The 57,671-nt window shown below is 37.9% G+C and carries 53 protein-coding genes and 1 riboswitch (1 of these 54 running past the window's edge); of the genes, 5 read left to right on the forward strand and 48 right to left on the reverse strand.

Annotation, left to right across the window (positions count from 1 at the left end; genetic code table 11):
* Both P3T75_RS12380 and P3T75_RS12385 read right to left on the reverse strand, forming a co-directional pair.
* On the reverse strand, nt 1–2,548 hold the 5' portion of the coding sequence (locus tag P3T75_RS12380; protein ID WP_282461745.1) for a SpaA isopeptide-forming pilin-related protein. Its footprint begins 1,385 nt before the window's first position; the window shows 2,548 of its 3,933 coding nt (coding positions 1–2,548); its start codon is at nt 2,546–2,548; its stop codon lies beyond the left edge, outside the window.
* 209 nt (nt 2,549–2,757) lie between these two features.
* Nucleotides 2,758–4,125, reverse strand: coding sequence for a pilin N-terminal domain-containing protein (locus tag P3T75_RS12385; RefSeq protein ID WP_282461746.1), 1,368 nt, complete (start codon nt 4,123–4,125; stop codon nt 2,758–2,760).
* A gap of 492 nt (nt 4,126–4,617) precedes the next feature.
* On the opposite strand from P3T75_RS12385, the gene P3T75_RS12390 reads away from it, so the two are divergent.
* The gene (locus P3T75_RS12390) at nt 4,618–6,072 is read left to right on the forward strand and encodes a helix-turn-helix domain-containing protein (RefSeq protein ID WP_282461747.1); all 1,455 of its coding nucleotides are present in this window, start codon (nt 4,618–4,620) and stop codon (nt 6,070–6,072) included.
* A gap of 189 nt (nt 6,073–6,261) precedes the next feature.
* Here P3T75_RS12390 and P3T75_RS12395 read toward each other — a convergent pair whose 3' ends face one another.
* The 14 genes from P3T75_RS12395 to P3T75_RS12460 all read right to left on the reverse strand — a co-directional run bounded on the left by P3T75_RS12395 (nt 6,262) and on the right by P3T75_RS12460 (nt 21,536).
* On the reverse strand, nt 6,262–7,470 hold the full coding sequence (locus P3T75_RS12395) for a pilin N-terminal domain-containing protein (RefSeq protein WP_282461748.1): 1,209 nt from the start codon (nt 7,468–7,470) through the stop codon (nt 6,262–6,264).
* A gap of 288 nt (nt 7,471–7,758) precedes the next feature.
* The gene (gene pknB / locus P3T75_RS12400; protein WP_282461749.1) at nt 7,759–9,921 is read right to left on the reverse strand and encodes a Stk1 family PASTA domain-containing Ser/Thr kinase; all 2,163 of its coding nucleotides are present in this window, start codon (nt 9,919–9,921) and stop codon (nt 7,759–7,761) included.
* Complete coding sequence (locus P3T75_RS12405; protein ID WP_206902563.1) at nt 9,914–10,657, reverse strand: Stp1/IreP family PP2C-type Ser/Thr phosphatase; 744 nt, start codon at nt 10,655–10,657, stop codon at nt 9,914–9,916. Before P3T75_RS12405 ends, pknB begins: the two co-directional genes overlap by 8 nt.
* Before the next feature lie 9 nt (nt 10,658–10,666).
* On the reverse strand, nt 10,667–12,031 hold the full coding sequence (gene rsmB, locus P3T75_RS12410; RefSeq protein WP_206902564.1) for a 16S rRNA (cytosine(967)-C(5))-methyltransferase RsmB: 1,365 nt from the start codon (nt 12,029–12,031) through the stop codon (nt 10,667–10,669).
* Nucleotides 12,024–12,968, reverse strand: coding sequence for a methionyl-tRNA formyltransferase (gene fmt, locus P3T75_RS12415; protein ID WP_282461750.1), 945 nt, complete (start codon nt 12,966–12,968; stop codon nt 12,024–12,026). The genes rsmB and fmt overlap by 8 nt, the downstream gene beginning before the upstream one ends.
* Nucleotides 12,961–13,452 carry a peptide deformylase gene (gene def / locus P3T75_RS12420; protein ID WP_206902668.1) on the reverse strand — a complete coding sequence of 164 codons (492 nt, stop codon included), beginning with the start codon at nt 13,450–13,452 and terminating at the stop codon, nt 12,961–12,963. Before def ends, fmt begins: the two co-directional genes overlap by 8 nt.
* Nucleotides 13,453–13,511: 59 nt before the next feature.
* Nucleotides 13,512–15,917 (reverse strand): primosomal protein N', encoded by a 2,406-nt coding sequence (gene priA, locus P3T75_RS12425; RefSeq protein WP_282461751.1) that lies wholly within the window; start codon nt 15,915–15,917, stop codon nt 13,512–13,514.
* Between the two features lie 219 nt (nt 15,918–16,136).
* Nucleotides 16,137–16,442 (reverse strand): DNA-directed RNA polymerase subunit omega, encoded by a 306-nt coding sequence (rpoZ, locus tag P3T75_RS12430; protein WP_206902567.1) that lies wholly within the window; start codon nt 16,440–16,442, stop codon nt 16,137–16,139.
* 5 nt (nt 16,443–16,447) lie between these two features.
* Nucleotides 16,448–17,062, reverse strand: a complete 615-nt coding sequence (gene gmk / locus P3T75_RS12435) for a guanylate kinase (RefSeq protein WP_206902568.1) — start codon at nt 17,060–17,062, stop codon at nt 16,448–16,450.
* Nucleotides 17,063–17,313: 251 nt separating this feature from the next.
* Nucleotides 17,314–17,595, reverse strand: a complete 282-nt coding sequence (locus P3T75_RS12440; protein ID WP_282461752.1) for a lyase family protein — start codon at nt 17,593–17,595, stop codon at nt 17,314–17,316.
* Between the two features lie 59 nt (nt 17,596–17,654).
* The gene (locus tag P3T75_RS12445; protein WP_230709569.1) at nt 17,655–18,539 is read right to left on the reverse strand and encodes a YicC/YloC family endoribonuclease; all 885 of its coding nucleotides are present in this window, start codon (nt 18,537–18,539) and stop codon (nt 17,655–17,657) included.
* A 13-nt stretch (nt 18,540–18,552) separates the two neighbouring features.
* Nucleotides 18,553–18,774, reverse strand: a complete 222-nt coding sequence (locus tag P3T75_RS12450) for a YdbC family protein (protein ID WP_206902571.1) — start codon at nt 18,772–18,774, stop codon at nt 18,553–18,555.
* Between the two features lie 192 nt (nt 18,775–18,966).
* The gene (locus P3T75_RS12455; protein WP_282461753.1) at nt 18,967–20,640 is read right to left on the reverse strand and encodes a patatin-like phospholipase family protein; all 1,674 of its coding nucleotides are present in this window, start codon (nt 20,638–20,640) and stop codon (nt 18,967–18,969) included.
* Between the two features lie 182 nt (nt 20,641–20,822).
* The gene (locus P3T75_RS12460; protein ID WP_206902573.1) at nt 20,823–21,536 is read right to left on the reverse strand and encodes a class A sortase; all 714 of its coding nucleotides are present in this window, start codon (nt 21,534–21,536) and stop codon (nt 20,823–20,825) included.
* A 338-nt stretch (nt 21,537–21,874) separates the two neighbouring features.
* Between P3T75_RS12460 and P3T75_RS12465 the strand changes: the two genes are divergently transcribed.
* Nucleotides 21,875–22,654 carry a hypothetical protein gene (locus P3T75_RS12465; RefSeq protein WP_206902574.1) on the forward strand — a complete coding sequence of 260 codons (780 nt, stop codon included), beginning with the start codon at nt 21,875–21,877 and terminating at the stop codon, nt 22,652–22,654.
* A gap of 158 nt (nt 22,655–22,812) precedes the next feature.
* On the opposite strand, the gene thiT is transcribed toward P3T75_RS12465, so the two are convergent.
* From thiT to P3T75_RS12580, 23 genes are all read right to left on the reverse strand, one after another.
* Nucleotides 22,813–23,415 carry an energy-coupled thiamine transporter ThiT gene (thiT, locus tag P3T75_RS12470; protein WP_282461754.1) on the reverse strand — a complete coding sequence of 201 codons (603 nt, stop codon included), beginning with the start codon at nt 23,413–23,415 and terminating at the stop codon, nt 22,813–22,815.
* An 89-nt stretch (nt 23,416–23,504) separates the two neighbouring features.
* A riboswitch (TPP riboswitch) is annotated at nt 23,505–23,604 on the reverse strand.
* A gap of 110 nt (nt 23,605–23,714) precedes the next feature.
* Nucleotides 23,715–24,503, reverse strand: a complete 789-nt coding sequence (locus tag P3T75_RS12475) for a hypothetical protein (protein ID WP_282461755.1) — start codon at nt 24,501–24,503, stop codon at nt 23,715–23,717.
* A 288-nt stretch (nt 24,504–24,791) separates the two neighbouring features.
* Nucleotides 24,792–25,769, reverse strand: coding sequence for a ribose-phosphate diphosphokinase (locus tag P3T75_RS12480; protein WP_206902577.1), 978 nt, complete (start codon nt 25,767–25,769; stop codon nt 24,792–24,794).
* Between the two features lie 723 nt (nt 25,770–26,492).
* A complete protein-coding gene (gene glmU, locus P3T75_RS12485; protein WP_206902578.1) occupies nt 26,493–27,866 on the reverse strand; it encodes a bifunctional UDP-N-acetylglucosamine diphosphorylase/glucosamine-1-phosphate N-acetyltransferase GlmU in 1,374 nt (457 codons plus the stop codon).
* Nucleotides 27,867–28,150: 284 nt separating this feature from the next.
* Complete coding sequence (locus tag P3T75_RS12490; protein ID WP_206902579.1) at nt 28,151–29,155, reverse strand: SIS domain-containing protein; 1,005 nt, start codon at nt 29,153–29,155, stop codon at nt 28,151–28,153.
* A 24-nt stretch (nt 29,156–29,179) separates the two neighbouring features.
* On the reverse strand, nt 29,180–30,229 hold the full coding sequence (locus P3T75_RS12495; protein WP_282461756.1) for an SIS domain-containing protein: 1,050 nt from the start codon (nt 30,227–30,229) through the stop codon (nt 29,180–29,182).
* Nucleotides 30,230–30,240: 11 nt separating this feature from the next.
* On the reverse strand, nt 30,241–31,062 hold the full coding sequence (locus P3T75_RS12500) for a PTS system mannose/fructose/sorbose family transporter subunit IID (RefSeq protein ID WP_206902581.1): 822 nt from the start codon (nt 31,060–31,062) through the stop codon (nt 30,241–30,243).
* Nucleotides 31,046–31,837 carry a PTS mannose/fructose/sorbose/N-acetylgalactosamine transporter subunit IIC gene (locus P3T75_RS12505; RefSeq protein WP_206902582.1) on the reverse strand — a complete coding sequence of 264 codons (792 nt, stop codon included), beginning with the start codon at nt 31,835–31,837 and terminating at the stop codon, nt 31,046–31,048. The genes P3T75_RS12500 and P3T75_RS12505 overlap by 17 nt, the downstream gene beginning before the upstream one ends.
* An 18-nt stretch (nt 31,838–31,855) precedes the next feature.
* The gene (locus P3T75_RS12510; protein ID WP_282461757.1) at nt 31,856–32,326 is read right to left on the reverse strand and encodes a PTS sugar transporter subunit IIB; all 471 of its coding nucleotides are present in this window, start codon (nt 32,324–32,326) and stop codon (nt 31,856–31,858) included.
* Between the two features lie 16 nt (nt 32,327–32,342).
* The gene (locus P3T75_RS12515; protein WP_282461758.1) at nt 32,343–32,762 is read right to left on the reverse strand and encodes a PTS sugar transporter subunit IIA; all 420 of its coding nucleotides are present in this window, start codon (nt 32,760–32,762) and stop codon (nt 32,343–32,345) included.
* Between the two features lie 75 nt (nt 32,763–32,837).
* A complete protein-coding gene (locus P3T75_RS12520) occupies nt 32,838–35,606 on the reverse strand; it encodes a sigma 54-interacting transcriptional regulator (protein ID WP_282461759.1) in 2,769 nt (922 codons plus the stop codon).
* A gap of 147 nt (nt 35,607–35,753) precedes the next feature.
* A complete protein-coding gene (locus P3T75_RS12525) occupies nt 35,754–36,632 on the reverse strand; it encodes an alpha/beta fold hydrolase (RefSeq protein WP_282461760.1) in 879 nt (292 codons plus the stop codon).
* Between the two features lie 248 nt (nt 36,633–36,880).
* Nucleotides 36,881–37,699 carry a pur operon repressor gene (purR, locus tag P3T75_RS12530; RefSeq protein ID WP_206902587.1) on the reverse strand — a complete coding sequence of 273 codons (819 nt, stop codon included), beginning with the start codon at nt 37,697–37,699 and terminating at the stop codon, nt 36,881–36,883.
* A gap of 320 nt (nt 37,700–38,019) precedes the next feature.
* Nucleotides 38,020–38,859, reverse strand: coding sequence for a metal ABC transporter permease (locus tag P3T75_RS12535; protein WP_206902588.1), 840 nt, complete (start codon nt 38,857–38,859; stop codon nt 38,020–38,022).
* Between the two features lie 76 nt (nt 38,860–38,935).
* The gene (locus tag P3T75_RS12540; protein ID WP_206902589.1) at nt 38,936–39,616 is read right to left on the reverse strand and encodes a metal ABC transporter ATP-binding protein; all 681 of its coding nucleotides are present in this window, start codon (nt 39,614–39,616) and stop codon (nt 38,936–38,938) included.
* Between the two features lie 352 nt (nt 39,617–39,968).
* Nucleotides 39,969–40,958: a metal ABC transporter substrate-binding protein gene (locus P3T75_RS12545; RefSeq protein WP_282461761.1), complete on the reverse strand. Its 990-nt coding sequence runs from the start codon at nt 40,956–40,958 to the stop codon at nt 39,969–39,971.
* A 309-nt stretch (nt 40,959–41,267) separates the two neighbouring features.
* Nucleotides 41,268–41,645, reverse strand: a complete 378-nt coding sequence (locus P3T75_RS12550) for a rhodanese-like domain-containing protein (protein WP_206902591.1) — start codon at nt 41,643–41,645, stop codon at nt 41,268–41,270.
* Nucleotides 41,642–42,175, reverse strand: a complete 534-nt coding sequence (locus P3T75_RS12555) for a MarR family winged helix-turn-helix transcriptional regulator (protein ID WP_282461762.1) — start codon at nt 42,173–42,175, stop codon at nt 41,642–41,644. Before P3T75_RS12555 ends, P3T75_RS12550 begins: the two co-directional genes overlap by 4 nt.
* Nucleotides 42,176–42,372: 197 nt before the next feature.
* Nucleotides 42,373–43,092 (reverse strand): DUF2087 domain-containing protein, encoded by a 720-nt coding sequence (locus P3T75_RS12560; RefSeq protein ID WP_282462610.1) that lies wholly within the window; start codon nt 43,090–43,092, stop codon nt 42,373–42,375.
* Nucleotides 43,093–43,294: 202 nt separating this feature from the next.
* Nucleotides 43,295–44,617: a TPM domain-containing protein gene (locus P3T75_RS12565; RefSeq protein WP_282461763.1), complete on the reverse strand. Its 1,323-nt coding sequence runs from the start codon at nt 44,615–44,617 to the stop codon at nt 43,295–43,297.
* A gap of 14 nt (nt 44,618–44,631) precedes the next feature.
* Entirely contained in the window at nt 44,632–45,204 is a 573-nt protein-coding gene (locus P3T75_RS12570; protein ID WP_282461764.1) for a LemA family protein, read from the reverse strand.
* A 472-nt stretch (nt 45,205–45,676) separates the two neighbouring features.
* A complete protein-coding gene (locus tag P3T75_RS12575) occupies nt 45,677–45,985 on the reverse strand; it encodes a DUF4387 family protein (RefSeq protein ID WP_282461765.1) in 309 nt (102 codons plus the stop codon).
* A 22-nt stretch (nt 45,986–46,007) separates the two neighbouring features.
* Nucleotides 46,008–47,360 carry an acyclic terpene utilization AtuA family protein gene (locus tag P3T75_RS12580; RefSeq protein ID WP_282461766.1) on the reverse strand — a complete coding sequence of 451 codons (1,353 nt, stop codon included), beginning with the start codon at nt 47,358–47,360 and terminating at the stop codon, nt 46,008–46,010.
* A gap of 187 nt (nt 47,361–47,547) precedes the next feature.
* Between P3T75_RS12580 and P3T75_RS12585 the strand changes: the two genes are divergently transcribed.
* Both P3T75_RS12585 and P3T75_RS12590 read left to right on the forward strand, forming a co-directional pair.
* The gene (locus P3T75_RS12585) at nt 47,548–48,084 is read left to right on the forward strand and encodes a LysR family transcriptional regulator (protein ID WP_282461767.1); all 537 of its coding nucleotides are present in this window, start codon (nt 47,548–47,550) and stop codon (nt 48,082–48,084) included.
* Nucleotides 48,081–48,458, forward strand: coding sequence for a LysR family transcriptional regulator substrate-binding protein (locus P3T75_RS12590; protein ID WP_282461768.1), 378 nt, complete (start codon nt 48,081–48,083; stop codon nt 48,456–48,458). The genes P3T75_RS12585 and P3T75_RS12590 overlap by 4 nt, the downstream gene beginning before the upstream one ends.
* Nucleotides 48,459–48,639: 181 nt before the next feature.
* Here the strand turns inward: P3T75_RS12590 and ispE are convergent, their stop codons facing one another.
* Nucleotides 48,640–49,491 carry a 4-(cytidine 5'-diphospho)-2-C-methyl-D-erythritol kinase gene (ispE, locus tag P3T75_RS12595; protein WP_230709596.1) on the reverse strand — a complete coding sequence of 284 codons (852 nt, stop codon included), beginning with the start codon at nt 49,489–49,491 and terminating at the stop codon, nt 48,640–48,642.
* A gap of 228 nt (nt 49,492–49,719) precedes the next feature.
* Between ispE and P3T75_RS12600 the strand changes: the two genes are divergently transcribed.
* Entirely contained in the window at nt 49,720–50,127 is a 408-nt protein-coding gene (locus P3T75_RS12600) for an Hsp20/alpha crystallin family protein (RefSeq protein ID WP_206902619.1), read from the forward strand.
* 113 nt (nt 50,128–50,240) lie between these two features.
* On the opposite strand, the gene P3T75_RS12605 is transcribed toward P3T75_RS12600, so the two are convergent.
* From P3T75_RS12605 to P3T75_RS12640, 8 genes are all read right to left on the reverse strand, one after another.
* Nucleotides 50,241–50,771, reverse strand: a complete 531-nt coding sequence (locus P3T75_RS12605; protein ID WP_206902620.1) for a histidine phosphatase family protein — start codon at nt 50,769–50,771, stop codon at nt 50,241–50,243.
* Nucleotides 50,768–51,298 carry a hypothetical protein gene (locus P3T75_RS12610; RefSeq protein WP_282461769.1) on the reverse strand — a complete coding sequence of 177 codons (531 nt, stop codon included), beginning with the start codon at nt 51,296–51,298 and terminating at the stop codon, nt 50,768–50,770. Before P3T75_RS12610 ends, P3T75_RS12605 begins: the two co-directional genes overlap by 4 nt.
* Nucleotides 51,299–51,354: 56 nt before the next feature.
* Nucleotides 51,355–52,500 carry a galactonate dehydratase gene (gene dgoD / locus P3T75_RS12615; RefSeq protein ID WP_282461770.1) on the reverse strand — a complete coding sequence of 382 codons (1,146 nt, stop codon included), beginning with the start codon at nt 52,498–52,500 and terminating at the stop codon, nt 51,355–51,357.
* 78 nt (nt 52,501–52,578) lie between these two features.
* Nucleotides 52,579–53,943, reverse strand: coding sequence for a PTS galactitol transporter subunit IIC (locus P3T75_RS12620; RefSeq protein WP_206902623.1), 1,365 nt, complete (start codon nt 53,941–53,943; stop codon nt 52,579–52,581).
* 27 nt (nt 53,944–53,970) lie between these two features.
* Nucleotides 53,971–54,252: a PTS sugar transporter subunit IIB gene (locus tag P3T75_RS12625; RefSeq protein ID WP_206902624.1), complete on the reverse strand. Its 282-nt coding sequence runs from the start codon at nt 54,250–54,252 to the stop codon at nt 53,971–53,973.
* A 24-nt stretch (nt 54,253–54,276) separates the two neighbouring features.
* Nucleotides 54,277–54,735, reverse strand: a complete 459-nt coding sequence (locus P3T75_RS12630; RefSeq protein ID WP_282461771.1) for a PTS sugar transporter subunit IIA — start codon at nt 54,733–54,735, stop codon at nt 54,277–54,279.
* A 34-nt stretch (nt 54,736–54,769) separates the two neighbouring features.
* Nucleotides 54,770–55,390, reverse strand: coding sequence for a bifunctional 4-hydroxy-2-oxoglutarate aldolase/2-dehydro-3-deoxy-phosphogluconate aldolase (locus P3T75_RS12635; protein WP_206902626.1), 621 nt, complete (start codon nt 55,388–55,390; stop codon nt 54,770–54,772).
* 23 nt (nt 55,391–55,413) lie between these two features.
* Nucleotides 55,414–57,453 carry a BglG family transcription antiterminator gene (locus tag P3T75_RS12640; RefSeq protein WP_282461772.1) on the reverse strand — a complete coding sequence of 680 codons (2,040 nt, stop codon included), beginning with the start codon at nt 57,451–57,453 and terminating at the stop codon, nt 55,414–55,416.
* Nucleotides 57,454–57,671 lie beyond the last annotated feature (218 nt).

The raw sequence follows: 57,671 nt of genomic DNA on the forward strand, positions 1-57,671 counted from the left end.
CCACTAATTGATAATTTGCGCCATCTTCAAGTATTTTTCCCCAGTCGCTATCGCCAATTTCATTTTTTTCGCTATCACGATCACCTGCTGAAGGGTAAAACTTGATAACTTTTTCAGTGTTGCTTCCGTCATTTTTGGTGTAAGTTACTTTACCGTAAGCAGCTGTGGTAGTTGCTTTACCCTCCACAATTTTTTGAACTTCAAACAAGAAATTCGTTTCTTTGTCGACAGTATCTTTTAATAATTTTTTAGCGCCGAACTTAAACTCCGCTTGTGCTTTTACATTGTAGACAGGGTGATAGGTTGTGGTAGTCGCTGTACCAGGCGTAACCTTAAAATAAATTTTATCCGTATAAGCCGGATAAGACTGCCCATTTTTATCTTTTGGTGGGGTAATCTCAACAAAGTAATATTGATACCCTTGTGAAAGACCGCTAACTGTTAGGCGCCCCTGCGCATCCGTCTTATATGGCTGACCGTCTGGATTTATTTTGACATGTTTATCTTGCTCAATTACATATAAGTCAAATTCCGCCCCGCCCAGATATTCATCTTCAACAGGATCTTGTTTAATAATCGTCACACTACCCTTAGGTTTATAATCCCATTTATGGGTTTCTGTTCCTCCATTCCACTCTGAGAAAATCAAATTTCCTTCAACTGTTGTACTCGCTTTGCCTGTGGCACCCGGGGCAACGATAGCGCCTTGGATAATTGCACCAATATTAATGTTTTCTTTATATAAAGCGTCACTACCTGCTGAATAGAAATTATACAGCACAGGGCTTTTTGTAAAGACAGAATGCTCTCCTGTATTAATCTTTTGACCATCAGAATCTTGGAGCTCGATTTCTTGTTTATAATTAAAATTTTTGGTACCTGCCGGAATTTCCACATTAAAGTAGACGTTGCGCACTTTCCCCGAGTGATCGGGCTCTAATCCTTTAATGGTTAATTTACGTTGAACCTCATGGGCACTTGGCGCGATTTTAATCACGATAGACTCCATATTGTCGTAGGGTGCTTTGGTTAAATCAATCTTTTGTTCATGAATCTGATTATTATTATCCGTAAAGAAAGCTTTATCAACAACAATGTCTGGCTCCCAAGTGGCAATATCTCTATTTAGATTTTCTAAATAAGCAAATTCCTCCTCAAAATTGATGTAAGGTATAGAACTTTCCCGCTCAAAACTTATATTACCGCTAAAATCAACCTTCCTATTATTTAAATATATTTCATTTGCATTCTTACGATAAGAAATACCTGACCCCAGTACAAATTTAGCCGGTGCTTGTGGCGAAGATTTGTTAATACCATTAAAGCCATCTCCCAGCTCTCCGGCATAAAAAAGTTCATTTGCCGAACCCGCTCCCGTATTCGTTCTTACATTAGCGATTGGAGCGGCGAAATTTCCATTCAAATGTTGACCTAAATCAATTTTTTTTGCAAAGACATGGAACAAGCCCGCTGCTCGTAACGTTGTCAATCGTGCGGAGGGTTCATCATCATAAACCGTCTTAGCATAGGACAATCCATCTGCTGATGTTGGAGAATTTTCTGCTCCTATTTGTCTTGTAGAAGTCGTTTGTGAGCTGTTGCTACCAGCACCTCCACTTGCTTGAGACTCTTCTGCTGTCACGACTTGTTTATCTAACAGTTGCGTTTCTTTTTTAGCTTCATCCACTAACCAGACAGATATTTTCATCTGCTTTGTATCTGTTCCAAATTCTGCAGTGAAATTACTCGTTGGGTTAGCGTTTTTCTCTTCGCGATAATTTCCTTTATCTTCTGTCACGTTATCCTTTGAAATATTGGCTTTGTTATTCGGATTTAAAATTTGGTATCTGATTTTATATTTTTGATTTTCTGAAAAAGCTTTAGTAAAAGTAACTTGCCAGTCTGCTTTTGCGCCATTATCTTTTAGCGTATTCGTATAGCTGACTTTTAGTCCTTTAATCTGAATCAGAGTTTGTTTATCATTAGCATTTCTTAAATCAGTCAAATCCAATTCATCTTTTTTCGGCACAAAAATTAGTTCTTTTTTTGCTTGCTCTTTTTCACTAAGCAAAGGATTTTCTACAACTTGTCCCGAAGATTGCGCCGTTTCATTTTCACCTGTTGCCGCAGGTGTTTCTGCTACTAAACGCGTTGCTAAATAGTAACGTTTCCCCGCTGTAATAGGGATTTTGAACGTTCCTTCTTCTTTCAATTGTTGTTCAGAGTACCAACCTTCTGGTGTTTTACCAAAATCAGTGGCCGCTTCTAAGTCAATACTTTTATTTTCCTCATCGGCTACTAAAAAATGGAGGCGTAAAGTTTCATCTGGTTGATGCGGCCGTTTTTGATACTTGATTTGAATATACGGCCCCGTTTCATTTTCTTGCAGTGTTTGCGTCAACAAAAGATTATCATTTTTGATCACGTCTTCTGTTTCATCATTACTGGCAGATGTTTTCCAGATAGACGATGCCGACAACAATCCTTCAAGAAACGGTGATAGCATTAATACTATGATTAATAATGCAGTAATTTTCTTTTTCATCATTCATAACTCCTTTTAATAAATCGTTTTACTTAGCAGAAAAAAACAAGCGTTATTCATGATGAAATGAAAAAAGGCAGTAGATTTAACAAATTTCTTCGTCTCACTGTATGCCTCATTACGTTCAACTATCTTATTTTATCGCTGAAATCAAAACGAGATTACTTAACCTGAAATATTCTTTTTACTATTTTTATAACCATACTAGCTCACTAAATTTTGTTATCTTCTTTTTTTTTGCGCCACAAGAAAATTACACCAATAAGAATAATTAATCCAATCACTGAAAATGCAGCTTTTCCTTCATTTGTTCGCGGTAACATTCGGCGGGTTGTAGCTTTAACTGTCGCAACTAACTGCCCAAGTGTTTGTGGTAAACGTAGTCTGTTTGAAGTTTCTTGCTGGGAGTGAACTGCTTCATTTTGCGTATTGTAGACACGCGGCATTTGCTTTTGTTGCGCAGCTTCCGGCACAATACCCGTGATAAGTTCTTCCATTTTTTGGCCGTTAATCGTTACCGCTTCTTCCCAAGTTGCTGGAATGACGACCTCTACTTTTCTCGCTTCCGCGGTAATTTCATAGCCGTTTGCTGCCTGAACTTCTTCAAAATAAAAAGTTCCTGAAGGTAAAAAGCGTTCACCGGTATTAACTAAGCCCGTTTCATCTGAAATAAATTTGTTTACCCGTTCATCATTTAAGGGGTCTTCAGATTCTACCCATTTATTTTTCAGATCCGTTGTGGGGCTCATGTCCAAATAAAGCCGTTTCCCACTTTCTTCCCGATATAAAACAAATGTTGCTCCTGCTAGCGCACCTAGATTTTCACCGCTTCGGTTTTGACCAAATTTATAAAAGTATGGATCACGAACATAGCCGACATTTTTGGGATACAGATGGATTTCTGTTAACTCTTCATTATTTGCCATCACAGGTAATGTCACCAAAATCGGTTTAGCAAATTTTTCCAAGTCAACATTTAATTCTTTTGTTTCAGATACCGCTGTTTCCACAATTAAATAGGCTTTAAAGGTATCACCTTCTTTACGTGGCAAATTCGTAAAACGTGCTATTCCCGCTTGCTTTGAAGCGGGATTATCTTTTGTGATCACATCATTTTTGGTTACTATTGTCTTACTGTTGGCAATGCTAATTTGTGGTAATTGCGCATTTTCAGCAATCTTAATGGCATTACTTCTTGTCATGCGAGAAAAGACTTGTACGATATCTCTTGCATCCTGAATCTCACTGTCGTGGTAATACTTTTTAAAGGTTGCTACATCCACTAATTTTGTCGCATCCCATATTTTATACTGGGCGCCGTTTAGCGGAACTGAATTTTCTAATAATGTATTATCTTGACTTTGACCGTCTTCCTTTTCTTTATCGATAGGAAGTCCGTCATTATCATAAAACCAAGAATCCAAATTTTCATTAGCTCGCCAACGCACATCCCGAAAAATTCGTTTATGTAAGACGATATCGATCGCCTCACCCGCTGCGTCAGCTGATTTTCCAGCAAAAAAAGCTGAACATAAACCGACCATAAATAATGGTAGTAATAAAAATATTATTTTTTTCATATAACCCCTCCACTTAACCATCTACTTATAAATAAGTTTAAGCAATGGAGTGTGCCTCTATTGTACACACTCTGATTGATTTTCTCACTTTACTCATACTTTTCTTTTCTTCAAAAAAAGAATAAAAACGATCGTTATTTAACTTTGCAGAATTAGCGATCTAATTTGAAAAAAGTTCCTTTCCTCCATTATTTAATCTTTTTACTTAGCAAATTTATTAAAAACATAAAGATTATTTGTTAAAATTGATTTAGATGTAATGATTCTCCAACCAAAAAGCTTTTACAATCTTCAAATAAATCACTTAAATAAGAATATCATCTAATCTTTTTTTAATCAACAAACAACTCACCTAGTTTAAAGCAAGCTATAAACGCCATTTTAAAAGCTTTCCTAAATAACAAAATAACAAATCCATATATAAATATTTTAATTTTAACAATATCATGATAAAATAAAAATTAGATAAGTATTCTTTAAGGAGGTGGAATAATGTTACTAAGCCCATTAATTTTAGATGACGCCGCCAGACAGAAAATCAGCGTGATGGAGTTTTTTTCAGATAAGGAAGCAGGCACTTACTCGATAAATTATCTTTGCTCTGAACTAAATTTGTCCTATACAACCTTAAGCACCCTGACACAAGAAATTCATGAGAATTTATTAGAACTTGCAGGGAAGCCTTTTTTAACTGCTAACGGTAAAATATTATGGCACCCGGCAGATTATCATCACAACGAATACATTCAATATCTCGTTCGGACTTCTATTCCGTATAATTTCATCTTGTATTCCTTAATTAAACCTGAGGCAACTTTTGAAAATTTTTGTGAAGATTTTTACTTGAGTCAATCAACGATTTTACGGAAATTACGTCCTTTGAAAAAGTATTTAAATTCTTTTAGAATTCGCCTACTAGCTTCTAAAATGAAGATTGACGGAAATGAAGCGATGCTACGGATGTTTTATACCACCTATTTGTGGGCGGGAAATTTAGGAAAAGATATCCATCAGAGTGAATTCAATTTTTGCGATGAACGTAAGATTATGCGGGAACTTCATTTTGATAAAGCGAATTTCATGCACCCGCGGGAAATATTTCTGCGCCTTTGCGTTAATCGTTTGCGGGCAGAACAAGGTTACAAACTGGAGTTACCTAAATTTCAAACGTTGCCTTTTAGTGAGTTCTTGCCATCGTTGACAACTTATTGTGAAAAATTCATCACCGATCCACAGCAGGCATACTTACAAGGTCGTTTTATTTCCTACATGTTGTATTTCACGCCTTTTTATATCAACATCAACGACTTTCGAATCAAAGAACTTAACGAATATTACGAAGAACTAAAGGAAGCGGGAAATAGTTTAATCGACTTAATTGAAGAGTATGAGCAATACTTCTTTACCGAATTGGTCCCTGAAACAACGCCTGATTATGAAGAGTCCTTTCTATTACATATCAACTTATTCGTAACCTTAATGAATTATGTCATTCATCAAGGTGATTCTCCTTTAATTATGGATATTACGCGTCATGAACATGCCCATGAACATGATGCCTATCTTGAATTATTAAAGCGAAATGGTGATTTTTTCCGTCGCATCTGCCGTCGTAAAAACTTTGCCTGGCTTGCGGATTGTTGTGATGATTTAGTAGAAGATATGACCTATAATATTTTGCCGACCTTCAAAAACTGTTACGACAACCAAACACTAAATGTCGGTATTTTAACAATTCCTGATTACTTTATTATGCAAACCGTCAAAGAAGTTTTAAATCAGTTTGGTTTTGTTCAAGTTTATTTTACGAACTTTGATGATCCTAATATTGATTTTTTCATCAGTACCTTTGACGTTCTTTTACCTGATAATTTAGCAAAACCAAATTTCATTGTTGAATTAATCGAAGATAGCAGTTATGAAAAAGAACTTTTTGCCCAACTTTGACACGCTTATCGTCAAAAAACATTACAGCAATCTAAGCTGCAAAGAAAAAACTGTCAGCAACTGTCTTCTTTAAACGGTGAATGCGACAAAGCAATGTTTAAAGATATCGATGCTGCCAATTAAAGCAATAAAAGCCAAACCTGATCGAGTGATTTCGGTCAGGTTTGGCTTTTATTTAAGGTTACTTATTTATTTGGTTTTATCTTTATAAAATTTACGTATGGAAAATCCAAACAACAGCAGTAAAAATAGTACAATCAACATAATTTCAAAAATTAATTCGCCTTTTTTAAACTTTTCAGGCAACTGCTTTGCAGCCAAGGCTACGTTATCCAGACTAAAACCTTGGACTCTATTTTTTGCCCGTTGAACGTGTAGCACTTTAGGCGTCGCCTTTTGTAATACAATTTCTGGTACTTTACCATCTCGCATTTCGCAAATTCCTACGCCATTAACAGTGGCTGGGAAAAAATCCCCTTTTAAATCCGTCCAGGACGTTGGAATGAAGACTTCGACATCGCTGATTTGCACATTTTTATCAAAACCTGGAACTGCTTTAATTTCTTGAAAATAATAAGTTCCTGGTGGTAAGTTGCGATGATTCGTAGTAATTAATCCTTCTTCATCGGATACAAAGTGTTCTAGGCGCTTATCATTTCTAGGTTGCTCAGAAAATGTCCAGGAATACCACGTATCACTGCCATCATTTTTTTCCAAATAAAGTCTTTTCGCTTCATCATTAAGTTTATACAACACATACTCCACACCAGCTAAAGGCATTTCACCTGTGCCCCTCATTTTACCATAATTGAAAAAATAAGGGTGTCGCGAATAGTATACTGTTTCCAAATACAAATCTACTTCGTTTTCAGGATATTCTTTGGGATCAAAGACGGTAGGAACCACACTTTGCTCTTGCACCCCGTTAATTTCTGAATTCGGCTCTGCTTTGACTTCTAAGATTAAATACAAGCGGTCTTTTGCTTGCTGTCGGGGAAGATTCACGGTCGCAACGCCAGCTTGTTTTGTCTTTTTGTCATAAGTCGTTTGTGCTTTTGCAACAATCTTATATTTTTTGGCTGCCTCAAAAACATCGCGACGTGTCGCATCTTTCCAATCTGCTAAAACAATTTTTTTAGGTTTTGCTTTTGCATCGAGGGGTTGGGTTAAATCATAAATGATAAAGTTAGCCCCATCTTGTGGCAATGTTTGACTAAGAAAGGCTCTCTTTTCATCTGCTACCTTCAAATCATAGGTTATCTTATTTTCAATATCGGGAAAAATGCGCTTATGCAGACGCAATGTAATTTCTTCTGTTGCAAAGGTTGGCCTTGCTACTGCAAAACAACCGATAAAAATAACAATCGTAAAAACAAGTAGTTCAATCTGGCGTTTCATCTTCTCACCACCTAATATTAAAATATCCTCATTTAAAGTATAGCATATTTTTAAGCAACGTCCATTTCGGCACAAAATTTTTTCAAAAAGTAAACAAGAATCGATTAGCTGCCCATTCGTAATTGAAATAAAAAAGCGCGTGCTTTATAACAAATAAAAAGCACCAAAAAACGCGAGAAAATTTCTATCAATTAGCTTTTTCGTATCAAAACTTTTTTACAAAAAAACTAGGACAAAAGCAAATGGGCTTTGTCCTAGTTTTTCATCTTCTTTTAAATGAGTGATTAATTAAGGTACTTCAATATCGCCAGCTCCACTAACAGCTTGGCTGTTTTCATGACCGTTGTCTCTTTGGAAATAAAAAGTAGCACTTTCACCTTTTTTGACCGTGACATCAATCGCTTCTTTATGGGTATCATTTGGTGCTAAGGTAAAGTCAGCGACTTGCTTTTTCGTACCATTAGCATCCGTTAAAAAGACCTTCACTTGTTGATTTTTGGAGTCGTTTCCTTTGTAACTTGCCGATAAGTTCACTTTAAACGTCTCTGGCGCATCACTTTTATCTGGTCCTTTTGAGAGAATCACTTTGACTGTATCGCCAATTTTTACCGTCTGCCCCGCCCCCGGTTCAGTTCTAATAACCTGATCTTTGGCAATAGTATCCGAAAATTCTTCAGCTTTCTCATAGTCCAAGCCATAATCTTTCAACGTATTTTTGGCCTCTACATCAGACTTGCCGGCTAAGTCAGGTAACGTAATTTTGTCTGTCCCAAGGCTTACTGTCAGTATAATCTGGGTTTTATCTGGAATAGCTTCTTGACCATCTTTGGGTGTTTGGGCGATAACTTGATTTGCAGGTGCTGTATCGCTGTAAGTTTCTTCTTTTTTAATTTGGGCTTCCTTAATCCCTTTTTCCATCAAATCATTTACAGCTTCGTTGTACGTGTAACCACTATAATCGATCAATGCTACCGGTTTAACACCACGGCTAACTGTTAAAACAACTTTTTGAGATTCTGGTGAAACTTTTTCTCCCTCAGTTGGGTTTTGGGAAATAATTTTGCCTTCTAGAACCGTATCACTGTACTCATCTTTACGGCTAATATTACTTTCTTGGAAGCCAAGATTTTTTAACATCCGTAAAGCATCATCGTAGTTTTCTTCTGTAACATCTTTCATATCGATTTTTTCTTGGCCAATACTTTCGTAAATCGTGATCTCTGTTTTTTCTTTGACGACATTGCCAATTGCCGGATCTGTTTTTACTACTCGATCGGCTTCCACCGTTTCACTGGGGATTTTTTCTACCTTGCCAGGTTTTAAACCGACTTGTTGCAGTTTTTCTTTTGCTGCGGCTACCGTCATCTCACTAACATCTGGCACAGTTACTTCACTTTTACCACCAGAAAAGAAGGCATAAGCTAAGCCGCCACATAATAAAACAAATAAAAGTATCGGAACTAGCCACCATTTACGTTTTTTCTTTGGTTTCTTTACTTGAGCATCCTCTTGTGGTTGTGATTTTTCTTGGGGTGGCGTTTGGGTAATTAATTCTTCTGGAATCGGCGTTAGTGCTTTCGTTGCATCATCCATTGCATGAGGTTGCCACCTTGGTTCATTTAAACGCTCCGGATTTAAGACTGTCGCCAAGTCTTCTCGCATTTCATCTGCAGTTTTATAGCGATCGGCAGGATTTTTAGCCGTTGCATGTAAAACGACATTTTCTAATGATTGTGGCAAGTTATGATCAAATGTCCGAATTGCAGGCATTTCTTCTTGAAAATGTTTTAAAGCAATCGTTACGGCTGACTCTCCGTCAAAAGGCACCCGGCCGGTTAACATTTCATATAAAATAATTCCAATAGCGTAAATGTCTGACTGGTTGGTCGCCATGCTGCCACGAGCTTGCTCTGGTGATAAATAATGAACAGAGCCTAGCATTGTATTGGTTTGGGTAATCGACGTTTCCGTTAAAGCAATGGCAATTCCAAAGTCAGCAATTTTCACCACACCGTCTTCATTAATCAAAATATTTTGCGGTTTTAAATCCCGATGAATAATGCGATGTTGATGGGCCAGCGCAATGGCACTTAAAATTTGCTGCATAATCTCAACAACAGTGAGATAGGGAATAGGATAATTTTTTTTGATATATTGTTTCAAATCCATCCCTTTAACGTATTCCATCACTAAATACTGCATCCCGTCTTCTTCTCCCACATCGTAAACTGTCACGATATTCGGGTGAACAAGTTCTGTTGACGCTAGCGCTTCTCTTTGAAAGCGGCGAATCGCATCTTGATCGTTTTGGAAGTCAAAGCGTAAAATTTTAATCGCCACTTCGCGATCCAAAATCAAATCTTGGGCTAAAAAGACATTCGCCATACCACCGCTACCGATATTACCAATTATTAAATAGCGGCCACTTAGTTTTTTACCAATTTCAATCATGAGCACTGCCCCCAATTTCGATTAGTAAAACGGTAATATTATCCGCACCACCGGCGTCATTGGCCCCAGAAATTAATTTGGCCACTTTTTCATCCAGTGTAATGGGTTCATCAATAATCCATTTAATAACATCATCTGCTAGCATATTGGTTAAGCCATCTGAAGCAAGTAACAGATAATCGCCAGCTTTGTAAAAATGACTGGCAATATCTACTTCCACTGATCCTGGCATCCCGACAGAGCGGGTCAACACATTACGTCTAGGATGCGTTGCTGCCATTTCCTTTGTGATTTCACCAGAGCGCACCAACTCATTTACTAAAGAGTGATCTTCTGTCAGTTGGGTAATTTCGTGGTCCCGGACTAAATACATGCGGCTATCGCCAACATGTGCTAGTGCGAATTCCTCTTCAAAAACCGCCACACAAACAATTGTAGTCCCCATACCCTGCAGCTCTATTTTTTCTTGGCCTAAATTATAAACAGCTTCATTAGCATTTTGAATTGCCGCAACAAACCATGAACAAGCTTTTTCTGGCGAAGTGAGGGTAGTTTCTTGCCATTTTTCCCCCATACCTTCCACCGCCATTTTACTCGCCACATCTCCGGCTTGGTGTCCCCCCATGCCATCAGCTAAAATGGCTAAAGTAATACCGGCTTTATTTTTAAAAATAGCTACATAATCTTGATTGCTATTACGCTTTTTGCCTACATCCGTTTGAAAACTAATCTGCATCTTGCCACCTCATTTTTCCTTTTTCAGACAACTAATGAAAAAACCGTCTGTCATAAAGTCCTGTGGATATAACGTCAACATTTCATCTACTAGTTTACTTGTGATACGTTCATTTGCAACTACAGGTACCAATTTAAATTCAGGATGAGCTTGTAAAAAGCGTGCAACAACTTCTTGGTTTTCTTCTTTTAAAATGGTACACGTACTGTAAACCAGCAAGCCCCCAGGTTTTAATGTTTGCGCTACACTATTTAAAATTTCACCTTGAATAATCGGCAGGCGTTCAAAATCACTCGCTTGTTTTTGATATTTGATATCTGGTTTTCTACGCATTAAACCTAAACCAGAACAAGGTGCATCCACTAAAATACGATCAAAAGTTCCTGCTTCAAATTCTTCATGAGCTTCTCTGGCGTCTAATTGTTGTGTCGTAACAACATCTTCTACGCGTAAACGGGCAGCATTTTCTTTAATGAGTTTCACTTTTTGGCTGTGAATATCTAATGCCGTCACTTTTCCTCCGGCTGTGGCATCAAGAAATGTTGCAATATGCGTTGTTTTTCCCCCAGGAGCAGCACACGCGTCTAAAACTTTCATCGCCGGTTCTATTTGCAAAGCTGGCGCAACGAGCATTGAACTTTCATCTTGTACGGTTAGTGCACCGTAATGAAAAAGTTGACTCCCCGCCAAAAAGCCCTTTTTAGCAACAATACCATAAGGAGATACGATGCTTTCTTCTGCTTTTATTCCATCTTCTGCTAAAGTCGCAATGGCTTCTGCGCGCGTAATACTACTAAGGTCCACCCGGGCAGAAACATGACTAACTTCAAATAACGATAAGCCTAATTTACGAGTATTTTCTTCACCAATTTGTTGGACAAATCTTTCAGTCAACCACATCGGCATACTAATTTCTGTGGCTAATCGTTCTAAAGGATCCTCTATTGCGGCAATCTCTGGTACACCACGACGTTGCACGTTGCGTAAAACGCCGTTAACAAATTTGCCAATTCCAACATTTCCTCGCACTTTGGCAATTTCAGTGGCTTCATTTAAAATGGCGTGATCTGGCACTTTGTCTAAATAAAGTAATTGAAAAAGTGATAGGCGTAATAATAAACGCACCCACGTATCAACTTTTTTAGCCCCTTTTAAAAAGGGGGACAAATAGTAATCTAATAGAAGTTGTCGGGAGATTGTCCCGTAAACAAGGCCGGTTAAAAGACGAGCATCTTTATCTGAAAGCTTCCCTTTTAAAATGGCATCATTGATTAACAAATTTGAATAAGCGCCGCCTTTTTCAACGCGTTCTAACGCATGCAATGCCACAAAACGCACTGATTTTTTCATGGATTTGGGAATTTTATTACTCACCTAATTTTTCTCCTTGCGCTACTTTTTGACCAACGCCATTTAAAAAGGCTTTGATATCTTGTTTACCTTTACCGGCAGGTTGCAGTTCATTCAGGGCTAAAACTGTGTTCTTGCCACAAGCTACCCACAATTGGTTTTTATCTTTTTTAATAATCGTACCTGGAACTTCTTGGGTCGTTTCCACTAGCGGTGTCACGTTCCAAATTTTCCACCGGACACCTTCATAAGTCGTAAAGGCAATCGGCCAAGGACGTAAGCCGCGAACTTGGTTATCAATGGCAACAGCTGTCTTTTGCCAGTCAATTTCTTCTTGTTGGCGACTAATATTCGGTGAAAAAGTCACTTCATCTTCTTTTTGTGGGATTTTCGTCACATTACCTTTAATCAATTCCGGCAATGTTGCCAAAAGCAATTCTCTGCCTAATAAGCTTAATTTTTCAAACATCGTTCCCACATCATCTGTTTTTGTAATTGGGATTTCCGCCTGATTATAAATTGCACCAGCATCCATTTTTTTGATCATTTCCATAATCGTTACGCCAGTTTTGTCATCTCCATTCATAATGGCATAATGAACAGGCGCACCGCCACGATATTTTGGCAACAAGGAAGCATGAACATTAATTGCACCAAGTCGCGGAATTTGCAATAATTTTTCCGGTAAAAATTGACCAAAGGCAGCTGTCACAATTAAATCTGGTGCCAATTCGGCAATTTTAGCCATCTCAGGTGAACCACTAATTTTTTCTGGTTGTAAAACTAACAGGTCATGTTTTAAAGCTGCGGCTTTCACTGGCGGCGGTGTAATGACGTGCTTACGCCCTACTGGACGATCTGGTTGTGTGACAACTGCCTGCACGTCATACCCTGCCGCTAATAGACCTTCTAAAATCGGTACAGAAAAAGCCGGTGTTCCCATAAAAACAATTTTAGTCATCCTCATGCTCCTCCATATAGGTTTCTAAATCTTCTTCTTTAATGTAATCAATCACTTTATCGGTAAACAAAATACCGTGAAGGTGGTCAATCTCATGTTGGATTGCCCGTGAAAGATATCCGTCTGCTTCTACCTCCAGCTCATCGCCTTCGCGATCATAAAAACGAACTGTAATAAGGTCGTATCGCTTGACGGTACCATAGACATGGGGAATACTCAAACAGCCTTCCACATCAATTGTACTACCCTTTTTTGAAATAATTTTAGGATTGATCATTTCAAAACGTTCTTCTTCATCCAACTCGACAATCGCAACTTGCAGATTTTTGCCAACCTGTGGTGCGGCGATGCCAATTCCATCATGAGCCAGCATTGTTTCATGCATTTTATCAATCATCATGACTAATTCATCGGTAATTTCGGTTACTTCTTTATTTTCTTGCCGTAAGCGGCGATCTGGATCTAATAAAATTGGATAAGGCATATTTACTCCTAACTTTTCTGGTAGCATTTTTTTACAAAGTCTGCTACGAACACTCGCAACTAAATAAAATTCAAAGGTTCATTATCAATTGAAACGTAGAGTCCTTTTTTCTGATCTATTTGACTCTCGTCTAAAATTTGTTCTAAGAGCGGTTTTAAAGCTGGCTCGTTTTTGTATTTAATAATAATTTGATAATAATAGCGGTTTTTAATCCGCATAATGGCACTAGGTGTTGGCCCTAGCAATAACGCGTTGGGACTAAGGGCTGCTTGTAATTGTCGCGCCAATTGAAAACTTTTTTGTGCTGCTTGTACTTCTGTTTCGTGACTCACCGTTAATTTCACGGTGAAATAATAAGGGGGGTACCCCGCTTGATGCCGCATACGCATCTCTTGTTGGTAAAAACGCTCGTAGTCTTGGGCTTTAGCTAAAGAAATGGCGTAGTGTTCTGGATTGAAGGTTTGAATCACAACTTCGCCAGCCTTTTGCGCACGACCAGCGCGACCACTAACTTGCGTCAAGAGCTGAAAGGTTCGTTCACTGGAACGAAAATCTGGCAAGTTTAGGGCTGTATCTGCGTTCAACACACCCACTAGAGTGATGTCTGGAAAATCCAAACCCTTGGCAATCATTTGGGTTCCTAATAAAATATCCGCTTTTTTCTCGCCAAAAGCAGTCAAAATTTTTTCATGGGCGCCTTTTTTACGGGTTGTATCAACATCCATCCGTAAAATTCGCGCTTCTGGTAATAATTCTTGCAGTTCTGCTTCCACTTTTTGTGTCCCTGTACCGTAATAACTAATTTTTTTACTACCGCACTCCGGACATTTATGGGGAATAGCTTCTTCATGACCACAATAATGGCAACGCATCGTTTTCGTATCCATGTGTAAGGTCAATGAAATATCACAGTTCGGACAATCAAGGACATAACCACAATCGCGGCACATCATAAAAGAAGAATAACCTCTGCGATTTAACAATAAAACAATCTGCTCATTTTTTGCCAAACGATCTTGCATCTTTTCTTGCAATGTTAAAGAAAAAGAAGTCATATTGCCTTTGCTGTATTCGTCTTTTAAATCAACGATCTCAATTGTAGGCAAGTTAGCATTGGGATTAGCTCGTTTTTGTAATGGCAACAACGTATAGACTTTTTTTTGTGCACGAGCTCGGGATTCCAAAGAAGGCGTTGCGCTTCCTAAAATGACCGGACACTTGTGATAACGACTGCGCCAAATGGCCAAATCACGGGCGTGGTAGCGGGGGGCTTCTTCTTGTTTATAGGTTGCTTCATGCTCTTCATCGACAATGATTAAGCCGATATTTTCTAGTGGGGCAAAAATGGCCGAACGAGCACCAACGACAACTTGTGCCTCACCTCGTTCAATTTTGCGCCACTCATCATAGCGCTCTCCTTGGGATAGACCACTGTGTAAGACTGCCACCGCATCCCCTAAGCGACTTTTAAAACGCTCCACCATTTGCGGTGTTAACGCAATTTCTGGTACTAACATCATCGCGGTCTTGTCGTCTTTTAAAACCTGCTGGATAGCTTGCAAATACACTTCGGTTTTGCCACTGCCGGTAATTCCTTCTAATAAGAAAGTCTCAGCTTGTTTTTTTTTATAAGCAGCTAAAATTTTTGCGACCGCCATTTCTTGTTCCTCATTTAAGACAAAATTAGTAGTCGTTTCAAACTCATGCTCAGCAAAAGGATCGCGATACGTTTCTGTTTCAAAGAGTTCTAGCCAACCATCTTTTGCCCCTTGATTCAAATGAGCAGTCGTTAGACCTAACGCCGTAAAATATTTTACTGGCAGTTCTTCTTTTTGTGCAGCTAGAATTTCTAAAAGCTGGGCTTTTCGCAAAGACCCCTTACGCAGCGTGGGGAATATTTCCTCAGCTTTTTTTGCATCAACTAATGCCTTCACCATCCGGACAGTTTTCACGCGATTTTTATTATGGACTTCATAACGAATATCCACAATGCCCGCTTGTCGAAATTTCATTAATTTAGGTAAGTGCCCATTTTTTTGCGCTTCGTCGTAATCAATTTCACCACTTGCTGGAAAATAGTGGGCCGCTTCACTTTTTTTATCCACTAAAAGAATCGTTTTTTTGTATTCTGCCTTCATCACACTCGGCAGCATTGTCTGTAAACAAGTGATTTTAAAGGCATAGGTTGTTTCTTTCATATAATCAGCCAAGGCCAATAATTCTGTATTCAAAACCGGCGCAATATCTAATAGGCGAACAATTGGCTTAAGCCGTTCATCTAAAGTTTTCGTTTCACTTATATCCACCACAAACCCTTGGATATGACGATTGCCATTACCAAAAGGGACTTCAACACGCATCCCTTTTTTTACCACCGGTTGTAAATCAGCCGGAATTAAATATGTAAACGGCTGATCTGTTTGCATCGTTGGTACATCCACGATGACTTCTGCTAGAGGATACATGTCACTTCCCCTCCTTCTCCGCTATATTCTACTAAAAATAGGAAAGTTTGTCTGTTAATAAAGGAAAATTTAGAAATTGCCATTAAACCACATAAGAAAAGCTTTGTAAACTCGCTTAGCGCTTAGCTAAGGCCGTGTACACTTTAGTTGAATGGTAATTGCCAAAAAATGTGGCACGCTGTATGAATACAACATGCCACATCTTTTGTCTATATAAGTCTATAAGTTTTGTTCTTCACGAATACGAGCTTCTAATTCTTGTTGTTCTCGTTTTTGTACCGCTTGGTTTTCTTCTTGTTCCATTTTCAAACGTGCTCGTTTTACTTCTGGATGAGGATCGTTAACCAATGTTTCCGCATCAATTTCTTCTAGCGCACGGCCAACGTTTTTAACAGATTCAAATTGATCCAACGTTGGTTTAGCCCCTGCATCTAATTCATGGGCGCGTTTAGCTGATAAAATTACTAATGAATATTTTGAGTTTACTCGATCTAATAATGAGTCGATAGATGGGCGTAGCATCATTTTGACTACATCTCCTTTAACATTTTAATGTATTTGCCGATCACGCGATCGACTCTAAAGTGTTCGCTGGCAATAATTTCTTTGATTCGCTCTACTGCAAGGAGCACTTCATCATTTACAACGGCATAATCATAAAGTGCCATCATTTCAATTTCTTCTCTGGCAACTTTCATCCGCTCTTCAATCACTTCAGCGGCATCTGTTCCGCGACCAACAATGCGGGATTTTAATTCATGTAAATCCGGCGGTGTCAGGAAGATAAAAACGCCATCTGGCACTTTTTCTTTCACTTGGCGGGCTCCTTGGACCTCAATTTCAAGAAATACATCTTTGCCTTCATCTAATGTTTTTTCAACATAAGAAAGTGGGGTGCCGTAGTAGTTGCCGACATATTCCGCATACTCTAGCATTTGCCCAGCTTCGATTAATTCTTCAAATTCTTCCCGGGTACGAAAATAATAATCGACCCCATCAACTTCTCCTTCTCGCATTGCACGGGTAGTCATGGAAATGGAATATTGAAAGTCATTATCATCACTTTCAAAAATTGCCTTTCGCACAGTCCCCTTACCAACACCTGAAGGCCCTGATAATACAATTAATAAGCCTCGCTCTGACATACTGACGTCCTTTCACTTCTTGTTTGCTGGTCAACTTTTACTTTACGCAAATTTTAACAGTGATTCTATTATAGACGCAAACGTCCAAAATTGCTACCTTTGAATAAAAAGTGCTGTTTTTTGTTTCAAACAGCTTTTTTATTAAAAAAAGCTTATTTTGAGTAAAAAAACTTGGCAAATTTCCTTAGCTTTTGTGCCATCAGGGGCTGATTTTTGAAAACTCGTTATTTTCCTTATCCTTTAAAAATAATTTAAAATCCCATATTGGATAATGTATTAACAATCGTCGTAAACTCATCTTTACGTTTTTGATTTGTATCGATTGGATCAGCGACTTCTTCAACATCCGTTCGCGTAATAAATTTTCGTTCCAAAATGACATTCGTTTCATTTACCATCAAAAATAATTGTTCAGGTGTAACTTTGACACAAGCATCTTGCCATGCTTCAAAAGGCGCTTGTTCAGAAGGCACCCCTCGTTTTATGACAGCGCGACCGGAAACTTCATGGAAAGTAATATCATAATATTTCATTTTAATTCATCCTTTCTAAACCAATTTTTTTATTTAACTTATTTTGGTATCACATACTGTTATTCAATATTTTGCACCTGTTCACGAATTTTTTCCACGATTGTTTTCATTTGTACGACAAATTCCTTAATTTCAATTGCCGAACTTTTGGAGCCAATGGTATTGATTTCACGATTCATTTCTTGAATAAGAAAATCTAATTCTCTTCCTACGGCCTCTTCTTTTTGTAAAATAGCAGCAAATTTTTGCAAATGAATCGCCAAGCGATCCAATTCTTCATGGATGTCCCCACGTTCAATTAATAACGCCATCTCGGTTAATAACCGTTCTTGATCGACTTGATTTCCAAGATATTCTTGCAATTTTTGCTCGAAACGTGTTTTAAAGGTCTCTTCGAAGGTTTTATTAAATTGTTTTAACAGTTCCAATTGTCCTGAAAGTGCCTGTGCGTTTTCTGTTAAAATCGCTAAAATGGCTGCTCCTTCTTGTTGACGGCTAGTATTTAATGCCTCAGTCGCTTGACTTACGGCTGCCACCACGAAGGATTCTAATTGCGTATTATCTGCTTTATCTTGCTTTACCTCCACATAATCAGGCAGCGTTATGACTTGCTCTAAAATTCTGGCCACCGATACTTGCGGTTCTCCATAACGAGCAGCAGCTTCTCTTTGCAATTCATTCACCAGTTTGTCTACAAGCGGCCAATGAATCATCACCTCTTTATTGGTATCACCCAGTTCATTAATGGTGACAAAGACCTCTACTCGCCCTCTTTGGACCGATTTTTTCACGGTTTGGCGAATACTATTTTCCAATTCATTAATTTGTTTGGGGTTGCGAATTTGCAAATCTAAAAAGCGATGATTGACACTTTTTATTTCGACTTCCACTTGGTAAGCTGAACTTTCTACGCTGGCTTTACCAAAACCTGTCATACTCTTCATATTTTTTTGGCTCCTACTCCATCGATTTTAACGCTTGTTGTAAAGCTGAAAATTCTTCATTACTTAAGGTGATACCTTTTCCCATTTTTTCATGATCTGGACCCCAGTCCCGCAAATCAAATTTAGGCGCTCGCCCGTTCCAGCTCACAATATTTAATTCTTTGCGCCAGCCTTTATCGTTTTCAGATAAAACGGCAATTTCTTCTAAAATTTCATATGAAAATTCTTGTGCCATTTGTCTTCCTCCCAGTATCTCTTCTTTATTATAATACGTAATTTCCTAACAAACTATTTCCTTTCACGATAAATCCCGCTAGTTTCCTTCTCACTAGCGATAGCTTCGTTACCTTTCATTTTAATAGCGCAATGAGGCAGCCTTACTCCTGATAATCAGCAAATCGCTAAGAAATCTGCTGCATCACCTCTTTTACAAAGCTTCTGGATACTCACAAAACACGTACTTGCTAAATTCAGCGGTAACAATGCTGACGGCTAAATTTTCCAGTAAAGTTTGTGGGAAATTAAACGGGTATTCTTTTAATTGTAAAAAAGATAAAAACAACCGGGAATCTGACCATGCAACTAATCGTTCTCGGTATAAATGCAGCCACTCTGCTACAGATAAGGTGGCGTTAAATTCCCCCATTTGGCCTGCACAAGCCTGTTTTACTTGGGTTATAAAAAACTCTTGTTGATAAATTTCATCTGGCAAGACATTTAACCAAACGCCACTAAGTTCTGCTATGGCTAAGCCGGCAGTTTCAAAGGAAACTTTTTTCCCATAGGCATTTTTTAACTTACGCCAAAAATAAGGCGCTTTAATAATTTGCCATAGTGGATGCTGTTGCTTTCGTAATTGCTTGCAAAATTGCTGCCATAATCCATTGAAATCTTCTTTTACAAAAGTATACCAAAAACCGGTATACCGCTGAAAATATTTCAGCGTCTCCAAATAGCCTAGCCGTAAATTGTACTTGGAACGCTGCGGATCAAAAACCAAAAAACTCCCTAATGTCCAAGGTGAAGATAACGGAATTGTAGCCACATTTGATGGGGGTTGATAATTTTTAGTGAAACCAGGACCTTTTACGTCGACTACAATGCATTCTGTTGCCCCCTTTGCCACAGCAACATCAACAGGCACATTATTACGATACCCCCCGTCGATATAAAAATCCCCCGCAATCTCAGTAGCTTTCATCGCCGGATAAAAAGACGCAGAGGCGCCTAACCACTGGAGCGCTGTTTTTAATTGTTCTTTTTTAAAGTGATACACATGCTCACTAAAATCTGACAGTCGTGTGGTACAAACATATAACTGCTTTTTACTTTGTAACATTTTCTTTCCATCAAAAATTTTTTGCATTAACCGACTTAACGGTTCCGTACTCGCACCATTTTCCCGCAAAGCAGTAAAGGTAAGGGAACGAACTTGGCGCAATAATAAATTTAAGGCGTGAGTATCTGCTGTGGCCGCGGGGAATTGCAATACTTGATCGGTACTTAAACTTTCCCAAAGTTGGCTAGCTGCCTTTAAGTCATTTAATAAAATCAAACCGCCATTTAACGCGCCCACAGAAGTTCCTGTTACAATGGAAAAATTAATTTTTAGCTCTTGTAATGCCCGCCACACGCCAATTTGATAGGCCCCTCTGGCTCCACCACCGCCTAAAACTAGCGCCGTTTGATACTGACAGCGGCGGCTAAAGACTCCTTTTTCTACGTGAAAATCATTAGCTATCAGCCAGTTTAAAACTTCGGTCGAAATTCTTTTAGGATCAAGTTCAAAGCGTAGGCCTGAAAAAAAATTCATGCGACAAAAATTGTCTACTAGTTGCAACAATCCTTTGCGACTACCACTTTGCTCGCTGTCCCATAAAAAATTGGTCAAATCAAAAAAATTATCCGCTGCCAACTTACCAGTTAAATAAACAGTCAGATCTTTTTTCCTTAACTGCCAGACGGTTTCCGATTTTACTTTTTTCTTCATATCTGCTCTAGCTGCGCTATTACTGGCAAAAAAGAAGAAGAGTTGACAACTACGTTTGAAAACGGGTTGGTAGTCAATAAAATCAGAGGGATATAGTTTTATCGTCTGCATTATTTCACCTCTTTTACTTAAATATGCTGCAAAATTTACGAAACCTGCTTATTTTTAGTATAACAAAAGTTAACCCAACTGCCTCTTGCTATGAATCTCATGTCTGAAAATAGAAAAAAGGTCACATCTCTTTACTTGGCTTTCATAAAAAAACCAACAAAGACTTGCGACCTGTTTTATATTTAATAAGTTTTTGATTTCAAAGCAAAGGCATCCCGCATTTCTTTTGTTGCCTCTTTCACTGGTGTTACTTCTTTTAATTCACCTTGCACAATCGTTCGTGTTATCCCTTCAATTTCCCCACAAGTAATTAAGGTGACGAGTTTTTTCCCCTTAATGACATCTAAATATTGGACTTCTGTCGGTTGTACTCGGACAATGATTTTTGTTTCATAGGTGTAAATATTTTTTAAATCCGTTAAATAAATGGTATCACCTTTTTTCACTTTCTCTAATGGTGTGAATAATAAATCTGGCTCATAGGCGCGATGAGAAGCTAACGCATAGTTGCCTTCCCCCATTTTTTGATTGGGTTCTAAAGTTCCCGCTCCCCACAACAAGGCTTCATTTGCTAACCCTTTAAAGATTGGTAGATTAATGCCAACTTTAGGGACCGCAACCCCACCAATTGTTGGTAAATTACGATTAGTAAATTGTGCTTTAAAGACTGCCTGACTGCTAGAAGGTACCACCGCATCAAAATCAAAGGAAGCTGGTTTATTTTGATTTTTTTCAATTTCTGCCGCCGTGACTTCAGATACGGCATATTTTTCACCGTTTTTCTCAATTAGAAAGTTTTTAATTTGATTGTTAAAAGTTAAACCCAATCCCACTAAAAGTAATAATAATAACAACAAATTAATCAGCCAATTTTTTAGGCGCGACTTTTTTTTCATGTTATTTTTCTCCTTGATTTCGTAATTTTTTCTACCACTTTCACTTACTACATCCCATTTGGTTTTACTGACCAAATATTTTCGTGTTAAATTTTTTATTTGTTACTGTCATTTTAGCATATTTAGCTCGTGTTTTATACTTTGCCCTTCTTTTCAATAAACCTACCATAAAAATTTGAAAATCCAACTTGAACACAGCGCAAAATTATTACAATTGGTTTGAAATAATTGCAAAAACGTGTTCTTGTTGTAACATAATCTTAAAAGAAAAGATACAAGCATTTTCTCACTGTTTATTGTAAAATAACTTAAAGTGATATAAAGGAGGAGTGGGCAAAATGCCAGAAATGGTCTATGTACATATTGATACAACGAGTAATGCCATTTTGGCCCGCGGAATCACACCGGCGGATTTTGTTCATGGCATTGTGCATTATCCTAGTAATTTACTTTTATTAGATCCTTCCTCAAACTACGGTGAATTTGAAGCACATACCGGTATGAAGATTATTCGAGGCAACGAAAGTGTTGATCGCTTTTTTGACGAAGTACGCAAAGGGCGCATTACCGAAGATTTAAAGTGGATTGATTTTAGCGATGCAGCCATGCTAAAAGAATTAACGCCGCTAGAAATTTCTGAGCTGTTATATTTTGGCCACATGAAAACGCATCTTCATTCACCGTTTTTTTATAAGTTGCAAAACAATTTTGTCTTCTTTGATTTAAAAGATGGCCTAACGCGAATTTACTATCGCTATTTAGACGAATTTTATCGTATTTTAGCTGACAAAATTACCCGCGTTGCATTAGGAAAATTAAATGATCGTCGCAGTTTTTTCAGAAAAGCAACCCCTGTGGAAAAACTTGATTTAAATCTTTTAAAAGAAATGAAGGGACTCTTTCAAGAAGGAGTTATCTTCTGTCTAAAAAGCAGTGAAGTCGTTAATAAAGAATTTCACATTCCGATTTATTTAGTTGAAGAAAGCGGCTTACGCCAAAGCGTCACTTTCGGCTATGATAAACCAGAAATGCTGGTGGCTACTTTAATTTACAGTAAAGCAGAACGAAATTGGTACTTAAAACATGAAGACAACGATTTATTGTTAATGCCAAATTAAACCACCCACACCATTGACTGCAAAAACCAATTTGGTACTTACGTTACAACAGATCTGCTAGTTATCGCCAGATCTTTCAGCAATCACTAAATATTTTACTGATAATACCTTTATTAAAATAAGGCCTGCGACAAATCTTTTGCCACAAGCCTTATTTTTTATTTTGATTTCGCCGCTGAAATGAAATGGCTGCGTTTTGGAATAAACAGTTGTGGTGCTACTTTCACCAAAATACCTAACACCACCGCCACATAAATCGCATTTGCCAAAGCTGAAGCACCATTTAAGATAAAGGAATACAAGTAAGGGTTCATCCCTTCTGGTGCGTAGGCGCCCCAAACGAAAACACCTGCCCAAAAATGCCAAAACCAACGGGCAAAGGCAGCCACTACGCCCCCTAAAACAACATATAAGACCGCGGTATTACGCCGGTGTTCCACTGCTGTCTGGATTTTTTTAGCAAAAATTCCGCCAAAACCACCAAATGCAAAAGCAAAGGGATATTCAAAAATTATTTGTGGTACTGAAACAAAATTTTTCATTGCTGTCCCAATGACAATGCTTAACAGCCCCCAAACAAAACCAGCTGTTAGTCCTGGTATAAGGCCCCGCCGGTAGGAGTATAAAACAAGTGGTACCATCCCCAATGATAGATCAAAGGCCGAATTTGCAGTTTGAATCGGAATAAAAGATAGCGCCATTGCCGCTGCAGCAATTACCGTTCCTTCCACCCATACTTGTAATTCTAGTCTTTTTGCCATAAAAAAATCCTCCTTTAAGAACCGTCACGCAAAGTTTACGACCGGCAAAAACGCCGCAAACTTCTATTCGGGACAAAGGAGAAGTAGCACTTCAAACTTGTCACAATTCCTACGCTCGAATGATCGATACAGGTACGAAGGGTTTAGTAGACTTACAATCTCAGCCAAACGGCTCCCCTTTGTGAACGAATTCTATTTTGTTTTTTTACGTACTCAGCATAGCATATTTTATGTTATTTGTGGAAAGAACAGCTTAAAGCTGTCATGCTAGTAAGATCTACTAAAAATTAACTGCCGCTTTACCGCGTATAATATTCTCCGGTTGCAGGTATCACCACAACTTCTTGTACCATTTTGCCGTTAATTTGTTTACCCACAGTAAAGACGAAGGTTTCTTGGTTATCCACAGTTTTTTCTTCCCCTGTTAATTCATCTTCTTTTAAAGAATAGACTTTTTCCACAGCTTTACTTGCTGCTTTGATTGTTTTCACAGGCTCGGTGAAAATCTGAGTGCTGGCAAATCCATAGGGTGTCATTCGTTGACCATAATTACTTGCATCTTTTAATGCTTGTGCTGTTTTTTCTTTATCATAGCTGACAGTAGCTGTAGTATACGGCAGACCCGATTCATTGAGCGTCACTTGCCACTGCCCTTTTTTAATTTGCGTAATGGTAATGGCAGCTTGTTCATAAGTCGTCCAGTTGCGGCCACTTAATTTTACAGTTTGAGGATTGATTTGTTCAAATTTCCCATTTCCAATAATGCTATTGCCCTGTGCATCGGCTAATAAAACATTATTTTGCGTCGGTGCAGTGGGATTTAAGGCATCTTTTATTTGCATCAAATTAAAGTTCATTTGAAATGCTACAGTTTGATTATCTTTTTTTTGGGCTTTACCGCTGAAAACTTTGTGAACCAAATCATCTTGTGAAAAAGCTAGTGGGTCCTCTTTTGTTTGGCTTGTTGCTGTCGTGATCTCCGTCTTATTTTTATCTGCTTGTTCTATGCTTGCTTGTTGTTGGGCAATGCTTGTAATCGTGTTTTTGGCTTCATCTACTTTTTGACAGCCGCCTAGTCCTAGTGCCAAAAAAAGGAAACCAAAAAATTTTATATACCTGTTCATAAATGCTCCTTATGCTTTTTATTTAATTTTAGCATAAGTTCTTTTCCACGTTTAATTTTTACCCACAACACAATCAGACAGGCCGCAAAAACTGTTTGCAACTTTTAAAACAGCAGCGCTAACGTTGCTAAACTAACAAATAGAAAAACAATTCGATCGTTAAAATAAGAAAAGCCAAAGGAATCCATTTGAGAAATTTATACTTACTTTATAAAAAAACTCCTACCAAAATGGCAGGAGTCAAATGTTGCTTTATTTGGTTGGTTGTTTTGTTTCAAACAACGGACTAACGGGTTTATTTTCGTGAATACGTTTGATTGCTTCTCCCATTAAAGGACCTACAGAGATTTCATCAATTTTTTCAATCCGACGATCTTCAGGCAAGTTAATGGAATCTGTTACGACACAACGTTCAATCGCTGAATCTTGAATTCTTTGCATTGCCGGGCCAGATAATACTGGGTGGGTACATGATGCATAAACACTTTTTGCCCCTGCTTCTTTTAAAGCATTGGCTGCAAGAGTAATCGTGCCTGCAGTGTCGATCATATCATCAATTAACACACATACTTTACCTTCCACATGCCCAATAATGTTCATAACTTCAGCCACGTTTGCTTTTGGACGACGTTTGTCGATGATAGCAATTGGTGCTTTTAAAAATTCAGCCAATTTACGCGCCCGTGTTACGCCACCGTGGTCAGGAGAAACGACAACAACATCATCCCCTGAAATTCCTTTTTCTAAGAAATAATTGGCAATTAATGGTGCGCCCATTAAGTGATCCACTGGAATATCAAAGAATCCTTGGATTTGAGCCGCATGTAAATCCAAAGTTAAGACGCGGTTTGCACCTGCTTTTTCAATCATGTTTGCAACTAATTTTGCAGTAATTGGTTCTCTTGAACGTGCCTTTCTATCTTGACGGGCATACCCGTAATAAGGCATTACCACGTTAATTGTTTTGGCACTTGCTCGTTTCAAGGCATCAATCATAATTAGTAATTCCATCAAATTGTCATTAACAGGACTTGATGTGGACTGAATTACATAAACATGAGCACCCCGAATACTTTCTTCAATGTTGACTTGAATTTCGCCATCACTAAATTGGTTTACTGAGCATTTTCCTAATTCGACACCGACCGCCTCCGCGATTTTTTCCGCCAAAGGACGATTTGAATTCAAGGCAAAAATCTTCAATCTTGGATCGAAATAATGATTTGACATGAGAACCTCCGCTTTCTTCTGCAATTAAAACTACTTTTGTCTGGTCTTCCTAGTAAATAGTAGTCATTTTTGCCTAATAAATCAAGTAGGAAAGTGTTTTCAAAGTGAATTCCATGAGAAAGACTGGGCAAATTCCCACAGCCCGCCAAAAAAAGTACGGGATTTCTGAAAATTCTTCCTTAAATTTCTTGAAATGTTGACTTATTGTCACAGCAAGTTACTTCGCAATGCTAGACAGTTTGAAAAGCTGAACAAATCGGTCACCTCTGAGACATAAGATCAAAATTTGCTAAAATGGCTTTTTCATTTTCGTAAATTTTTACTTATGGCTGAAGGGGTGATTTGTGAAGCTAGACAGTTTGAAAAGCTGAACAAATCGGTCACCTCTGAGACATAAGATCAAAATTTGCTAAAATGGCTTTTTCATTTTCGTAAATTTTTACTTATGGCTGAAGGGGTGATTTGTAAAGCTAGACAGTTTGAAAGGCTGAACAAATCGGTCACCTCTGAGACATAAGATCAAAATTTGCTAAAATGGCTTTTCCATTTTCGTAAATTTTTACTTATGGCTGAAGAGGTGATTTGTGAAGCTAGACAGTTCGAAAGGCTTTTCGAGCTCGTTTTACTCGCCAACAATAAGAATGAAAAAATTCGCAATATGCCGACTTTATAAAAGTAGGTATACTCCGAATTTTTTTAGCACTGGTTAATTACTGCTGCTTTTTATTTATGGTAGGGTAATTTTTTTGCATAATTTTCTTTGTTAACTTGTCGTGCTCTAGCAATTCCCATCGCATCTTTTGGCACGTCTTGATTAATCGTTGAACCCGCTGCGATAAAGGCACCATCCCCTACAGTAATTGGCGCAACCAAATTAGAAGCCGAGCCAATAAAGGCGTTGTCCCCCACATTGGTATGGTGTTTGTTTTTACCGTCATAGTTGACAAAAACAACGCCACAACCTACGTTAATTTCTTTGCCTAAAGTTGCGTCGCCCACATAGGTTAAATGACCAACTTTTGTCCCTTCACCTACTTTGGCATTTTTCACTTCGACAAAGTTGCCAATATGAGCAGTTTCTTTAATTTCAGCTTTTGGCCGTAAGTGGGCAAATGGACCGATATCCACATGGTTGTGTACAATGCTTTCTTCAATACAAGAAGACTTCACAATCACGTGATCGCCAATTTTGCTATCCACAATTTCAGAACCAGCTGTAATAAGACATTCACTGCCAATAACTGTTTGACCTTTTAGATAAACGCCAGGTTCAATCACTGTTTCAGCTCCGATTTTAACACCGGCATCGATATAAGTTGCCTCAGGATTAATGAAGCTGACTCCATTTAGCATGTGTTGGTGATTAATGCGATTGCGCATGATCCGATTCGCTTGGGCTAACGCCACACGATCGTTAACGCCCAGTGATTCATCGAAATCTTCTGTTTGATAGGCCGCCACAATTTTGCCTTCTGATTTCAAAATTTCAATAATATCTGTTAAGTAATATTCTCCTTGCGCATTATCGGTGTTTAATTTACTTAATGCATCAAAAAGTAATTCATTATCAAAACAATAAGTGCCAGTGTTAATTTCTTTTACCCGTACTTCTTCCGGGGAGGCATCTTTTTGTTCCACAATTTTTTCCACAATACCAACGTGATCGCGAATAATACGACCGTAACCGGTTGGGTTTGGCGCTTGCGCTGTTAAAATCGTCGCACTGGCATTTTTCCCTTGATGGTATTCAAATAAATTATTCAACGTCGCCGTTGTTAAAAGTGGTGTATCGCCACTAATTACCAAGGTTGTGCCTTTTTTACCTTCCAAAAATTGCGCTGCTTGCATCACCGCATGACCGGTACCAAGTTGTTCTGCTTGTAAGGCATATTCACTGCGATCGCCTAATTGTTCCTTCACCATTTCAGCGCCATGACCAACAATTGTGATAATTTCTTTTGGTTTAGTTTCTTCCACCCGGTTAATAATGTGTTCCACCATTGGTTTTCCACAAACTGGATGTAAAACTTTATATAATTTTGATTTCATGCGCGTGCCTTTGCCCGCCGCTAGAATAATCCCGTAACGCTCTGTCATGTGTTTCCCTCATTTCAAGTTTTTAACTTCCATTTTAGTTTATCCCAATCACCGTCTCATTTCAAGCAAATCAAGGAAAAGCGAGATAGACCAATTTAAAATAGCTGCTTTACGCTGATAAAGGGAAATAACAAAGTTTTCCCCACTGTCCACAAAATATCGTCAAATTTTATTGGACTGTCAAAAAGTTATCCACTGTGGAAAAGTAATTTTGATTTATCTTTATTTTTCTGTGCAAAAAGCCCCTTGCCACTGTTTTTGACAAGGGGTTTTTCAAATACTTTTTAATAGTCAAACTGACGGTAATAGCGACGGATTTCTAGTGGGTGGCAATTTAATTTTTCCACATGTGCATCAATTCGTTGTGTCACGCAGTGCATCAATAAAAATGATAATACGCGACCGCGATATTTTTCGCTGATTCCTTCAACTGCGTAATCTTTTGAATCAATGAAGGTATAGTTTGCACAAATACGTGGTAATAAGTTTTTCACTCGCTCTGCCAATGGTCGTTGTTCATCTTCACCTAAGAAAAGGGTCACAGGTGTCGTTTCATCCACAATCTCTAAAGTACCGTGTAAAAATTCTGCGGCGTGGATTGATTTTGAACGCAACCAGCTTTGTTCTTCCCAATAACACATTGCATAAGAATAGACTGCTCCCCATTGGTTACCTGCCCCAATGAAGTAATGCATTGCATCATGACGATGTTTTTCAGCAAACTCTAAGCCAAAAGCATCTGCTTGTTTTTCCGCTTCAACTAATCCTTTTGCTAGACTAGCATCCAGTTCTTTATAATATGCTTCATAATCGTTAAATTCACCATTATTTTTCATCAGCCGATCTGCTACCATAAAGAATTTAATTTGTTCTGTACCCGGTGCTGGATAAGTGATTACATGATCGCATTTTTTTGCTAATGGGCTATCTGCAGTATCGATAAAGCCAATCAAGGTTGCGCCTACTTCTTTAATTTCATCAACTGCTTTGACTACTTCTTGGGTAGTTCCGGTCACAGAAGATAAAATGACGACTGAATCTTTGGTTAAACGTTTATTGCCCGTTGTGTAATATTCTGCCGCATGTTGCACGTATGCGGGTAAATTACTTTTACCATTTATATATGTCACTGCCTGCATTGCAGAAGCATACGTTCCGCCAATGCCTAAATAATACAAATTATCAAAACCCTTTTCCCACACGTTATCCACAATTTTTTCTACTTCTGGTCGTAATGCTAATGCACCTTGAATATCATCAATTTGTTTTTGTTCGTTGAATTTTAACATTTTTTCCACCTCTGTCATTTACTTTTATACTTTACTTTTTAATACGCGATCAAAATCATCGAAAATTCGTTGACTTAAATTAATTCCTTTAGCTGTTGCAATTTTATAAGCCAAAATTTGGAATGGAATTACAAGCGCTAAACATGAAACAAGTTCATCACATTCTATTTCCAGCCCTAATTTTTCTGGAGCTTTTGTTGTTTGTGTTGTGATCGTTAACGTTTTCCCAACATATGGCGCCATATAGGACTTCAAAGCGTGTGAACGGGCTTCATTGACACTTTTTGTTTCAATAAAGAATAATATATGCTCACTATCTGCTTCTAAATAAGGGCCATGCATATAGGCTTCTAGTTCAAAGCCTTGTGAAGGTTTACGAACTGTTTCAGTAAATTTTGTTTCAAATTCTTTTGCTGTGCCCCAATTTGGCCCATAACCAATCGCAACAAAACGCGTTCCTAACTTAAAGATGTCTTCATGCAACGTAAAGAAATCATTTGTTTTTGCAATCACAGCCGGAATGGCCGTGATAACTTTGTCCAACTCGTCGCAATAAAAATCAGCTTGTTTTGGTGTCAATGTCCCTTTATTGTGACCAATTGTTAACCCTAGCAAGAATAACTGCAAGACAGTTGTCACATAACCTTTCGTGACAAAACCAACTTTTTCAATCCCCATTTCAAGATCAATAACCTCATCGACCGCTCCTGCAATTGGGCTCGTGATGTCACTGGTTAGCGCTAAAGTAAACAAACCTTCTTTTTTTAATTTAGCGATTGCATCGATGGTTGAGGCACTCTTGCCACTTTGCGAAACTGCTAAAACAGCATCGACTGCAGCACTCACGCGGCCATAGTGATTAAAATTATACGGTTCTTCTATAGTGACAGAGATATTAGCAAACTTTTCTAGTGTGACTTTGGCAGCCAGACAGGCATTGTAAGAAGAGCCCGTCGCCAAGATCAAAAGATTGTTGATTTTTTTAAAACCTGAAACTTTTTTTAGCGTAAATTTATCTAAAATATTTTTTAACGTTACTTCTTCTTCGTTGATATAATCCAACATCGTTTCCATTTGCTAGCCTCCTAGAAAATTCCAACTAAGGAACCTAAAATCCCCACTACAGCTAACCCTAACAAAATGGTCAAAGGTTTTACTTCTTTTTTCAGCAGGTAAAAAACAGCTCCAAATACACCAAGGCATAAAATTTTCGGTACAATATCATCAAAAATACTTTGGACAGTAACTGCATTTTCACCTGAACCAATTTTCATTGGCAAATTGATATCGATCATGGTGGCAGTCATCCCGCCAACGACCATCAACCCGATAATCGAAGCACCTAAAGTTAAGCTTTCCATCATGCCATTTGCTTGAATTTTCTTCAAAAAGCCCGTCCCTAGTTTATAACCCCAGCTCGTCGCAAGATAGCGAAATAAGATATGGGGAATATTGAAAATTAACAAAAACAAGATTGGTCCTAAAATATTTCCTTGTAAAGCCAGTGATGTTCCGACACCAGTAGCAATCAAACGTAGCGTGCCCCAGAAAAATGAATCCCCAATCCCTGCTAAAGGTCCCATCAAAGACGTTTTAATACTATCGATCGCAGAAGTATCAAATTCAGGATCATTCACATTTTCTTCTTCCATCGCAGCATTAATCCCTAAAATTAGGGTCACAATATGTGGCGTCGTATTGAAAAATTCCAAGTGACGTTTTAAGGCATCTGCCATTTGTTCTTTTGTTTGATATAGTTTTTTCAAAATCGGAATCATCGCATAGGCATAGGCCATGTTCATTTGGCGTTCATAGTTCCAGGAAAATTCCATTTGAAATGAGCGCCAAAATACTTTACTTAGATCTTTTTTTGTAATTTTTAATTCAGTATTAGAAGTCTTCGTCATCGTCAACTACCTCCCCAGTCGTGGCTTGAACTTGTGGACCTTGGTTATTGCGAACATTCATAATATTAACTACAACAACTGCGACAATTGCACCAAAAATGGCAATTCCTGTAACCGGAATTTCTAAATACGCCGCCAATGCAAAGCCCAAGAAGAAATACGGTGCTACTTTTTTGTTAATCAATAAGCGTGCCAACATTGCAAAACCTAGTGCAGGAATTAAACCAGTGGCAACCGCTAAACCGTGTTGTACGAATTCTGGAATCATCGCAAGTAAATTGCCAATCGTTTTACTTCCTACCATAAAGGAAATCATGACGATTAATCCTAGCATCAACGATAAACCAAACCCGGCCAATAAATGCATCCGTTCCACGCCTTTGTAATTTCCATCAGCAGCGAAATCATCAGCTTTGTGGTTCATAATCGGAATCAAAAGTCCCAAGTAGATATTTTTCAAAATCAAAGTCAAAGTGGCAATTGGTAAGCCAAGTAATAGTGCCGTTTCTGTACCAGCACCTGCTGTAATTGCAAAAGCTGTTCCTAAAATACCGCCAGTTACAACGTCTGGTGGAATTGAAGCGCCTACAGAAAATGAGCCAATAAATGCTAATTCAAGTGTTGCCCCCATAATAACGCCGGTTTTCACATCACCTAATACAATCCCGGTAAATAGTCCTGTCACAATCGGACGTGACAAAAGGGAAGTCCCCAATGCGTATTCTGATTGTGCAATAAACGCGACAATGCCTAGTAAAATTGCTTGTACAATCATTTCTTCACTACCTTTCTTTTACAAAACCTCAGTAACATTCACCTTTTTATCATTTGGTACTTGGCGAATTTCGACTTCAACACCTTTATCCACCAATTTTTTCAAAAGCTCTTCTTCTGCCGGCAACACATTTACAGCTTTGCCGATACTGCGGGTACCATCTTTTACTTTTGTCCCCCCAAGATTAATTTTAGTGATTTCGGGATAGGCTTCTGCTAGTTTGTAAGCATCCCCGACTGATTCCACTACAATAAATAGTTTGTATTTATCCGTTACGCCACTTTTTAATGCCGCGATAGAATCTTCAATATTTTTAATTACTAATTTCACACCTTGTGGCTTGGCTAATTTAATTGTTGTTTTACGTACTTCATTGTTGGGTACATCGTCGTTGGCAATTAAAATGCAGTCCGCACCTAAGCTTTGGGTCCAGGAAAATGCGACTTGTCCGTGTAATAGACGGTGATCGACACGAGTTAAAATAATCATAGTTTTTCTCTCCTTATTAAAAATCTTCTTCTGCAATAGTGGTGCTATAAGTTAAATTACAAAACTGAATGGCTTCTTTTGAACTGTTCAACACCGTAGCAATTGTCTCTTTTAAGTCAGGTGCAAACGTAAACTGCGTGGCAAACTCAATTAGAAACGGCAAATTCATACCCGCTACTAAGTAAAAATGCTCTTTGTTGATGTAACGTAAAAATTCATTATTGACACTACCGCCAAATAAATCTGTCACCACCACCACTTCGGCATCTTCATTTTGCTGCATTAATGCATCCACAGCTTTTGTTAAATCGAAGTCTTCTGTTATGTAACAATCCAATGTTTGAATATTAGCGTTTTTACCACAGATCAATTCCAACGAGCTCAAAATACCCGAAGCAAATTTTCCATGGGAAGCTAAAATCATCTTTCTTTCCATTTCCTTCACCTCATTTCCTACACCAAAATAAAAGCAAGTTGCGTGCCAACTTTAGTGGCAAACAACTTGCTTTGGTTAAAAATCTTCATCTAATGGTGTATTATCAATGTTTTGGTAAAGAATGTCATAAATATAAGCAATCTCTGAATCGGGAATTTTGACACTGTAATCGTTTTCTATGACACTAAAAGCATTTTTGATTTGCGACAAGGCCAACTTTTGACACTGATATAAATCTTCGTAACCTGCATACGTATCAATGGGAATATTGCGAATCAAACGCTCAATCAAACAACTAACATGAACATACAATGCCAGTTTTTTAGCATTACTGATGACAAGACCGCTATAGGCTTCTAACTCTCGCATAAAGACTTCAATTTCCCCCATGACTTTTTCTGTATCTAAAATCGTAACCGAATCAATCACTTTTTCCAGTGAAAAATTACGAATAACATTGGTATTGAAGGTCGCATTTTCCGCTGGCGTTAAACACGTACTTAACCATGCGGATAAAAGTTGATTTTCATCACCAGAAATCAATTCTTCTAAGGATAAATAAGGCATGCCAGAAATACCTGGATCAGCTGTGCCGATGATGCCCAAAACATCGTACATAGAAAAAATCGTTTCATTTTGTTTTTGCTCTTTTAACACATCGTATTCATAAGGAAAGATCTTCAGCGCCACTGAAGCTGGTAAACTTTTTTCTAACAATTGACTAATTTGTGTTGCTGTCCCAATTCCTGTCTGACAGGTGGTGATTAAAGCCTTCATTTTATTTTCGGCTGGATAAATAATCTCCCAATCCAATTGGGCCTGCGCCGCTGCTTTTTCAATCATTTCCTGTAAAGGCAAAGATTTTTGCAAGTTCTCACCAATCGCAATGGCCAATGGTGTTGTCACATTATTCATAATAACCACAGGTGCTGTAATTTGTTTTGGGAAAAATTGATAAATCTCTTTTAAAGACCCCATATCCACCAAAATGACCAAGCCATTGGAAACATCATGATTTTCACTATAATCTAGAATTTCCTCGGCGATCTGTTTTGGGGTAACGTCCAGTGGCATATCAAAGGAAGCAAAAATATCTTTGCCCAACAAGCGGTTGGCAACATTGGCAATACTACTAGCTGTCGCATAACCATGGGCTACGATAATCCCTCTTGGAATTCCCAATTCTTTTTGCCAGTCGGCACGATTCAAATAGATCGTTAGTAAAATACAGTCCATCTCTGAAATTTCTAAATCCAATTTGGGCTGACATAATTCTAACAGGCGTTTGACGTACTGATAACTAGCTGCATATTCACTGGCGATCTGCTGTTCCAATTCTTTAATTAAGCCTAAGACATTGGTATCTTCTGGATACCATTTTCCTGCGCCTCTTTGAAATAAATAGTAGCTAATCGCGTAAACAGCATTGCCGTTAAATTTGATTTGATACGCACTTTCCATTTGCTTAAACGTATCTCGAATGTACTGGGTCAAATAGATCAACAGCTCCTGCTTTTGCTGGCGATCGGTTTCAAATAACAAAAAATCAAATAAGTTTTCTACTTCTTGCTTTAATTGCTCTTCACACTTTGATAGTTGCTGTTGTTTGGAAAATTCGGTAATCATGCGCTCGAATGTGGTGATGACCCTTTGTTGTTGCGGATGATTTTTTTCCAATAATTGGGGAATCGTCGTATTTTCCGTAATTAAGGTGTCTTTTTGTAGAACACTTTGTAAATTTCCTGTCGTTGGTACTAATAATTTTTCCGGCAGTTGATAAATGCTTACGTCAATGTCGGCTGCATTTTTTTGTTCAGCAAAAGCCTTGGCGACCGTTACTTTCACCGTATTTTTCAACTCGCCAATGTTTCCTTTAAAGCTGCTTGCGGTTAAGAGGGTTAGAACTTGCCCACTGACTTTTAGCGGACGTTTAATTTTACGCACCTCACTTAGTAAAAACGAATACACCAGTTCCAATCGTTCGTTGCGACTGCGGGCATTAATGGGAGGAAGCGTCACTTGGATGGGAATTCGTCGCATAAAAGTGGTTAAAAAACTACTTTCCAAATCTTCGGTAGTGGCAAAAAATAGGCGTGTCTTCACTTTAATTGCTTGATTCGTCGCCCCCATGGGATAAATAATTCCTTGATCCAAATACGTAAACAGCTTTTCTTGCCCTTCGGCATTAAGACGGTGGACTTCATCTAAAAACAAAATCCCCCCATCTGCAGCCTCAAAAGCGCCAACTTTATCACTTTCAGCTCCTGTATATGCACCTTTTACATGGCCAAATAAATTACTGGTTAAAAGTTCGGGATTGTTAGCGTATTGGGCACAATTTAACGTAATCAATGGCGCATCTTCTTTAATCAGTTCATTTTCCAAACAGTATTTATGAATTAATCGGACCAAAAAACTCTTACCCGTCCCACTTTCACCGGTGATTAACGTTGGTAAACCGTTATCTGGGTAATACAGCGCCGTTTTGATTTGTTCTACTGCACGACGCAAACTCTTGTCGTGACCAATAAATAGGGAGAATAAATCTTTTTGCTGTTCAAATAAGGGTTGCTCTTTTAAAATTTCTTCGCTACTTTGATAGAAATTATCCCGCAACAAGAAAAACTCTTTTTCAAAAGCTTCTTTATGAAAGTAATAAACCGGGCGAGAATTGATTTTCACCAGTAAGCCTGTTTCATTTAATTGATTGAGATAGTGACTAATGGTATTACGTTTCACGTCAAAAAATTCAGCTAATTTTTGCGCGGTAAAAACTTCACTTAAATGGTGAAGATCAATAAAAGCCGTTTGATTTTCTAAATATGTCAATAATTCTTCTTTCATCGTTATCCTCACTTAGTATTTACTATTTTGTTGTTAAAAACGTTTCCAGTTTTAGCCATACTGTAGCACAAAAAATGGTGGGAAATTAACCGGCTCCCACCATTTTTTAGTGAATATTAATAAAACGATATATAATGTTATGAGAACTTATTCCTTCGCTAAAAATTCCACTAGCACATCATAAACATCTTTACATTTAATCTCATTTAAAACTTCATGCTTCATACCGGGCATTTCAATACTCTGCACATTTTTATAGCCGATTTTATTTAAAGTCGCAACCGTATCTGCCAAGCCTTTTTTACCACCTGTGATTTTAACATCCTCTGAACCTACCACACTTAGTATGGGCAGCTGCGGATTCTGACACGTATAAGCAGCGTATTTTTTTAATTGGTAATCTCCCTCCCAGATCGTCAGTAAACTTCTAACTGGGTAGATTGGAATCATTTTTTTATCCTGCTGACAACGCAGATTATTAGCCGGATTGTTGCTAAGCCAATCGTGTTCGACTCCCATATTTCCAGAAAGCCAATTTAGTAATTTATTTTGTTTTTGCTTATCATTAAAGCGTAAAAACAACTTGCCGGCCGCAATTCCTAAGAAAACTACGGGTACATAATTTGCCGTACCGGTTAAGACTACTTTTTCTAAACGCTGATCATTTTTCTGCAAATAATTGCGGGCAATAATCGAACCAAAAGAGTGCCCAAATAATGAAAGTGGTAAATTTGGATACTTCGTTTGGATAAAATCGCTGATAATAACTTGATCTTCTACTAACTGTGAGAAACTTTCCATTACGCCAAAAGGATCAGCCGCAGATACTGACTCTCCGTGACCTCGATTGTCAGACAAAACAACCACAAAATCATGGGCTTGTAAAAATTCAGCAAATGGCAGATAACGTTCTTTATACTCTAGTGCGCCATGAATAATTTGAACAATTGCTTTGGGCTTTGTGGGACTTAAAACAAGTAAATCTAATTTTGTCCCATTATCCGTATTAATTTTATATGTATCCACTTTCTAGCCTCACTTTTTGCATTTTAAATTCATCTCCACTATACAAATAAAGCGCTCTTTTGCCAACCAGCAAATTGTTAATTTTGTCAGTTGACAGGTCAAAATACTTCAATTATATCTTTTATTCAGGCAAAAAAAGAGCCAGAACAAAATTTGTCCTGACTCCTTTCATAAAGGATATGCTTAAAATATGCGTTATTCTTTTTTACGTATTGCTTAAAAAACCATTTTTTCTTGCGCCGTCACATTTAAGCTGTAAAATAATTTCCCGGTACAACAGAAATTGTTTTGGTTTTCGTATCGACATCTTCTACATAAAGTAAAGAAGTGTAGTCTTTAATTGCTTTGATGCCTTTAAATTTAGTTTCAGCAAAAACGGTTACGCCAACGAGCTCACATTCGAATTCTTCAATCAAACTCTTCATACCGTTGACTGTACCGCCGCCTTTCATGAAATCGTCCACCACTAAAACGCGAGAACCACGCTTTAAACTGCGTTTTGATAATTCCATTTTTTCGATGCGCTCAGAAGAACCGGAAACGTAATTCACACTAACGGTTGAGCCTTCGGTAATTTTTGAATCCCGTCGCACAATTACAAAGGGTACATTCAAATAAGAAGATACGGCTTGGGCAATTGGCACACCTTTTGTTGCTACTGTCATAACAGCATCAATTTTTTGTCCCAAATATTTTGAAGCGATAATTCTTCCCACTTGGCGCAATAATTCTGGTTCTCCTAATAAATCAGATAAATAAACATAGCCACCCGGTAGTAGTCGATCTTGTTCAGACAAGCGCTCTGCCAAGTCAGTAATATATTTTCTCGCATCTTCGTAAGGAATTTCTGGCACGAATAATACGCCGCCGGCAGCGCCAGGAATGGTATCTAAAATCCCGGTTCCCCGCTCTTTAAATGTTTTTTTAACGATCGCTAAGTCTTCACTAATGGAAGATTTAGCCGATTCGTAACGTTTCGCAAAAAAAGTTAATGGAATCAACTCGTGAGGATGTTCCAATAAATAATGCGTCATATCGATTAATCGTTCACTACGACGTACTTTCACACTGTTCACTCTCCTGATAAATTTCTCGCCTTATTATAAGGGCTTATTACAAAAAAAGCGAGCATTAACTGAAAAAAATGCAAAATAGTTCGTAAAACGTGAACGCTTTCTTAATCATTATTGTAAATAGTGCGGTAAATATCTAACGATTGAAAATAAAAAGGGCGCACAACATTTGCCAGTTCTAAAAAATAAGCAGGGAATTTTTGTAAGTTGTTCACTGAAAAATTTTTATCTTTTTTCTAAAATTTCAAAAAGAGGAATCAGAAAGTCCACCGCCATCTGATTCCTCTTTTTACAAATTTATAACACAGCCATTTTTATTGTGAAACTTTTTTATTTTTAGCGCGCTGGACTGCGACAAAAAGGCGTTTTATGATGTTCACAACTAAAAACAAACCGATAAAAACTAACGTGATGGTAGCCCCAGGTGGGGTATCTAAGTAAAACGAACTCGTCAAACCACTCAACATTCCGAAAAGACCAACAAAAGTTGCAATCCAAATAACGATATCAAAACTTTTTCCTAAACGCATTGAAATCGCTGCTGGCAAGACCATAATCGCAGAAATAAGCAAGGCGCCGGCAATCGGAATCATAACTGCAATCGCCACACCGGTTAAAACATTAAATGCCATCGACATCAAATGGACTGGCAATCCATCCACATGGGCGGTATCCTCATCAAAAGTTAAAACATACATTGGGCGTTTAAACAGTGCAAACAATACCCGCACGATAACAAATAAAACGCCTAAGAAAATCACTTGACCGCTAGTAATCGTCACAATTGAACCAAACAGGTAAGACTGAATACTGGTGGCAGAGTTCCCTCCGGACAAATTCATTAAAACTAGCGCCAGCGCTAACCCACCCGCCATTAAAATCGCAATCGAAATTTCCGAATACGTGCGGTAAATCGACCGTAAATACTCCAAAATAACTGCCGCTACCACAACCACCAACATCGTAGTTAAATTCGGATTTAAATTTAAGAAAAAGCCAAGTGCAACACCGGCTAAAGAAACATGAGACAAGGTATCTGCCATTAGTGATTGGCGACGAATCACTAAAAAGACCCCTAACATCGGTGCAATGCCCGCAATAAAAATAGCTGCCAAAATCGCCCGCTGCATAAATTCATAATTTAGTAAGCTCAAAAATAAAATCTCCTTTTTGTTAACATCCACACGTTTATTTTCACTAAAACAATTTGAGTCTAAGAAAAAAGCTGTGTTAACGATCAATATGAAAACAACGCCACGGTGAATCTTCTTTACGCACGAGGCGGATTTGACGATCGGCATATTGCTTAATATCTTCATGATCATGGGTAATCATTAAAATTGCTTTATCATGCTGATGGGCACTGTGGCGTAATAGACGGTAAAATTCATTACGAGACTGTTCATCCATTCCCGTTGTTGGCTCATCTAAAATAAATAGATCCGGATCCGTTGCAAAAATTCGCGCTAAACTAATACGCTGCTTTTGTCCCCCGGACAACTCGCCAATTTTTTTATGGCGCATTTCCCACATTCCTACAGCCTCTAATGCTTTTTGCACATGTTCGTGATCTTTTTTAGTCAAGGTCTTAAACCAGCGTCCCCGCGGATAACGTCCAGAACGCACCAGCTCTTCCACTGTACTAGGAAATCCTGCATTAAAAGAAGCTACTTGCTGCGGAATATAACCAATACTAATTTTCTCACCAGCTGCATTTTCTTTGGCTAATGTCACGGTGCCTTTACTGGGCTTCAAAAGTCCCAACGTCGCTTTAATTAAAGTTGATTTGGCCGCGCCATTTTCACCAGTCAAAATGACAAATTCCCCATCCTCAACATGATACGAAATATCTTCCAAAACAGGTTCATCATCGTAATAAAACGTTAAATCTTTAACATCAATATAGCGCAAAGCTGCGCCTCCTCTTCTTTTAAAATCAAGTTACTAAATAGACAGAAAAGTTGAACAAACTTGAAAACTCGCTAGCAATAAGACGAAAAGTTGATAAATTGTTCTGCAAATTTCTCAAGTTTTTGGCTTATTGCCGCTGTGAGTTAGTTTGTTACACTGGATCAAGAAAAGTTGAACAAACTTGAAAACTCGCTAGCAGTAAGACGAAAAGTTGATAAATTGTTCTGCAAATTTCTCAAGTTTTTGGCTTATTGTCGAAGAGAGTTAGTTTGTTACACTGGATCAAGAAAAGTTGAACAAACTCGAAAACTCGCAAGTAGTAAGACGAAATTGATACGCATTTTACAATACCTTACTTAATGCTTTCTTGCAAAGCCTGCAAATTTTGCTGCATGACAGTAAGATACGTTTCTCCGTCATCCATTTGTTTTTGTGTCAAACTTTCCAATGGATTTAAGACAGCCATCTTCACACCTGTTTCTTTGGCTAATGTTTCTGCCACTTTTGAATTAGCATTTTCTTCAAAGTAAATAACTTTTGTGCCATGATCTTCCACAAAATGTTTTAATTGCGCTAAACGACTTGGCGAAGGCTCTTGATCGGGGGAAATTCCCGAAATAGACTCTTGCGTTAGGCCGTATTGGTTGGCTAAATAGCCAAAGGCCGCATGTTGAACCACAAATGTTTTATTTTTTGCGTTTGCAAAGGCTGTCTTATATTCTTGATCTAGCTCATTTAGTTTTGCAATGTAAGTGTTGGCATTTTTTTCAAACTGCGCTTTTTTAGCCGGATATTTTTCCGACAATTCTTTTTGGATTTCCTTCACTTCTTTTACTGCCATTACTGGATCTGTCCAAACATGGGGATCTTTTGAATGGGCATGGTCTTCCTCGTGATCGTGCTCGTCACTGTCAGAATCATGAGTATCGCTGTCAGAATCATGATGGGCGTGATCGTGACCGTCACTTGTCGCTTCCAATAAGTCAATCTCATCGGCAGCTTCAATCATCTTTGTCTTTTTGTCATCGATATTATCTGCGATTTTATCCACCCATGTTTCCATCTCTTCACTGTTGTAGACAAAAGCGTCTGCCTCAGAAATTTTTGCAATATCTTTAGCACTTGGCTCATAGTCGTGGGGTTCTGTGCCCGCCGGAATTAAAAGCTCTACACTACCTTCATCGCCAACTACTTCTTTGGTAAATTCATACATAGGATAAAAAGTTACGATTGCTTTAATTTTGCCGTCGTTATTTTTGCCATTATTGGCATTGCTATCACCACAAGCACTTAGTAAAACCACGCTTAGTAAAACACCAAGGCCTAGTAAATATTTCTTCATTAAATTGTGCCTCCTAAATTTATCACGTTGAAATCAAATCGTAATTTTCCGATTTGCCACGACAATTAATTTAACAGACAAAAAATAACCCGTCAAGATAAAACGTATAAGTTACGATTTAAACGATAAATCTCCCTCTAAACCGTAACAAAGGACTTTTCATTCATATGACCCTTGAAAAATGTATGGGCTTTTTCCGATAAAATAATAATTTGTTACCTTAACTCGATTTTTTCTATCCCTCTTTTCCTAAATTTTTGCTATATAAAAAACTTGCCACTTTTGTGACAAGTTTTCGCTCACTTAATGTTACTGTGCTATTGTTTCAACCGGCAAGTTCATGCCTTTCCAACCTTCCATCGCCCCAGCAAGTTCATAGGCTTCAAAACCATTGGATAATAAAATTAATAGTGCTTCTTTTCCCAGTGTTGTGCCGCCGGTCCAATCATAAACAACGTAAATTTTATTTTTATCCAATGTTTCCAAATGATTTGCTAAATCTTTAGCTGGTAGAGCAATTGCCCCTTTTATTTGATCTTTTTTGACCGCTGCTGGTGCATTGCGAACATCAAGGACAACGTAAGGGGAATCTTCTTTTCCTAATGTATCTAAAATTTTAAAGTGATTGATATATAAACTTAGATAGGTTTTTAATAAATCGATTTTTTCTGCTGTGTTGTTATTCATGATAAAGTCTCCATTTCATCAACTAATTTTTTTGTGCCTAATTGAACCTTATTTAATAGGTATAAAAATTGTTCTAACTCTTCAGAAGAGAGCTCTGAAAATAAAATTTCCACTGCTTTAAAATTTGCCGGCAAAAATTTTTCAACGATTTTATTTCCCTTCGGCAGCAACTTGATTGCCACCGCACGCTTATCATTTAGCTGCTCTTGTTTTCTGATCCAATTATCTGAATTCATTTTATTCAACATCTTTGTGACAGTAGCGCGAGAAGCGCCCAACTTATCGGCAATTTCTGACGGTAACAATTGCTGGTTTTCCGCCTGCTTCAAAAACATTAAAATAATAAACTTAGATTCAGATAAGTCGTATTTTGCAAGTAACTTATCGTAGTTCTTTTGCATTTCGCGATACGTCCATTGTAACGTAATAAACCCACGGGCTACCTTGGGACTCGTTAAACCAGGATACTTTCCTAGCGTCGCCTTAAAACGTTGCACATCGGGGCGATCTTTAAATGTAAATTTTTCCATTTTAAATGTCCTCTTTCAAATGATTAGCCGGCTAACTACATGAACTATAAACCGCTTTTCATTTTTTGGCAACTAAAACAAACCAAAAGAGTAAACTTCATCCTTTGATTTGTTGATTTAATTTGCGTGCCACAAAAATTATATGATTTCATAAAAAATTCCACTGCATCAAAAACGCCGACACAATGGAATTTCTTTTATTTTGCTCGCCAGTAGCTACTACCATCTTGCGTGCGGTGCATAAAGCCATACTCGATTAAGTAACGCCGAACCGTGGCAAAATCAGCGACATATTGTTTTAAAATATCATTTAAGCTGGATTCATGATAATTCTTGTCCCATTCAAAGTGGGTCACGATGTCGGCTAATAAGATAAGTTTCCGTTTTTCTTTGGCTGGAAAAGTTTTAATGTAGCCCGATGCATCGCGATAAGTTGTCAAAACTTTTTCTTGTTCTTCAGGCGTAATATTGTAGCGATCATCCAACATTTTTGCATTTTGATGGGGCAAAATGACATCTGGTTGCGCCAATAACGTCATGATACTAAGAAATACTTGGGACTGTTTTTGCTTTTCCTTCAATTTAAAACGATGGTTGCGGACTGTTGAATCTGTCACGCCTAAGCGCTGTGCAATAAATTTGTCTTCCACATTTTGTGCAAATAACATCAAAATTTCCTGCTGTGTCTCACTAAGTCCAGTTGTCTCTTTGGGTAATTGTAATAAAGCCGCTAAGGGGCCTTGATGGGCATCCATTACATGAACTTCCATGTATTTTTCGGCAGTCAAAAATTTTTTTCCATAGGGATACACACAACCAATTTCAGCAGTCGTTTCACAATATAGGCATTGGTACTCTTTGTGCCGGCTAAAGCCTCGTAGATACTCTTGAATTACTACATCTTCCACTTTGTTCACCTCAACAAAAATTATATTTATTTGTAAATATACTAACATTTTTTATTTTCGTTTGCAAACAAACTAAAAACCGACTGTCGTCACAGCTTATTCATTTCCTAAAAAGGAAAAAATTTTACGATATAATAAATCAGCTAAAAAAAAGAAAACTTGCAAAGAAAGTGAGCTATCTTCACTAACTATGCAAGTTTTCTCTATTTTTTTACCAGCCACCGGAGGCTCCGCCGCCACCAGAAGAACCCCCGCCAAAAGAACCCCAAGAGCCGCCGCTACCACCACTAGAAGAGTTATGATTAGCAGAATTGTAATTAGAAGACAAATAACTATACGTCAAAACTTGACCATAGCCACCATATAACGTATCGCCAATTAAAACACGCCCCATGCCCATTTTCTTAGCATTGGGTTGTTTTAACAGTCTTCCTTGAATGACAGACCGCTTGACACCACTCACTGTGGCAGCGACAAACAATCCACTCAACATCACATAGTACAATTCGGTTTGTTTCAAGGTCGTGTTGGCACTTTTTTCATCGGTGAACATTTGCGGCAACTGATTGCTCGTTTCTTGATATTTTTGGTAAATCCCTTTTAAATAGCGACGTCCGTTAATTAAACTAATAATAAACACAATCGCCACCAAAATCATCACCACAAAGAAAATCCGCAGTCCCCAATAAAATAAATTAAGTCTACTTTTTTGCACCTTTACTTGTGCAATTTGTGAGTCCACTAAGGCTGTTTTGGTATTCATTAAGTTAAAGACTTCTCCTACAACTTGATTGATCGCTTTGCTGTAGTTTTCGTCTTTAAACCAGTCGACGACATCATCGTCATTAATAATATCGTCTGCTGTCGCATCTGGAATTAAACCTTCCAAACCATACCCGACTTCCAGACGAAATTTTCGATCTTCTAAAGCAATCAGATATAAAACCCCATTGTTTTGCGTTTTGTCCCCAATTCCCAGCTGATTAAAAATCTTATTTGCATAAGATTCAATATCTTCGCCACCGGGTAGCTCTTTTACCGTCACGACTTCTAGTTGCGCACCTTGGGTACTTGCCGCTAATTGCTTATTCAAGTTGTAAATTTTCTTCTTTGTCGCAGCATCGATAATCTTGGCATTATCTGAGACAAAAATGTTATTTTTGTTAATTGTAATTTTGCTGTTGCTGTCTTTAATTGCAACTTGATAATTATCCGCTTGACTTGGATAATCTTCCAACTGCGCCAGATTGTCTTTTAATACTTCATCAAAAGATTTTTGTGGCGGTTCAATCTTACCGGACAAAATATCTTCTCGTTGCGTTTGCAAATCATTTAATTGTGTATCATAATGTTGTTTTTTTTCAACAAAAGTATGGTTGTCTAAAATAGAGCCAACTAATCCGATACCAAAAAGCAACGCGACAATAAAGAAGACCATCCCCATGATACGGTTACGTTTCATGACATCTTGGTAGAAATGACGAATTTTTTGATCCGTTTTAGCAGTTAAACTGGTTGGGCTTTGCTTGTTCATCTGCCCCACCACCTTTACTCAAAATTTACATCTGGAACTTTTTCAGCACCAGCGTCAGCTTTAAAGTTAGCTTTCTTTTCAAAACCGAGCATTTTCGCTACGATATTTTTAGGAAAGCGAACTAAATTTTGATTGTAACTTTGAACTTCTGTAATGTAGTTACGGCGTTCCACAGCAATGCGATTTTCGGTTCCTTCTAGTTGTGTCATTAAGGTTTTTACATTTTCGTTCGATGCTAATTGTGGATAGCTTTCTTTAATTACACTAACCATTGTCCCGACACTTTGATCGATTTTATTGTCAGCTGCAACTTTTTCTTCTGGTGTTGAAGCCTGATTGTATTCTTTTCTGGCTTGTGTAATCGCAGTGAAAATTTCCGTTTCATGCTTCATACTCCCCTTGACGCTGTTCACCAAATTGGGAATTAAATCTGCTCTACGCTGCATCATGTTTTCTACTTGTGACCACTTTGCATCGACACTGTTTTCAGCACTCGCCAAACTATTGTAGGTGGCAATAAAATAGCCTACAATCCCGATTACAATAATACCAATTACACCAATAACTGTTAAAGTACTTTTCTTCATTTCATTTCCTCTTTTCCTCCACTTAAAAGTGCGGTTCCCATCCGCCAGTGGCTTTAGCTTATTGTACCATTAAGGCTACCACCTACCTCATACTTAAGTCTGATTTTTATCACTTTACAATAATATTATAAGAAAAGCTGAGAGCTAGTACGTGAAGCTAGACAGCTAGAAAAGCCGAGGAAACTCCTTTACCTGCTAGCAAAGGAGAAATTTCAATAAATTGTTTTCCAAATTTCTTGAAATTTTGTCTTATTGTTACAGCGAGTTAGTTTCAAAGGCTAGACAGCTAGAAAATCTGAGGGTACGGTGAAGAGAAAAACTAAAATCATATGCAAATTATTAAACCAGAAAAAATTCTAAAAAAATTCTAAAAAAATAAAAATCATCACCTAATAGGCGATGACGTTTATTTTAGCTACTTTTAGTTTCCTTGGTAATGAATAACATCAATAACATCTAAATTTTAAAAGAACTATTCACACACAATATCCAGCAACGACACATATTGCTGACCACCGTGCATATCACGTTCATTGCGACTGCCTTCAACCGGAACTCGCGGTAAGCTTATTTTGGCAACGTGAATATCTTTTAGACAATAGATTTCTAAATCTTCTGGTTTCACTTGAAAGGATCTTGCAATCAATTTTCGTTCTCTTTCAAATGCGGTGACGATTTTTTCTGTATCCGCCACGTTATCGCAAAAAGCATCAATCGTAAGCCAAAATGGACCTGCGTTCTTACTTCGAATATATTTTACAATTTCTTCAACTGTTTTCATCTTAGTCCTCCACCTTTCTTCATTAAATCGTCGCGTAGGCAATGCGGCACAATTCATTCGGATCATCTAGTGACACTGTATGGTACAGTTTGAACTCGTAGATAGCTCCGCGTTCCATTTCCGCCGGTGAAAAAATAAAGCCAAAAGAAGGCATTTGTTTTCCTTCAAACATATTATAGTGAAGTAATAGTGGGTTAAATGCTTTGGCAATCTGCGTCGCCAATTCCTGCGTCGCTGCTGTCACTGTTAACATCATCAAAATTTCGTTTGGCACATAATTTTCCGGTACAGCCATTCCGGAAACACCGTTGTATCCGTAAGGCCGTAACCAGAAATCATAACTATCTTTTGAAATGCCAGCTTTCTCTAGTTTTTCTACCCCAGCTTTTTCTACTGCGTCAATCCATTGCATCGGTTCCTTCATAATTTTACGATCGCGAATACCTGCCATACTTACGGTTTGAAAACCAGCTACACCAGATCCTTCCAATTTCATCGTATAGGGAAGATATTCAATTGTTGTACCTTCAACCCGTACGGCTGTTTCTGAAAGTGCAGAATATTTAGCATCTTTCGTATCAATTCGAATGCCCGGTTCTGTCAGTTGGACAGGATTAGCATTTTCATAAAGTAAATGGGCCGATACTGAATAAGGAGAAACGGTACTTCCTGGCTGAACGGCACGAATGGTAAAGCCTTTATCATCGACCTCCATAAAAACGCCACCCTGTAATCCAGCACTAGTACATACGCCGCCACATTCTACTGTTTTCGCGGCATGCCAACAAGCCGCAGGATCGCAGCCTTTTAGTAGTGGATACGCAGCAATCACAGCCGTATCCGTTGAACGCCCGCCAATAATAATATCTGCGCCATTTTTAAAGGCTTCTTCATATGGTTCTGAACCTAGTAAAGCCACAATCGTATCACACTCATCAAAAGTTTCTTCCGTGATAGCGGGGGCACCATGAAGTGCTTGAATTTGACCAGTACGATATTTTTGTTTGATGATTTCGCGGTCTTGTTGGGAATAAATTTTAGCAATTTTTTTGTGAATACCAGCTTCTTTACATATCTCAACAATCAGCTCATAAACGGTGTCCACGCCTTCGTCAGACCCACAAGTACCAGCTGTCCCAATTGTCATGGGGATTTTTAGCTTGTCTGCCCCTAACACCATCCGTTTTAAATCACGTTTCACATCTTTAATAGCATACTTGCCATGACCAGATCCTAAATAGTACGGTCCAGAATCAGTAGAACCCGCATCACTTGAAATAATATCTGGTTTCAGCAAAAGCCCCGCTTCAAAAGCCTCCTCTGTACAGTTCAAACCCACCGCTCCGTATGGAACAAAGACTTTCACACTCTCCATTGTTAATCCCTCCAAAATCAGCTGATAATTTTTAGCCCATTACAGCTGGCCTACTTTTTTTACTTTACTTTATTATAGGTAGCGCATACAATAATGTAAAATTCTTATTTTTGTATTATTTTATAACTTTAATGTTATGAACATGCTGCTTGCAACTTCCTTACTGCTTTCAGATAGGAGAAATATTATGATTAACGAAAAGCAAATTCACTATTTAATGACGGTGGCAGAAGAACACAGTATCACAGCCGCCGCCAAAAAACTCTTTATTTCACAGCCTGCTCTTAGCCGCTTTATCCTAGATATAGAACGCACCCTTGGCACCTCTCTTTTCATCCGCAATCGCGGCAATCTCCATCTCAGTAAAGCTGGCGAGATTTACTTAAGGGGCTGTCAAGATGTACAGCAGATTTTTCAATCTGTTACAAAAGAAATCGCGGAATTAACCCATAGTCACACTGGCAAAATCACACTTGGGGTTACATCCTTGACCGGCGAATTCGTTTTTCCCGCCATTTTAGACGCATTTGAACAAGCATTCCCCCATGTTGAATTAACCTTGAAAGAAGAACGAATGAGCGTTTTGTATGACTTGGTAAAAAAAGGAGACGTAGATATGGCACTGGTTTATCAAAACTATGATTCCGCCTTAAACTATCATTTTATTTACGAAAACCCAATCTATATCCAAGTTCCCCTACCTTTGCAACAAAAAATGAAATGAGAAATACAATTGAAACTTTCGCCTTAATTTCAGCAGCTTCTTTGGCCAACCAGCCGATGATCTTACTGAAAAAAGGACGTGAACTGCGTGAAATCGCCGATCGCTTTTTTGAAACCTTCCAGCTTGTACCAAACAAAATCTTAGAGACTGAAAATATTCACCTCGCAAGTAATCTGGTCAGTTTAGGCAAAGGGTTCACCTTTGTTCCAGCCATCTTTTTACGCGATAGTTTTCCCAATAAAGACAACAACTTTTATGTTCAAATCACCGACTATCCACTAAAGCGCGAACTGTACTGTTGCCACCGAAAAAATGCTTATTTAACCGAAGCTGAGCAATTTTTGATACGAAAGTTGCCTGAAATTTTGGCATAAGGTATGGTATGTAGCCTGACAACAAAAAGGCACCTTCTCGTAATGAGAAAGTGCCTTTTTGATTGTGAAGAAAATGAAGCGGTGCTCTTTTTCTACAAAATTCCTTTTGTATACTGCAGCGCTGAGGGTGTATATTTGCAACAATTTCAGGAATGCTCGTTTAAAAAGTGGTGAAGCTTTATTAACTTAATGTCCGAACTAAATAGACCTCGTCACAAAAACCCTTTAGTGCATTATAAACTCGCTGCGCACGGGAATGTTTTTGACACAGGGCAAAGCAAGTCGGGCCACTACCGCTCATTAAGGCCACGTCCGCTCCGTATTTTACCATTCGATCTTTGATTTGTTGAATAACAGGATGGCGTTCAATCGTAATATCTTCCAAACTATTCCCCATGTTGGCAATCATCTGTTCATAATCATTTTCTGCAATCGCCGCCTTCAAAGCTGCAATATTCGGATGATGAATTTTATCTACATCTACTTTAGGAAAAACCGTCCGCGTAGAAACACTGATGCGTGGTTTGACTAAGACTACCCAACAAGGAGGCATCGGTTTAATCGGTGCAACAATTTCACCTTTTCCGCCGACAAAAGAAGTTGTACCATACAGGCAATAGGGAACATCCGTCCCAATTTTAACGCCAATTTCAATCAGCTCGTCAGTTGAAAGGCCCAAGTTCCAAAGTCGATTCATCCCTCTAAGCGCAGCCGCAGTGTCACTACTCCCACCACCTAGTCCCGCTGCTACCGGAATTTGTTTTTGAATCGCAATTTTAACGCCCTTTTCTACACCATAGCGTTCTTTTAATAATTGTGCGGCTTGATAAACATTATTCCGTTTATCAACTGGTAAAAAGGCTTTATTGGTTTCAATGATGATCTGATCTTCTGGCAATTCTTCTATTGTCAGCCGATCTGCTAAATCAACACTCGCCATGACCATCTCCAATTCATGATAGCCATCTTCTCGTTTGTACAAAACGTCCAAGCCTAAATTGATTTTTGCAGGTGCTTTTTCAATGATCTCCATCTTTCCACCTACCTTTCTCTTTTTGGCAATTTACGCAAAAACTGCCACAATCGTTGTGTATTCTATCATAGCAGAAGATAATTGTATAGTTTAAGAAAAAACCTTTGAAAACACTATTTTAATGATATTTTTCCTTTTTACGATAAATTGATAATACTATTCAAAATATTTGAAGAAAAATGAAGTTGGACCTACAATGTAAGTAGCAAAAGAAAGGTGTGATAAAAAATGGCAGACTTATTTCCCCGTAGCTTTTCGGATGGTGAAGAAATGATTGGCCGCTTAATGAATAATTTCTGGCAAGATCGTTCCTTGGCTACTGATATTAAAGAATTTGACAGTTATTATGAAGTGAAAGCAGATCTTCCTGGCATAAAAAAAGAGGACATCAAAGTCACTTACGCAAACGATACGTTGACAATTCGTGCCAAACACACCGCTAATAGTGAAGAAAAAGATGATGACGGTCATTATTTACGTCGCGAACGTACCAGCAGTACTTATGAACGTAGCTTTGCGATGAAAGATATCGATGAAGAAAACATCAAAGCTTCCTTTGAAAACGGTGTATTAACCTTGGAATTACCAAAAAAAGTTGTCAAAGAAATTCACGGTAAAGATATTCCAATCCAGTAAGTCAGTTCACTACATTTAAAAATTTTTAGCCCCGCAACTTTGTAATTTCGTTGCGGGGCTTTTTGATAAAAAAAATGAGCAGAAAAAATCTGCTCATCCTCCCTAGATTGAAATTAGCCTACACTGTATTGTTTAATTTCTGTGTTAACCAAATTGAAATCTAAAAAATCCTTCATGCTTTTTCCGTAAAAATAATTGTCCACCACGCGACTAACTGCATTATGACAGATGAGAAGAACATCTTCTTTAGCTGCTTCTAATTCAATTAAAAGTGGATAAATCCTACCCGCAACATCTAAAACAGATTCACCATTAGGAAATGGCAGTGACAATTCTACTCTAACTTTTTGAAATTCTACATTTGCAATAGCCTGACCATCATAAATACCAAAATCCATTTCAGTCAACCTTTTATCTGTTATTATAGGCAGCTTTAACTTTTCATTTACAACTTTTGCCGTATCTTGGGCTCGGCTTAAGGGCGAGACAATAATCTTATTAAGATTAATTTTTTCATCCACTATTTTTTGTGCTAAATTTTCTGCCTGTTGGTACCCTACTGGCGTCAATGGAACATCTGCACGACCGCAAATTCTCTTTTCTACATTCCATTGTGTTTGACCATGACGTGCAAGATAAATCATAATTTAGTACTCCTTAGTCTTTTTGCTGGAGATTTCGACTGTTTCTTCTTTGGATTAGATGTTACTTTTTCCTCCGGCATTTCACCAATCACTAATTTATTTTCCAAGCCATTTTGACTTAAAAATTTTTCAATTGATTTTAAATCTTGACTAAACAAGGTAGAAAAGTGGGAATTCTTTCCTTTGTAAAACGTGACAAAAGTTTCACCTAAACGGCTATCTTCTAACTGAATTGCTTCAAATTGTTGATAATCACCTGTGAGAATACCAAATTTGATTAAGCGCTTTTGTGTCAATCCTTCTCTTAATAAACCGATTGAAGCAATCATAATAGCAAAAATGCCCAGTTTGATTTGATCAGCTAATTGTTGTGGCCAAAAGATAATTAAAACACTGACTGCCAAGGTTAACATTAAGCCGACTTTGATAAAATTACGTTTTGCTAAAATGACTACTTCTTTTTGATCTCTAATTTGAATGAAAAGAAGTATCACCAAAAAAGCTCCGATAACAATGGCTTCAGCCATTTCAATCAACTACCTTTCCTATTAAACCTAAGATAAAACTATTTTGCTACTCATGACTACCATTCCGCTATGGTACCATCATAGTTTTTCCATTGTGGATTCGTCCAAACTAAACCTTCTTGTGCAATTTCTTTGATTTTATCTTCATCCATAATTAAACCCAAGCCAGGTTTATCCGGCAAATCAACGAAACCATCCTTATATTGGAAAACCTCTTTATTTTTGACAAAATCTAATAAGTCAAACCCTTTATTGTAGTGAATACCCAGACTTTGTTCTTGAATGAAAACATTCGGTGTGCAGGCATCTACTTGCAATGTTGCCGCTAATGCTACCGGTCCATATGGTGCATGAGGTGCAACGGCCATGTCATAAGCTTCCGCCATAGCAGCAATTTTCCGTGTTTCTAAAATCCCGCCACACAAAGCAACGTCTGGCTGAATAATATCAATAGCACCTTGCTTGAAAATATTCTTAAATTGCCAACGCGTATACAATCGTTCGCCCGTTGCTAATGGTACGGCAACTGAATTAGCGACTTCTTTGAAATGTTCTTCATTTTCTGGTAACACAACTTCTTCTAGGAACATTGGATGATAAGGTTCTAAAGTTCTTGCCAACACCTTAGCCATCGGTTTGTGAACCCGACCGTGGAAATCAACACCAATCGCCATCTTATCCCCAAATCTTTCACGAATAGATGCCACGCGTTCAACGACCTCATCAACTTTTTCATAAGAATCAATGTAGTGTAACTCTTCTGTTGCGTTCATTTTTACCGCAGTAAAGCCGCGATCAAACCGATCTTGCGCCTGTTCCACAACCTCGCTAGGGCGATCGCCGCCAATCCATGAATAGACTTTTATTTTATCTCTGGCAGCGCCGCCTAACAATTCATAGACAGGAACATTGAAAGCTTTCCCTTTAATATCCCATAATGCCATTTCTAATCCAGAAATAATCGTGCCATTAATTGGGCCACCACGGAAAAAGGAACGGTGCATTTCTTGAAATAATCGTTCAATTTCAAAAGGATTACGGCCAATCAAGCGATTTCCAATTTCGTAAGCACCTGCTACGACAGTTTCTGTTTTGGTACCAGAAATCATTTCCCCCCAACCATCAATTCCCTCATCTGTCGAAACTTTTACAAAAATCCAACGTGGTTTCACTTTGTATACGGTAATATTTGATATTTTCACAGTATCTTCGCTCCTTTATTCAGACTGTTAATTTCTAACAGTCTGAATAGCATGAATTTTTTTGAAATTTTACTCATCTTATTCTGTAACAGGCTCTTCTGTTTCTTTATTGATGTGTTTTACTTTATCAAAATAATACCAAGCTGCGGCAAATACGATAAGTAAAATCGGAATACCAATAAGTGGTTGGTAAGAAAATGCTAAGAATACTAAATAGCTTTGAATCATTGAGGTTGCAGCAAATGATGAAATTAGCATCGAACTTGAACCTAGATCAATGCCTACTTGTTTTGCAATCGCCGTTAAAATTGGAGAAGTTGCAGTGCCGCACCACAGCAATGACGCTGTTACAACTAGCCCAATCACGATATTTTTCAATAAGTTGCCTCGTGTTAAAGCAACAACCATCGCTACGCGAAAAGGCACTACTGCTAAATCAGCAAACGGCAATACGCGATTTCCAGGTAACACTAAAGCCATTGCAATTGTTAATGGAATAATGATCAATGCCGTCGTAATAACGTCGGGATTGCCGACAACTACTGCAGCATCCAAACCAATAAATAAGCGACGGCCTTTGAATTTTTCTTGTGACCATTTTTGTGCTGCATCAGAAATTGGCATTAAGCCTTCCATAAATAGCGCTGTCATTTTTGGAATTAAAACCAAAACTGCCGACATACTAACACCTAATTGCAGTACAGCTTTAATGTCATATCCAGCTAGAAAACCAATCACTAAGCCGATAACCAAGCCCATAATCATTGAATCACCAAAAAATCCCAAGTATTTTTGTGCGTCTTTAATAGTGAATTTTGATTTGCGGAAAAAAGGAATTTTATCCAACAGCCAATTTAGTGGCCATGCAATTACAAGTGAAGACAATGCCGACACGGTTGGTAAAGATACTCCTGGTATCCCAAAGAAATCTTCTACTAACGGCTGTGACCAGTCAGACATTTTAAAGGTAATAACTGCCATTACAACAGATGCGCCCACGCCAAGAAATACATTTTTTGTTACGAAGTACACCATAACCCCAACAATTGCCATGTGATGATAATTCCAAATATCGACATCTAATGTTTGAGTCTTTTTCAAGATCAATAACACAATATTAACGATTAAAATTGCAAAAATTAAAACGGCAATAATAGGAGATGCCCACGTTACCGCGGCAATTGATCCCCACCCGACATCTAAAGCATCTAGTTTTACACCTGTTCGTTCTACCATCGCTTTTGCAGCTGGTCCAACATTGGTGGTCATAAAGTCTAAAATCAATTTGATACCTGCAAAACCAATTGCTAGCGTCAACCCCGACTTAAATGCTCGGGTAATTTTCAACCCAAAAATCAATCCAATAATTGTAATAATTACCGGCAACATTACGGTTGGACCAGCGTCAATGAAGAAATTAAATACACTCATAATAATATTCATGTTAGTCTTCTACCTCCGATTTATTGATTAGTCTTGTAGTTTTGCTAAGATTTCTTCCATCGTTTTATCTGCGCCAATTCCCGTTAAGATTGGCATGCCTTTAACCACAGGAACATCTCCTGTTTGCCCATCAAATTGACCTGTCGTTACTAACAAATCGTAGCCTTGAACTTTTCCAGGCACTTCCATTAGTTTTGTCTGTGTCGTTTCAACCTGTACACCATGTTCCGTTAAATAATCTTTGACCTTTGAAGCGACTACTGTTGACGTTGCAATTCCATTTCCACAAGCTACTAAAATTCTTTTCATAATAAATTCCTCCAATTTATTTTTTTAATTAATTGCTGTTTTTACTAGTTTTAATAACTCTTGATCATTACGAGCATTGACCATTTCTTGTCTTAATGGTTCATCTTGAATTAAACCCACAATTTTTTGTAACATCTCTACTTGACCATGGGGCTCGCCAATCGCCATCATGATAATAATTTGAACAGGTAGTGTCGCTGCATTTTCTTCCATATTGTGAAATTCAATTGGTTCTTTTAATGTTGCAATAGCTAAGGTTGTTTTTTCTACCAACTCATAATTCGCATGCGGAATTGCCACAGCTGGTTGGGTTGAAGGCAATCCAGTTGGATATTCCTTTTCTCTTTCCTTAATTGCTACAATATATTTTTCTTTTACATAACCTTTTTCAAATAATTGCTCTGCTAAATAACCCAAAGCATCATCTGCATCCTTTACGTCAAGATCACGAAAGACTAATTCTTCATGAAGATATACTTCCATCTGTTTTCCTCCTCAAAACTCACCTGAAAATTTATTATTTTATCCTTTCCAATAATAATTGCAGCGATTTTGCTAAATTGGGGATATTTAACTCTTTTAAATCTTCTTTGTTAAACATGCCCGAACCAAGCCCTAAATAACTGGCCTGATTTTCAAAAAATGCTCTTGCATTATCTGTACTCACTCCGCCGACACCCATCAATGGTAATTTTCCCAAAGGTGCTTGAACATCTTTAAAGAAACGCGGAGTCACAACCGCTGCCGGAAAAACTTTAACAATGTCAGCACCATTCTTAAACATCTCATCAATTTCAGAAGGCGTCATTGCCGCTGGAACTGCCAAGATATTTTTTTCATTAGCAAACGCTAACATTTCTTTTGTAAACACATGTGGTCCCAAAAGGAATTTTGCACCTGCTGCATAGGCTGCTTTAGCATCTTCAATTGTTCGAACAGTTCCAGCACCAATCTTTATTTTGTCACCAAATTGGGCGTTTAACCGTTTAATATTTTCCAATGCATTTTCTGTATTCAAGGTCATCTCTACGGCATAATCTTTTTCAAAACCGTTCATTGCTTTTAAAATCGCCTCGGCTTGTTCAAAAGAATAACCTCGCATAATAATAGTCAATTTGGGATACTCTTCTAATTTCATTTTTTCTCCTTTCAATTACTTCGTTACGTATGTTGTCGGATTAATTGGTAACTCGTGACTTCGTCGGATTGTTTCAATTTTTGAATCAATTCATCATTTTCACTAATGGCCGCAATTTGATTAATTGCACGCAGATGTCTTGTTAAATCATAAAAAGCAAGTGGCATAACCAAAGACACTTGATGCCCGCCAGGAAATTCTATTGGTTCTGGACTAATCAACAAACTTACACCATCTCTTAAAACACCATGATCTGTGGTTGTGTGAGGAATACAGGTTTGACTTCCAAGATAACCAGAGTAATTTACATCCTTAATTTGACGGATACAATCCTCATAAAATCGCTCATCAATAATGCGACTTTCCAGTAAAGGCTGACACGCGATTTTCACTGCATCTTGCCATATAACTGGCTGATTTATAACGGTGATAAAATTAGGCTTCAAATAATGTGTTAAAGCTGGTAACACTTTATGGTTTTCTAAAGACGTATTGTTATTCGCTTGCAATAGAAAATATTGCAATTCTTCTTTTAGATTACGTAGACTGCTAATTTTGGCATGTTTTTGAATAATTCCAATTAGCTCATCCACTGCCTGATCCATCTGATCAATTCCCAAATCGCTTAGTACACGATAACGTAAACTAATCTGCTCTTTATACGACATAATCGGATCAACAATGAATTGGACTAAATTAGTTTTTAACGGTGTCGTGGTAAAAACCAAATCATAATCTTCTTCAAAATGATAAAAATCTCTAACAGAAAATGAAGCTAGAAAATGGATCTCTGGAAACAACTGTTTTAAACTTTCTCGCATCAACTTTGAAACCATTACACCATTCGTACAAACAACAACAGCTCTGGGTTTTTGCTTTTGATGTTTGCTGTGACTTGTTAACTGGAAGCCAAAATAGTAAGACAATAAGTTTAGTTCATCCTCAGGAAAGGCTTTGCCCAACCATTTTTCAATCGGTGTAATCAGTTCTTTCATCAATTCCACTAAAATCCCATGATTACTATCTTGGATTAAATTTTCTAACGAATATACACCTAGACTCAAGTTATATCGAATCCTGAAACAGGCAGGTCGTAAATGATTCAAAATTCTCCGTTCAAAACTTTCTCTGTCTTCTATCACAATTAATGTCTGATTTTGAAATATTTCTACCATTTGGTGAATGAGACGTCGTAGTTGTAAGTCGGAATCAAAATCTTGCGTTGTTTTTTTCTCAAAAATATTGGAAGTTAAAAATAATAATGTTAGCCACTCCAAGTATTTTTGATTTAACTGCCAACTTGTTTCACTCACTAATATTTGTAGCAACTTGAATTCAGGAGTTTGGCTGACGCGTTCTTGTAAAAAGTCTGAATTACTTTTTTCTCGTAAACCACGACTAATTAAAAAGCGCGCTGCCGATTGCAAGTAGTCTACCGATTCGTCTGAGTAACTCAAGTGCAGCATTTGTTCCATACCATGAATAAGATGGATAATTTCTTCTTCGCTAACATTTGTTGCTAAAAAATCACGCACCTTGTCCTCTTGAAAAATAGGATGCTGGTGAACCATATCAGACATTAGTTGCAAAAGGCGGTGTTCTGACCCCTTTAAACTGTATCCATTTATTCGATCGTAAACTAACTCCAACTCATATTTGGATGCCAACCATTCTGACTTCTTTAAATCTTCAATAATTGTACTTTTACTAACATCTAACAAATCTATAAAATGATCCAATCCAACATAGCCAGTATCTGTTACTAAAAGCATTAAGATCAAAGCGGCCCGATCACTTTCAGATAAACCATCAGCGATGCTATAAAAATTCTGCTTATTTTCTTCAACTGTCAGCATTTGAATAACTTCTAATGGAATTTCAAAATCTCCACTATGGTTTCGTTTAATCTTTGGAATTTTTTTCAATTCCAATTCACTATTAAAAGTATTGATAGCATAGTTAATTTGACGCTTAGTTAAACTTAACTTTGTTGTTAAATCATTCATTTTTAACTCAGGATTGCGAATCAATAAAGAAAGAATTTTCCGGATACGTTCATTCATTTGTATTACCTCCTGGCACTTTTCATTATAAAATCTTTTCAAGTCACTTTGTTCACGCTTTCATATCAGAATTTGTCACACATTAAATTATCTCTTGTCACGCCTTAATAATAACTTTAACCATCGGACGAAAAAGTAAGGTAGAAGAATTATTCTTCTACCTTACCAGATTTTATGATTAGTTGATTTTTAATTAAAAAAATAAGCCCAACACCATA

The sequence above is a fragment of the Enterococcus montenegrensis genome (assembly GCF_029983095.1).
Taxonomy (GTDB): Bacteria; Bacillota; Bacilli; order Lactobacillales; family Enterococcaceae; genus Enterococcus_C; species Enterococcus_C montenegrensis.

Coding starts and splice junctions, on each gene's coding strand:
- P3T75_RS12385 (WP_282461746.1), bottom strand. CDS start 4,125: ATGAAAAAAATAATATTTTTATTACTACCATTATTTATGGTCGGTTTA.
- P3T75_RS12390 (WP_282461747.1), top strand. CDS start 4,618: ATGTTACTAAGCCCATTAATTTTAGATGACGCCGCCAGACAGAAAATC.
- P3T75_RS12395 (WP_282461748.1), bottom strand. CDS start 7,470: ATGAAACGCCAGATTGAACTACTTGTTTTTACGATTGTTATTTTTATC.
- pknB (WP_282461749.1), bottom strand. CDS start 9,921: ATGATTGAAATTGGTAAAAAACTAAGTGGCCGCTATTTAATAATTGGT.
- P3T75_RS12405 (WP_206902563.1), bottom strand. CDS start 10,657: ATGCAGATTAGTTTTCAAACGGATGTAGGCAAAAAGCGTAATAGCAAT.
- fmt (WP_282461750.1), bottom strand. CDS start 12,968: ATGACTAAAATTGTTTTTATGGGAACACCGGCTTTTTCTGTACCGATT.
- def (WP_206902668.1), bottom strand. CDS start 13,452: ATGCCTTATCCAATTTTATTAGATCCAGATCGCCGCTTACGGCAAGAA.
- priA (WP_282461751.1), bottom strand. CDS start 15,917: ATGTATCCTCTAGCAGAAGTCATCGTGGATGTACCAACGATGCAAACA.
- rpoZ (WP_206902567.1), bottom strand. CDS start 16,442: ATGATGCTACGCCCATCTATCGACTCATTATTAGATCGAGTAAACTCA.
- gmk (WP_206902568.1), bottom strand. CDS start 17,062: ATGTCAGAGCGAGGCTTATTAATTGTATTATCAGGGCCTTCAGGTGTT.
- P3T75_RS12440 (WP_282461752.1), bottom strand. CDS start 17,595: ATGAAATATTATGATATTACTTTCCATGAAGTTTCCGGTCGCGCTGTC.
- P3T75_RS12445 (WP_230709569.1), bottom strand. CDS start 18,539: ATGAAGAGTATGACAGGTTTTGGTAAAGCCAGCGTAGAAAGTTCAGCT.
- P3T75_RS12450 (WP_206902571.1), bottom strand. CDS start 18,774: ATGGCACAAGAATTTTCATATGAAATTTTAGAAGAAATTGCCGTTTTA.
- P3T75_RS12455 (WP_282461753.1), bottom strand. CDS start 20,640: ATGCAGACGATAAAACTATATCCCTCTGATTTTATTGACTACCAACCC.
- P3T75_RS12460 (WP_206902573.1), bottom strand. CDS start 21,536: ATGAAAAAAAAGTCGCGCCTAAAAAATTGGCTGATTAATTTGTTGTTA.
- P3T75_RS12465 (WP_206902574.1), top strand. CDS start 21,875: ATGCCAGAAATGGTCTATGTACATATTGATACAACGAGTAATGCCATT.
- thiT (WP_282461754.1), bottom strand. CDS start 23,415: ATGGCAAAAAGACTAGAATTACAAGTATGGGTGGAAGGAACGGTAATT.
- P3T75_RS12480 (WP_206902577.1), bottom strand. CDS start 25,769: ATGTCAAATCATTATTTCGATCCAAGATTGAAGATTTTTGCCTTGAAT.
- glmU (WP_206902578.1), bottom strand. CDS start 27,866: ATGACAGAGCGTTACGGGATTATTCTAGCGGCGGGCAAAGGCACGCGC.
- P3T75_RS12490 (WP_206902579.1), bottom strand. CDS start 29,155: ATGTTAAAATTCAACGAACAAAAACAAATTGATGATATTCAAGGTGCA.
- P3T75_RS12495 (WP_282461756.1), bottom strand. CDS start 30,229: ATGGAAACGATGTTGGATTATATCAACGAAGAAGAAGTAACGTTAAAA.
- P3T75_RS12500 (WP_206902581.1), bottom strand. CDS start 31,062: ATGACGAAGACTTCTAATACTGAATTAAAAATTACAAAAAAAGATCTA.
- P3T75_RS12505 (WP_206902582.1), bottom strand. CDS start 31,837: ATGATTGTACAAGCAATTTTACTAGGCATTGTCGCGTTTATTGCACAA.
- P3T75_RS12510 (WP_282461757.1), bottom strand. CDS start 32,326: ATGATTATTTTAACTCGTGTCGATCACCGTCTATTACACGGACAAGTC.
- P3T75_RS12515 (WP_282461758.1), bottom strand. CDS start 32,762: ATGGAAAGAAAGATGATTTTAGCTTCCCATGGAAAATTTGCTTCGGGT.
- P3T75_RS12520 (WP_282461759.1), bottom strand. CDS start 35,606: ATGAAAGAAGAATTATTGACATATTTAGAAAATCAAACGGCTTTTATT.
- P3T75_RS12545 (WP_282461761.1), bottom strand. CDS start 40,958: ATGAAGAAATATTTACTAGGCCTTGGTGTTTTACTAAGCGTGGTTTTA.
- P3T75_RS12550 (WP_206902591.1), bottom strand. CDS start 41,645: ATGAATAACAACACAGCAGAAAAAATCGATTTATTAAAAACCTATCTA.
- P3T75_RS12555 (WP_282461762.1), bottom strand. CDS start 42,175: ATGGAAAAATTTACATTTAAAGATCGCCCCGATGTGCAACGTTTTAAG.
- P3T75_RS12565 (WP_282461763.1), bottom strand. CDS start 44,617: ATGAACAAGCAAAGCCCAACCAGTTTAACTGCTAAAACGGATCAAAAA.
- P3T75_RS12570 (WP_282461764.1), bottom strand. CDS start 45,204: ATGAAGAAAAGTACTTTAACAGTTATTGGTGTAATTGGTATTATTGTA.
- P3T75_RS12575 (WP_282461765.1), bottom strand. CDS start 45,985: ATGAAAACAGTTGAAGAAATTGTAAAATATATTCGAAGTAAGAACGCA.
- P3T75_RS12580 (WP_282461766.1), bottom strand. CDS start 47,360: ATGGAGAGTGTGAAAGTCTTTGTTCCATACGGAGCGGTGGGTTTGAAC.
- P3T75_RS12585 (WP_282461767.1), top strand. CDS start 47,548: ATGATTAACGAAAAGCAAATTCACTATTTAATGACGGTGGCAGAAGAA.
- P3T75_RS12590 (WP_282461768.1), top strand. CDS start 48,081: ATGAGAAATACAATTGAAACTTTCGCCTTAATTTCAGCAGCTTCTTTG.
- ispE (WP_230709596.1), bottom strand. CDS start 49,491: ATGGAGATCATTGAAAAAGCACCTGCAAAAATCAATTTAGGCTTGGAC.
- P3T75_RS12600 (WP_206902619.1), top strand. CDS start 49,720: ATGGCAGACTTATTTCCCCGTAGCTTTTCGGATGGTGAAGAAATGATT.
- P3T75_RS12605 (WP_206902620.1), bottom strand. CDS start 50,771: ATGATTTATCTTGCACGTCATGGTCAAACACAATGGAATGTAGAAAAG.
- P3T75_RS12610 (WP_282461769.1), bottom strand. CDS start 51,298: ATGGCTGAAGCCATTGTTATCGGAGCTTTTTTGGTGATACTTCTTTTC.
- P3T75_RS12620 (WP_206902623.1), bottom strand. CDS start 53,943: ATGAATATTATTATGAGTGTATTTAATTTCTTCATTGACGCTGGTCCA.
- P3T75_RS12625 (WP_206902624.1), bottom strand. CDS start 54,252: ATGAAAAGAATTTTAGTAGCTTGTGGAAATGGAATTGCAACGTCAACA.
- P3T75_RS12630 (WP_282461771.1), bottom strand. CDS start 54,735: ATGGAAGTATATCTTCATGAAGAATTAGTCTTTCGTGATCTTGACGTA.
- P3T75_RS12635 (WP_206902626.1), bottom strand. CDS start 55,390: ATGAAATTAGAAGAGTATCCCAAATTGACTATTATTATGCGAGGTTAT.
- P3T75_RS12640 (WP_282461772.1), bottom strand. CDS start 57,453: ATGAATGAACGTATCCGGAAAATTCTTTCTTTATTGATTCGCAATCCT.